The 55,433-nt window shown below is 63.2% G+C and carries 53 protein-coding genes and 2 pseudogenes; 20 read left to right on the forward strand and 35 right to left on the reverse strand.

The annotated features are described in order from the left end of the window. The 5 genes from gspD to gspG form a co-directional block, all read right to left on the reverse strand. Positions 1 to 2,205, reverse strand: a 2,205-nt coding sequence (gene gspD / locus FIV39_RS27040; RefSeq protein WP_146371654.1) for a type II secretion system secretin GspD, incomplete at its 3' end; no start/stop codon positions are given. Beyond that, positions 2,202 to 2,714: a type II secretion system protein GspM gene (gene gspM, locus FIV39_RS27045; protein ID WP_090405747.1), complete on the reverse strand. Its 513-nt coding sequence runs from the start codon at positions 2,712 to 2,714 to the stop codon at positions 2,202 to 2,204. The genes gspM and gspD, both read right to left, overlap by 4 nt. Next, on the reverse strand, positions 2,707 to 3,777 hold the full coding sequence (gspL, locus tag FIV39_RS27050) for a type II secretion system protein GspL (RefSeq protein ID WP_090405750.1): 1,071 nt from the start codon (positions 3,775 to 3,777) through the stop codon (positions 2,707 to 2,709). The genes gspM and gspL overlap by 8 nt, the downstream gene beginning before the upstream one ends. After that, on the reverse strand, positions 3,774 to 4,652 hold the full coding sequence (gspK, locus tag FIV39_RS27055; protein ID WP_159440130.1) for a type II secretion system minor pseudopilin GspK: 879 nt from the start codon (positions 4,650 to 4,652) through the stop codon (positions 3,774 to 3,776). The genes gspL and gspK overlap by 4 nt, the downstream gene beginning before the upstream one ends. 8 nt (positions 4,653 to 4,660) lie before the next feature. Continuing rightward, a complete protein-coding gene (gene gspG / locus FIV39_RS27060; protein ID WP_053140795.1) occupies positions 4,661 to 5,110 on the reverse strand; it encodes a type II secretion system major pseudopilin GspG in 450 nt (149 codons plus the stop codon). A gap of 148 nt (positions 5,111 to 5,258) precedes the next feature. Here gspG and gspI point away from each other — a divergent pair, with 148 nt between their 5' ends. Beyond that, on the forward strand, positions 5,259 to 5,624 hold the full coding sequence (gene gspI / locus FIV39_RS27065; RefSeq protein ID WP_090405753.1) for a type II secretion system minor pseudopilin GspI: 366 nt from the start codon (positions 5,259 to 5,261) through the stop codon (positions 5,622 to 5,624). Here gspI and FIV39_RS27070 read toward each other — a convergent pair. Next, a complete protein-coding gene (locus tag FIV39_RS27070; protein ID WP_090405756.1) occupies positions 5,611 to 6,042 on the reverse strand; it encodes a type II secretion system protein N in 432 nt (143 codons plus the stop codon). The genes gspI and FIV39_RS27070 overlap by 14 nt on opposite strands. Before the next feature lie 93 nt (positions 6,043 to 6,135). Between FIV39_RS27070 and gspH the strand changes: the two genes are divergently transcribed. Further along, positions 6,136 to 6,588 (forward strand): type II secretion system minor pseudopilin GspH, encoded by a 453-nt coding sequence (gene gspH, locus FIV39_RS27075; protein ID WP_090405759.1) that lies wholly within the window; start codon positions 6,136 to 6,138, stop codon positions 6,586 to 6,588. Beyond that, positions 6,585 to 7,196 (forward strand): type II secretion system protein GspJ, encoded by a 612-nt coding sequence (locus tag FIV39_RS27080; RefSeq protein ID WP_090405762.1) that lies wholly within the window; start codon positions 6,585 to 6,587, stop codon positions 7,194 to 7,196. Before gspH ends, FIV39_RS27080 begins: the two co-directional genes overlap by 4 nt. A 193-nt stretch (positions 7,197 to 7,389) precedes the next feature. Here FIV39_RS27080 and FIV39_RS27085 read toward each other — a convergent pair whose 3' ends face one another. Genes FIV39_RS27085 through FIV39_RS27095 form a run of 3 tightly spaced genes read right to left on the reverse strand, consistent with a single transcriptional unit; the run spans position 7,390 to position 9,540 of the window. Beyond that, positions 7,390 to 8,316, reverse strand: a complete 927-nt coding sequence (locus tag FIV39_RS27085; protein ID WP_090405766.1) for a FecR family protein — start codon at positions 8,314 to 8,316, stop codon at positions 7,390 to 7,392. Positions 8,317 to 8,353: 37 nt separating this feature from the next. Next, a complete protein-coding gene (locus tag FIV39_RS27090; RefSeq protein ID WP_090405769.1) occupies positions 8,354 to 8,899 on the reverse strand; it encodes an RNA polymerase sigma factor in 546 nt (181 codons plus the stop codon). Continuing rightward, positions 8,896 to 9,540, reverse strand: coding sequence for a secretin and TonB N-terminal domain-containing protein (locus tag FIV39_RS27095; protein WP_090405772.1), 645 nt, complete (start codon positions 9,538 to 9,540; stop codon positions 8,896 to 8,898). The genes FIV39_RS27090 and FIV39_RS27095 overlap by 4 nt, the downstream gene beginning before the upstream one ends. A gap of 216 nt (positions 9,541 to 9,756) precedes the next feature. On the opposite strand from FIV39_RS27095, the gene FIV39_RS27100 reads away from it, so the two are divergent. Beyond that, positions 9,757 to 10,056 (forward strand): hypothetical protein, encoded by a 300-nt coding sequence (locus FIV39_RS27100; protein ID WP_090405775.1) that lies wholly within the window; start codon positions 9,757 to 9,759, stop codon positions 10,054 to 10,056. 144 nt (positions 10,057 to 10,200) lie between these two features. Here FIV39_RS27100 and FIV39_RS27105 read toward each other — a convergent pair whose 3' ends face one another. Next, complete coding sequence (locus FIV39_RS27105; protein WP_090405778.1) at positions 10,201 to 11,268, reverse strand: NAD(P)-dependent alcohol dehydrogenase; 1,068 nt, start codon at positions 11,266 to 11,268, stop codon at positions 10,201 to 10,203. A 146-nt stretch (positions 11,269 to 11,414) separates the two neighbouring features. On the opposite strand from FIV39_RS27105, the gene FIV39_RS27110 reads away from it, so the two are divergent. From FIV39_RS27110 to FIV39_RS27120, 3 genes are all read left to right on the forward strand, one after another. Beyond that, entirely contained in the window at positions 11,415 to 12,311 is an 897-nt protein-coding gene (locus FIV39_RS27110) for a VOC family protein (protein WP_090405781.1), read from the forward strand. Further along, positions 12,308 to 13,699 (forward strand): alginate export family protein, encoded by a 1,392-nt coding sequence (locus tag FIV39_RS27115; RefSeq protein WP_090405784.1) that lies wholly within the window; start codon positions 12,308 to 12,310, stop codon positions 13,697 to 13,699. The genes FIV39_RS27110 and FIV39_RS27115 overlap by 4 nt, the downstream gene beginning before the upstream one ends. Before the next feature lie 89 nt (positions 13,700 to 13,788). After that, the gene (locus tag FIV39_RS27120) at positions 13,789 to 14,607 is read left to right on the forward strand and encodes an alpha/beta fold hydrolase (RefSeq protein ID WP_090405786.1); all 819 of its coding nucleotides are present in this window, start codon (positions 13,789 to 13,791) and stop codon (positions 14,605 to 14,607) included. 55 nt (positions 14,608 to 14,662) lie between these two features. Here FIV39_RS27120 and FIV39_RS27125 read toward each other — a convergent pair whose 3' ends face one another. Then, complete coding sequence (locus FIV39_RS27125) at positions 14,663 to 15,049, reverse strand: DoxX family protein (RefSeq protein ID WP_090405791.1); 387 nt, start codon at positions 15,047 to 15,049, stop codon at positions 14,663 to 14,665. An 81-nt stretch (positions 15,050 to 15,130) separates the two neighbouring features. Beyond that, positions 15,131 to 16,006, reverse strand: a complete 876-nt coding sequence (locus FIV39_RS27130; protein ID WP_090405794.1) for a LysR family transcriptional regulator — start codon at positions 16,004 to 16,006, stop codon at positions 15,131 to 15,133. 112 nt (positions 16,007 to 16,118) lie between these two features. Here FIV39_RS27130 and FIV39_RS27135 point away from each other — a divergent pair, with 112 nt between their 5' ends. Both FIV39_RS27135 and FIV39_RS27140 read left to right on the forward strand, forming a co-directional pair. Beyond that, positions 16,119 to 17,351, forward strand: coding sequence for a YbfB/YjiJ family MFS transporter (locus FIV39_RS27135; protein ID WP_090405796.1), 1,233 nt, complete (start codon positions 16,119 to 16,121; stop codon positions 17,349 to 17,351). Beyond that, on the forward strand, positions 17,348 to 18,346 hold the full coding sequence (locus FIV39_RS27140; protein WP_090405799.1) for an NAD(P)H-quinone oxidoreductase: 999 nt from the start codon (positions 17,348 to 17,350) through the stop codon (positions 18,344 to 18,346). Before FIV39_RS27135 ends, FIV39_RS27140 begins: the two co-directional genes overlap by 4 nt. Positions 18,347 to 19,135: 789 nt before the next feature. Here FIV39_RS27140 and FIV39_RS27150 read toward each other — a convergent pair. The 3 genes and pseudogenes from FIV39_RS27150 to FIV39_RS27160 form a co-directional block, all read right to left on the reverse strand. Next, positions 19,136 to 20,260, reverse strand: coding sequence for an alkene reductase (locus tag FIV39_RS27150; RefSeq protein WP_090405802.1), 1,125 nt, complete (start codon positions 20,258 to 20,260; stop codon positions 19,136 to 19,138). A gap of 78 nt (positions 20,261 to 20,338) precedes the next feature. After that, on the reverse strand, positions 20,339 to 21,016 hold the full coding sequence (locus FIV39_RS27155; protein WP_090405805.1) for a type 1 glutamine amidotransferase domain-containing protein: 678 nt from the start codon (positions 21,014 to 21,016) through the stop codon (positions 20,339 to 20,341). Then, positions 21,013 to 21,640 (reverse strand): annotated as a pseudogene (locus FIV39_RS27160) (TetR/AcrR family transcriptional regulator). The gene FIV39_RS27155 and the pseudogene FIV39_RS27160 overlap by 4 nt, the downstream one beginning before the upstream one ends. A 172-nt stretch (positions 21,641 to 21,812) precedes the next feature. Here FIV39_RS27160 and FIV39_RS27165 point away from each other — a divergent pair. Further along, complete coding sequence (locus FIV39_RS27165; RefSeq protein WP_090405811.1) at positions 21,813 to 22,757, forward strand: GlxA family transcriptional regulator; 945 nt, start codon at positions 21,813 to 21,815, stop codon at positions 22,755 to 22,757. Here the strand turns inward: FIV39_RS27165 and FIV39_RS27170 are convergent. Continuing rightward, complete coding sequence (locus tag FIV39_RS27170) at positions 22,735 to 23,241, reverse strand: GNAT family N-acetyltransferase (protein ID WP_090410047.1); 507 nt, start codon at positions 23,239 to 23,241, stop codon at positions 22,735 to 22,737. The genes FIV39_RS27165 and FIV39_RS27170 overlap by 23 nt on opposite strands. Positions 23,242 to 23,419: 178 nt before the next feature. On the opposite strand from FIV39_RS27170, the gene FIV39_RS27175 reads away from it, so the two are divergent. After that, on the forward strand, positions 23,420 to 24,292 hold the full coding sequence (locus FIV39_RS27175) for an undecaprenyl-diphosphate phosphatase (protein ID WP_090405814.1): 873 nt from the start codon (positions 23,420 to 23,422) through the stop codon (positions 24,290 to 24,292). Positions 24,293 to 24,431: 139 nt separating this feature from the next. Here the strand turns inward: FIV39_RS27175 and FIV39_RS27180 are convergent, their stop codons facing one another. The 5 genes from FIV39_RS27180 to FIV39_RS27200 are packed head-to-tail and all read right to left on the reverse strand — an operon-like array spanning position 24,432 to position 28,909. Continuing rightward, complete coding sequence (locus FIV39_RS27180) at positions 24,432 to 25,394, reverse strand: Dyp-type peroxidase (RefSeq protein WP_090405817.1); 963 nt, start codon at positions 25,392 to 25,394, stop codon at positions 24,432 to 24,434. 49 nt (positions 25,395 to 25,443) lie between these two features. Continuing rightward, positions 25,444 to 26,262 carry a sugar phosphate isomerase/epimerase family protein gene (locus tag FIV39_RS27185; protein WP_090405820.1) on the reverse strand — a complete coding sequence of 273 codons (819 nt, stop codon included), beginning with the start codon at positions 26,260 to 26,262 and terminating at the stop codon, positions 25,444 to 25,446. 1 nt (position 26,263) lies between these two features. Beyond that, positions 26,264 to 27,463 carry an NAD(P)/FAD-dependent oxidoreductase gene (locus FIV39_RS27190; RefSeq protein ID WP_090405823.1) on the reverse strand — a complete coding sequence of 400 codons (1,200 nt, stop codon included), beginning with the start codon at positions 27,461 to 27,463 and terminating at the stop codon, positions 26,264 to 26,266. 2 nt (positions 27,464 to 27,465) lie between these two features. Further along, entirely contained in the window at positions 27,466 to 27,786 is a 321-nt protein-coding gene (locus FIV39_RS27195; protein WP_090405826.1) for a MocE family 2Fe-2S type ferredoxin, read from the reverse strand. Positions 27,787 to 27,814: 28 nt separating this feature from the next. Then, on the reverse strand, positions 27,815 to 28,909 hold the full coding sequence (locus FIV39_RS27200) for a fatty acid desaturase family protein (RefSeq protein WP_090405829.1): 1,095 nt from the start codon (positions 28,907 to 28,909) through the stop codon (positions 27,815 to 27,817). A 162-nt stretch (positions 28,910 to 29,071) separates the two neighbouring features. On the opposite strand from FIV39_RS27200, the gene FIV39_RS27205 reads away from it, so the two are divergent. Beyond that, complete coding sequence (locus tag FIV39_RS27205; protein WP_090405832.1) at positions 29,072 to 30,115, forward strand: LacI family DNA-binding transcriptional regulator; 1,044 nt, start codon at positions 29,072 to 29,074, stop codon at positions 30,113 to 30,115. On the opposite strand, the gene rtcA is transcribed toward FIV39_RS27205, so the two are convergent. Genes rtcA through FIV39_RS27220 form a run of 3 tightly spaced genes read right to left on the reverse strand, consistent with a single transcriptional unit; the run spans position 30,112 to position 33,175 of the window. Continuing rightward, positions 30,112 to 31,137 carry an RNA 3'-terminal phosphate cyclase gene (gene rtcA, locus FIV39_RS27210; protein WP_090405835.1) on the reverse strand — a complete coding sequence of 342 codons (1,026 nt, stop codon included), beginning with the start codon at positions 31,135 to 31,137 and terminating at the stop codon, positions 30,112 to 30,114. The two genes, FIV39_RS27205 and rtcA, sit on opposite strands and share 4 nt — an antisense overlap. 8 nt (positions 31,138 to 31,145) lie before the next feature. Next, on the reverse strand, positions 31,146 to 31,934 hold the full coding sequence (locus FIV39_RS27215) for a nucleotidyltransferase domain-containing protein (protein WP_090405838.1): 789 nt from the start codon (positions 31,932 to 31,934) through the stop codon (positions 31,146 to 31,148). A 14-nt stretch (positions 31,935 to 31,948) separates the two neighbouring features. Next, complete coding sequence (locus tag FIV39_RS27220) at positions 31,949 to 33,175, reverse strand: RtcB family protein (RefSeq protein ID WP_090405841.1); 1,227 nt, start codon at positions 33,173 to 33,175, stop codon at positions 31,949 to 31,951. 212 nt (positions 33,176 to 33,387) lie between these two features. Between FIV39_RS27220 and rtcR the strand changes: the two genes are divergently transcribed. Then, positions 33,388 to 34,968 (forward strand): RNA repair transcriptional activator RtcR, encoded by a 1,581-nt coding sequence (gene rtcR / locus FIV39_RS27225; RefSeq protein ID WP_090405844.1) that lies wholly within the window; start codon positions 33,388 to 33,390, stop codon positions 34,966 to 34,968. A gap of 528 nt (positions 34,969 to 35,496) precedes the next feature. Here the strand turns inward: rtcR and FIV39_RS27230 are convergent. Further along, positions 35,497 to 37,470, reverse strand: coding sequence for a sigma-54 interaction domain-containing protein (locus tag FIV39_RS27230; RefSeq protein WP_090405846.1), 1,974 nt, complete (start codon positions 37,468 to 37,470; stop codon positions 35,497 to 35,499). Positions 37,471 to 37,655: 185 nt separating this feature from the next. Between FIV39_RS27230 and FIV39_RS27235 the strand changes: the two genes are divergently transcribed. The 3 genes from FIV39_RS27235 to FIV39_RS27245 are packed head-to-tail and all read left to right on the forward strand — an operon-like array spanning position 37,656 to position 40,397. Then, on the forward strand, positions 37,656 to 38,672 hold the full coding sequence (locus FIV39_RS27235) for a Gfo/Idh/MocA family oxidoreductase (protein ID WP_090405849.1): 1,017 nt from the start codon (positions 37,656 to 37,658) through the stop codon (positions 38,670 to 38,672). After that, positions 38,672 to 39,451 carry a TIM barrel protein gene (locus FIV39_RS27240; protein ID WP_090405851.1) on the forward strand — a complete coding sequence of 260 codons (780 nt, stop codon included), beginning with the start codon at positions 38,672 to 38,674 and terminating at the stop codon, positions 39,449 to 39,451. Before FIV39_RS27235 ends, FIV39_RS27240 begins: the two co-directional genes overlap by 1 nt. Before the next feature lie 19 nt (positions 39,452 to 39,470). Next, on the forward strand, positions 39,471 to 40,397 hold the full coding sequence (locus FIV39_RS27245) for a sugar ABC transporter substrate-binding protein (protein ID WP_090405854.1): 927 nt from the start codon (positions 39,471 to 39,473) through the stop codon (positions 40,395 to 40,397). Positions 40,398 to 40,521: 124 nt separating this feature from the next. Here the strand turns inward: FIV39_RS27245 and yghU are convergent, their stop codons facing one another. Both yghU and FIV39_RS27255 read right to left on the reverse strand, forming a co-directional pair. Further along, entirely contained in the window at positions 40,522 to 41,349 is an 828-nt protein-coding gene (yghU, locus tag FIV39_RS27250) for a glutathione-dependent disulfide-bond oxidoreductase (RefSeq protein ID WP_090405857.1), read from the reverse strand. A 44-nt stretch (positions 41,350 to 41,393) separates the two neighbouring features. Then, entirely contained in the window at positions 41,394 to 42,629 is a 1,236-nt protein-coding gene (locus FIV39_RS27255; RefSeq protein ID WP_090405859.1) for an MFS transporter, read from the reverse strand. 100 nt (positions 42,630 to 42,729) lie between these two features. On the opposite strand from FIV39_RS27255, the gene FIV39_RS27260 reads away from it, so the two are divergent. Both FIV39_RS27260 and FIV39_RS27265 read left to right on the forward strand, forming a co-directional pair. Then, the gene (locus tag FIV39_RS27260; RefSeq protein WP_090410049.1) at positions 42,730 to 43,692 is read left to right on the forward strand and encodes an AraC family transcriptional regulator; all 963 of its coding nucleotides are present in this window, start codon (positions 42,730 to 42,732) and stop codon (positions 43,690 to 43,692) included. A gap of 113 nt (positions 43,693 to 43,805) precedes the next feature. Then, positions 43,806 to 44,402, forward strand: a complete 597-nt coding sequence (locus FIV39_RS27265; protein ID WP_090405863.1) for a glutathione S-transferase family protein — start codon at positions 43,806 to 43,808, stop codon at positions 44,400 to 44,402. Between the two features lie 137 nt (positions 44,403 to 44,539). On the opposite strand, the gene FIV39_RS27270 is transcribed toward FIV39_RS27265, so the two are convergent. Next, entirely contained in the window at positions 44,540 to 45,307 is a 768-nt protein-coding gene (locus FIV39_RS27270; RefSeq protein ID WP_090405866.1) for an SDR family NAD(P)-dependent oxidoreductase, read from the reverse strand. A 136-nt stretch (positions 45,308 to 45,443) separates the two neighbouring features. Here FIV39_RS27270 and FIV39_RS27275 point away from each other — a divergent pair, with 136 nt between their 5' ends. Further along, the gene (locus tag FIV39_RS27275; RefSeq protein ID WP_090405869.1) at positions 45,444 to 46,592 is read left to right on the forward strand and encodes an aldose epimerase family protein; all 1,149 of its coding nucleotides are present in this window, start codon (positions 45,444 to 45,446) and stop codon (positions 46,590 to 46,592) included. A 104-nt stretch (positions 46,593 to 46,696) separates the two neighbouring features. Continuing rightward, positions 46,697 to 46,822: pseudogene (locus FIV39_RS27280) on the forward strand (aldose epimerase family protein); the annotation flags it as partial. A 121-nt stretch (positions 46,823 to 46,943) separates the two neighbouring features. Here FIV39_RS27280 and araH read toward each other — a convergent pair. Genes araH through FIV39_RS27315 form a run of 7 tightly spaced genes read right to left on the reverse strand, consistent with a single transcriptional unit; the run spans position 46,944 to position 55,261 of the window. After that, on the reverse strand, positions 46,944 to 47,912 hold the full coding sequence (gene araH / locus FIV39_RS27285) for an L-arabinose ABC transporter permease AraH (RefSeq protein ID WP_090405872.1): 969 nt from the start codon (positions 47,910 to 47,912) through the stop codon (positions 46,944 to 46,946). 9 nt (positions 47,913 to 47,921) lie between these two features. Beyond that, on the reverse strand, positions 47,922 to 49,424 hold the full coding sequence (gene araG, locus FIV39_RS27290; protein WP_090405875.1) for an L-arabinose ABC transporter ATP-binding protein AraG: 1,503 nt from the start codon (positions 49,422 to 49,424) through the stop codon (positions 47,922 to 47,924). Continuing rightward, entirely contained in the window at positions 49,421 to 50,425 is a 1,005-nt protein-coding gene (locus FIV39_RS27295; protein ID WP_090405878.1) for a substrate-binding domain-containing protein, read from the reverse strand. The genes araG and FIV39_RS27295 overlap by 4 nt, the downstream gene beginning before the upstream one ends. 31 nt (positions 50,426 to 50,456) lie before the next feature. Beyond that, entirely contained in the window at positions 50,457 to 51,320 is an 864-nt protein-coding gene (locus FIV39_RS27300; RefSeq protein ID WP_146371656.1) for an SMP-30/gluconolactonase/LRE family protein, read from the reverse strand. 19 nt (positions 51,321 to 51,339) lie between these two features. Further along, a complete protein-coding gene (locus tag FIV39_RS27305; RefSeq protein WP_090405884.1) occupies positions 51,340 to 52,920 on the reverse strand; it encodes an aldehyde dehydrogenase (NADP(+)) in 1,581 nt (526 codons plus the stop codon). A gap of 10 nt (positions 52,921 to 52,930) precedes the next feature. After that, positions 52,931 to 53,923 carry an AraD1 family protein gene (araD1, locus tag FIV39_RS27310; protein ID WP_090405886.1) on the reverse strand — a complete coding sequence of 331 codons (993 nt, stop codon included), beginning with the start codon at positions 53,921 to 53,923 and terminating at the stop codon, positions 52,931 to 52,933. A 15-nt stretch (positions 53,924 to 53,938) separates the two neighbouring features. After that, positions 53,939 to 55,261: an MFS transporter gene (locus tag FIV39_RS27315; protein WP_090405889.1), complete on the reverse strand. Its 1,323-nt coding sequence runs from the start codon at positions 55,259 to 55,261 to the stop codon at positions 53,939 to 53,941. Between the last annotated feature and the right edge of the window lie 172 nt (positions 55,262 to 55,433).

The following is a 55,433-nucleotide window of genomic DNA, read 5'->3' on the forward strand; positions in this document are numbered from 1 at the left end:
ACTGTGATCCGGCTGCAAGCCGCTCTGCGCCCGACGCATAAACTCATAGCGGTTCAAGGTGATGCTACGCCCCGCCCCACTGTCGCGAATGATGTAGGGCCGTAAAAACACCATCAGGTTGGTCTTGTTCACACTGCGCTTCTCATTGCGAAACAACGCCCCCAACCCCGGAATATCCGACAGCCACGGCACCGCGTCATTGCTCTGGCTGTAGCCGTCCTGCAACAGCCCGCCCAGCACCATGATCTGCCCGTCGTCCAGCAGGATGCTGGTATCGATCGCGCGCTTGTTGGTCACCGTGCCCGCCGACACCGACGCCCGAGCGTCCACGGTGCTGACCTCTTGGTAGATATCCAGCTTCACCGTGCCACCTTCGGAGATCTGCGGGCGCACATTCAGCTTGAGCCCCACCTCTTCGCGCTGCACGGTCTGGAACGGGTTATTGCTGGTGCCACCGCCACCGGTCACATAACTACCGGTAACGAATGGAATGGTCTGCCCCACGAAAATGCTCGCCGCTTCGTTGTCCAGGGTCAGCAGGTTCGGCGTGGACAGCACGTTGGTACCGCCCTTGCTCTTCAATGCACGGGCCAGGACCTTGAGGTCGAGCACCTTGCCGATCCCCGGAATATCCACGGTGCCATTGACCACGCCGATATTCAGGCCCTTGGGCAGTACGTCGATGCTGGTGGGACTGGCGGGCGTGCCCACGACACCGCTGCCCCCCAGGTTCACCCCGCCGAAGCCGCCTCTGCCCGCCAGGTTGCCGGCCTGCCATTGCACACCGAACTCGGTGGCATCGTCCTCGCCCACTTCCACGATCAGGCTTTCGATCACCACCTGGGCGCGGCGCTGGTCGAGCATGTCGATCACTTCCCGCAGGTTGCGGTACAGCGGGTCCGGCGCGGAGATCAGCAAGGTGTTAGTGGTGGCGTCGGCCTGGATGGTCACGCCGCCGGCGCTGAACGCGGTGTCCTGCGCGTTGGCGGTGTTGCCGCTGCCAGTACTGGTGCCAGTGCTGGAGCCGGTAGTTTGCCCGTAGCCCGACTGCACGCCACTGCCGGTGGGCGTGCCACTGCTGTTTTGGGCGTTGCTCGTGCCCTGGCTGTTCTTGCTATTGCCGCCCATGGCACTGAGCTTGCCACGCGCATCGTCGCTCACGCCGGAATCGCTCTCGCCGGTGAGCAGCCCGCGCAACGACTGGGCCAGCTTGGCCGCCTGGGCGTTGCGCAGGTACACCACGTGCATATTGCTGGGGTTGCTCTGGGCATTGTCGAGCTTGTAGATGAGGTTGCGCGCCAGCTCGGTGCGTTCGGGGCTGCCGGAACGGATGATCACCGAATTGGAGCGCGGGTCGCCGATCACATTGATTTTCTGGGTCTGGTCGGCGCCCTGGGTTTCCAGCAGTTCGGAGACCATCGCGGCGATGTCCACGGCAATGCCGTTCTGTACCATCACCACGTCGGTGTCGATCGCACTGGGGGTGTCGATGCCATTGATGATCTGGGCGACCCGCGCGAGGTTTTCGGCATAGTCGGTGATCACGATGCTGTTGTTGCCGGGGTAGGCGTTGATCGGGTTGTTCGGCGACACGATGGGACGCAGCACCGGGATCAGGTTCACCGCGTTTTCATATTGCAGGCGGAAGGTGCGCGTCTGCATGCCGCTGCTGCCGGCGCTGTAGATCGGCCCACCGAGCAACTTGGCATCGGCCTCCGGCACCACCTGGGCCACGCCGCCCACATCCACCACGCTGAACCCCTGCATGCGCAGCGCCGCCAGCAGCATGTCGTAGGCCTGATGCGCCGGCACCTGGCCTTCGCTGACCAGGGTGAGTTTGCCTTTTACACGCGGGTCCACCAGGAATTGCTGGCCGGTGGCACGCGACAGCGCGCGCACTACCGCCTGAATATCGGCATCGACAAAGTTGAGTTGCACCGGCTGGTCACCCAACGGGTTGCGCGCCTTGACGGGCGCCGGGGCCTGGCCACGGGCGCTGTTGGTCACGGGGTGTTGTACGCGCGGTTTCGGTGCCTCGTCGCGTTGGCGATCCAACAGGGTTTCGCCACTGCGACGGGTGTCGGCCAGAGGCTGACCGAGTTCGCTGTCCACCAGTAACGGCGTGGTGGACGGGCTGCTGCACGCACTCAGGGCCAGCAACAGCAACGGCGCGGCCTTGCGAAAAGGGAGGACTGACCACTTCATGAAGCTTCCTTAGCGCCAAGCGCCTGATCCATGCGAACGGTCCCGGACACAGTGCCGGCCGAGTTATCGACGGCATTCGCAGCACGTTGCAAACGCGCCTCGGACACCTCCAGGGAAAATGAACGGGGATTGCCCAGCAGCCAGCCCACCACGGCGTCGGCCGGGGCGTTGTCGAAGGTCAGGCGCCAACCGCCGGCCTCCAGCGCCTGCACCTGGTAATGCCCTTGCAGGCCGGCCCCCTCCAGGGCCTGGCGCAAAACGGCTTCGTCAGCCTGGCGAGGCGCGGCGACATCCTGCAACATCACCTGCAAGGCTTCGGCCTGGGCGCGCAGCTTGGGGGTTTCGGCCTGCCAGTAAGCGATCTTTTTCAACGCCGGCTGCACCAGCACCAGCCAGGTCAGCAGGCTTGCCAACACCAGTCCGGCGCCGATCAGCAGGCGTTTCTCGCGCAGGGCCAGGCCCCCCCAGAACACCTGCGCCTGGGTGCGCAGGCGCAGCCACCTATTCATCGCCGGCCTCCGGTTTTTCCGTGGCCTGCGCCGGGCCGATGCTCCAGCCATGCTCGTCGCGCGTGGCGGCAAAACCGGCCTGGGCCAACGCCGCCTGCCACTCGCCCTCGGCCGCCGGGTTACGGCTGTCGGCCAGTAATCCCAGGTGCAAGATGCCCTGCTCAAAGTTCAGGTTGTCGACACTGCCCACCATAAAGGGCAGGTTGCTGCCCGCCAGTTGCAGCAGGCTGCTGAAGCGTTGACCCGAATCGGCGGCCGCGCCGCTCTGGCGCGCGGCCAATTGTTGACGGGCCTGCTGCAAGGGGTTGAGCACCACCGGCAGTTCAGGAAACGCCTGGCGCACCTGTTGGCTCATCAACGCCTTGAGCCGTTGGCCTTCGTCCACCTGGCGGGCGGCGTAGAGGTTGAGGCCGACGGTCCAGATGGCGGTGGCCAGCGCGATACAAGCCAGCGCCCTGCCCCATCCAACGCCAGACGCTTGGCTGACGCGCGCGTGCAAGCCCCAGGCCGGCACCGCACCGCTCCAACGCTGCGCCGCCGCCACCAGCGGCACATCGAGCGCCTGCAACCCCAGCGGGTGCACAGCGCCTTGTTGCAGGCTGTCACGCGTCAACAGATAGCCGTCGTCCAGCGCCGCAGCCCCCACCGGCAAGGCATAGGGCGCCGGGTACAGGCCGCGCAGCTTGAGCTGCACCTGCGCCAATACCTGGCCCAGCTGCTCCAGCCCGGCCTTGGGCACCCAGCCCACCTGCACACGCCCATCGCTTTCGCGCGGGCCGTGGGCCACCTGCATCTGTTCCACTGGCCCGAGGATCAGCGCCTGGGCCGCACAGGCCACCGCCGCCTGGTTTTTTGCCGCGGGCAATGGCGGCAGCTCCAGGCTGGTGAGCAGGCTGTCACGCGGATGCAGAAAACACTCCACCGCCTGCCGGCGCTTCCCCAATTGCGCCAGGCTTTCCTGCCCTTCGGACACCACCACGCCACGCTCGATCCAGGCAAATTTCACCTGGCTTTGCGCGCTGAGCTGATCCAGCGGCGGCAAGGCAATGCGCAAGCGTTTCATACGCCCACCCGCGACCAGATCACCTTGGGTTCACGGTCTTCGGGGCGATGCAACAATGCGTCGATTGTCACCCGACGGCGCTCGCGCCGCGCCTGGCCCTGCAGGCGAAACCACTCGCTGGTAATGCCCACCTGCACCGATTCCAACTCGACCTGGGGCAAGTGCAGGCGGTTGACGAAATCCCCACGGTTGATAAACCAATGCCCATTGTCGCGCTCGGCCACCAGCCCATGGGCCTGGGACAGGCTGAGCTGCGGCACCACCGCGCTGAGTACTTCGGCACTCGCGGTGTTGCCGTTGACCCAGGTATTGCCGGGCAGCACGCTGACGTACGCCTGCAGGTGCTGCAACACCTCCGGGGTCAGGCCTTCGAGGCCACTGAGGTCGTCGAGGCTGCGCAGCATCGGGTATTTGGCGGGCAACCCGTTCTGTTCGTAGGAAGCAATCACCCGCTGGCTGATGCGCCGGCTCACGGCCGGGGCCACGCCCAGGGTGCGGCACAGGCGCTCGAAGCTCTGCAATTGCTCGGCATCGGGCTGTTGGCGGTTGACCAGGTTGCGCAGGTTGAACTTGCCCTGCTCATCGTCAATCCGCCCCTCGAACACGCCGGCCTGGGCCCGTGCCCAGGGCTGGTCAAGGCGCGTCAGCACATCCTTCTGGCGCGCCTCCCAGAGCATCTGCCGGCTGCGTTCAAGGCCAGCCTGCAACAGCCATTGGCCCTGCACGCGCAACTGTTCGGCTTCCAGGCTGCGGGTGAATACGGTCTGGCGCGTGAGCATGCCGCCGGCGATCACCGCCACCACCGCCGCGATCAGCAAGGCGCTGATAATCGCCATGCCGCGCTGCTTCGCCGCTGGGGGCGAATACCGTTTCATGGCGCGCCTTACAACTGCCAGGAGCCGATATCGGCATTGACGCCATCGCCATCCGGTTGGCCATCGGCGCCCAGGGAGAACACATCGACCTCACCGTTGGCGCCCGGATTGAGGTAGTGATAAGGGTGGCCCCAGGGGTCGTTGGGCAAGCGCTCGAGGTAGGCGCGCCAGTTGCTGTTCTTGGCATCCGCCGGGCGCTCCACCAGCACTTTCAGGCCTTGGTTCATGCTCGGGTAAGTGCCGTGGTCGAGGCGATACAGCTTCAACGCCTGCATCAACCCGCCGATGTCCTGTTTCGCGGCGGTGGCCCGCGCCTGGTCCGGGCGATCGAGGACCTTGGGGACCACCATCGCGGCGAGGATCCCGAGGATGACCACCACCACCATGATCTCGATCAAGGTGAAGCCACGCTGGCCGCGAGGGCCTGGCAATGGGGATGTTAGGCGCGCGATATCCATCTCGACATTCCTTGGCTTGGGTACATTTCGTGGCGCAGTGTTGCAAGAACACATGTCAGTCGTATTGAAAATCCTCGGGAGTTTCGGTCGCCAATCGGTCAACTGCCGGCGCTAGTCTGCGGGCCTGTTTCCCGGCTTTGAGAACGCCATGTACGGCCGTCGCAAGGAGCAAGGTTTTACCCTGATCGAGGTGCTCGTGGCGCTGGCGATCATCGCCGTGGCGATGGCCGCCGCCATCCGCGTGGCCGGGTTGATGACCCAGAGCAACGGCTTGCTGCGGGACAAATCCATGGCATTGCTGGCGGCGCAGAGTCGCTTGGCGGAGTTACGCCTGGAGGGGCATTTGCGCGACGGCACAAAGACCTTCAGCTGTGACCAGGGGCGCTTGAAACTGCGATGTGAGCAGACCATCAGTCGCGATGGCCGCCTGTTTCAAGTCAACGTGCAGGTGCTCGACGCCAGCCACGAGGCGCCGCCGCTGGCCCGCGTGGAGACACAGGTCAGGGCCGAGTGAGCCTTGGCAAGGCGGGCCCATCCGGCAACTTGTCGAGGTTGACGCGCAGCTTCTCGCCGCCGCGCTCTATCTCGACCCCATCGCCTTCGATGGCCGTGAGCCGCACACCTGGGCTGAGGCGCTCGCCCAACAGGAAACTGCGTGGCGGGCCGTCGTTGAGACTGAGGATCGCCACCGCACCGCGCGCCCCGGCCAGCACGCCAGAGACCTTGACCTGCAACGCCGTCGGCGCATTGGAAAACCATTGCAGCGCCGGGTTATCGCTGCGGGCGGCCAGCACCTGGGGCGCGGCCTGGGGCGTATGGGACTCAGCGGGTGTCAGCAGCAGCGGCGTCCAGATCACCACACCGGCCAACGCCGCCAGCAACGCCACGATTTGCACGGCGTGGGCCGGTGAGAAACGCGGGATAAATGCCATGGTAAGGACCTCCTGTTTGTCCATGGCACCAGCCTACAGGCCAATTCGCACGTTTTTATTTCACAAGCTCACCAGCTTTTGAGGCGCCTACCGATGAAACAGCAAGGCTTCACCCTGATCGAGTTGATGGTGGTGCTGGTGATCATCGGCATCGCCAGCGCCGCCATCAGCCTGACCATCAAGCCCGACCCGCTGCAGCTGTTGCGCAAGGACGCCGAGCGCCTGAGCCAACTGCTGCAAGTGGCCCAGGCCGAAGCCCGTGCGGACGGCCGCCCGATCACCTGGCGCGCCGACGCCAAGGGCTTTCGCTTCAACCGCCGCAACGACGCAGGCAACGGCGTGGAAGCGTTCCAGGGCGATACCCAACTGCGCCCACGTCTATGGGAAAGCACGCCGATGCAGATCAACATCGAACCCCGGCAAACCCTGGTGCTCGACGCCGAATGGATCACCCCGCCGGTGCGGATCGTGCTGTCCGACGGCCAACACAGCCTCAGCCTGCAACGCGACGCCGCCGGCTTGATGCGCGTGGTGAGCCAGCCATGAACCGATCCGAGCAAGGTTTCACCCTGATCGAAGTGATGGTGGCAATCATGCTCATGGCCGTGGTCAGCGTGATCGCCTGGCGCGGGCTGGACAGCGTCACCCGCGCCGACCAGCACCTGCAGGCAAGCAGCGAACAGACCGAAGTGCTGCTGCGCGCGCTGAACCAGATGCAACGTGACATCAGCCTGCGCGCCAGCGTCGAACTGAACGCCCCGGACCCCGCAAAGAACAGTGCGGAAAAAGTCGATGGGCTGGCGGCGGTGACGGTGCGCAGTTCCGACAGCAAGGGATTTCGGCTGGACATCATTCGCAGCGCACCCGTCGCCGGGGATGGCCTGCAACGGGTGCGCTGGTGGCTCAAGGGCGACAGTTTGTATCGCGCTGCCGCACCCGCGCGCGACCGCTATCCGCTGCCGGCGGCGAAGGACGGGGTGGTGGTGTTGAGCGGGGTCAGTGACCTGCAGGTGCGCGTGTGGGAGGCGGATAAGGGCTGGCGGCAATTGAGCGGGAATCGGCGCGAGGATCCGTTGGGGCTGGAGATCAGTTTGGTGCGGGAGACGCCACAGGGAGTGGAGAAGTATCGGCAGGTGGTGGGGCCACTGAGATAGCCGTCCCCAACACGCGCCTATCACGTAGATACCGTCTGCCCCGCAGCTGTCGAGCGCAAGCGAGGCTGCGTCGGGCGCGCTGCCGATTTAAGCTCGAGTCGCGCCCGACGCAGCCTCGCTTGCGCTCGGCAGCTGCTACGGATTTGCGCGGTGTTATCTATCCGTTATCACATTGAAATGTCGGCAGGTATCTCTAACTCAACAACACCACCCCACCCGGCAGTTGCGTGCATTTGGCGCCATACGCATCCCGAATCAACAACGCCACCCCCGCCAACTGCTGCAGGCTGAACCGTGCCTGTACGCGCCGTTGGCCGAGTTCCTTGTTGAGCAGCACCAGCATTCCCGGCCGATAGCGGTTGATCTCGTCCACCACCGTGGCCAGGGTAGCGTTGTTGAAAACCAGGACCTGTTCGCGCCAGGCCATCACCGCCTGGGTATCCACCACCACCGGCTCACCCATGCCGGCCACGCCGTAGGTCAGTTGCCGGCCGCTCTCCAGCCGCACGCTGCGCCCGGCAACGTCCACCGACAACCACCCCTCGATACAGGTCACGCACACCGTGCGGTCGGTGTTGCGCAGATTGAAACGTGCCTGCGCCGCGCTCACCGAGCCCTCGCCCGCCAGCATCTTGAGTGGCTGTGCGGAATGGGCGATCACTTCGACTTCGCCTTCGAGCAATTCAAGCCCCTGCCCCACTCGGCTCACGCGCGTCTGGGTATTGAGCTCCAGGCTTACCCCGCCGCTTAGCAGCACCTGGCGCTGTTCGCCGACTTCGGTGCGATAGTCCGCCGTCAGGCCGGCAAAACCGCCAGGGGAGCCAACGTGCACCATGACCACGGCTGCCGACGCGGCAATTGCACCGCCCAGGAATGCACGGCGTCCAAAGCTGCGCGGTTGCGAGACTGAATCGAGGGCCGGGGCCAGTTGCTGCCACAGCACCTTGGCCTGCTCGAACGCCTGGGCGTGCTCGGGGCTTTGGGCGCACCACGCTTTGAGCGCCTTGGCATCGGCCACGGTGGCGCGGCCCGAGGTCAGCAGGACCAGCCAGTCTCGGGCTTCATCGTGCAGGGGGCTGGCGGCGGAGTGCCGGGGGGCACAGAGGCTAAAAATGTTCAAGCGCGCAAATACTCACGGATTTATCAGGGACTCAACTCTAAGACGGTTTTCCGGCCCCGGGACCGAACCGCTGAATCACTTTTCTTTCCAGGCGCTTGGCACAGTGGCCCAGGGCGGCCTTGATTTCCTTCTCGACCATGCGCGTGGAAATGCCGAAACGCTGGGAGATTTCCAGGTGTGGCGCCTCTTCCAGACGTGCGGCGATGAGGATCTTGCGGCGACGTGCCGGCAGTTCGTAGAGGGCCTTGACCAGGGACTGGATTTCTTTCTGGCCGCCCACCACCCGTGACGGGTCCTGGGCTTCGTCGGCGCTTTGCAGCAGTTCTTCGACCTCGCTGCCGGTGAGCAGGCGCGCGTCGGCCTGACGGCGGTCGGCGGCGATGTTCAAGGCCATGCGGTACAGGTAGGCATTGGGTTGCGCCAGGTTGGGCGGCACTTCCATGCGATCGACCCGCAGGTAAGTTTCGTGCAGGACATCGTTGGCCAGGTCCTCTGAACCCAGGCGCTTGCGCAAACGCACCTTGAAGTCCTCGTAGGACGCCAGGAACAAGCTGACCATCGTGCTTTGCCCGGTATTTTTCATCCGCCCCAGGCTCCGTTTGCTGCTGTGCATTCCATGCGCGTTCCTGTTGTGTCAGGCATCAAAAGTAAAGTCACCGGTTGGCGCAGGGAACTCGGTGCCGGGCGTTCGACCCGCGCGGTTCCCAGGCTGCGTACCAGTGCTTCATCGCGTTGTTCATCGCCGGTGGAACTGACCAACCGACTGTGTTCGATCAGCCCTTGGGGGTTGACCCATACCTGCACCAGCGCGCGGAAACTGCCGGGCCGGGTCAGCGGCGAGCGGCACAGGCTGGTCTCGATGGCCTGCTGCAAGGCCGTGGCGTAGCTGTTGTTGATCCGCGCGGCGTTGCGTGCCGCCGCACCACGGGTTGCAGGCGGCTGGCTGACCTCGGGCAACTGCAAGGTGAACGCATCACTGCGTGCATAACGCGCCATCAGGCCACTCCCCGTCAGCAACATCGCCAGAGCCTCCTGCGGCGTAAAACGCCCGCGCACACTGATGGACCGCCGGCCCCGCGTCAGTTCGCGGTCGACCAGCACCGCCATTCCGGTGGCGCGGCTGTACGCTTGCAGTGCATGTTCCAGGTCTTGCGCCGGCAGGTTCAACAGCAGCAGCGGTGACTCTGCCTGCGCGACGCGACCACCGCCCAGCAGCAACAGCAAGACCAGGGCGCATACGGCGCGCCTCCAGGCCCCCTGTTCACCCGCTGCTCTGCCTCGCTGCACGGCCGACGCGCTCTAGAAAACCGTCATCCTGAGGCCAGTTTATGAACCTGATGTTACGGTGATAGCAAAAAAAACATCACGGTGACGAGAGGCCCGCTGCACTAGACTTGCACACCTGCCGGCCCACTCCTTCGGGCCTGCCAGGAGGCCTTGATGAAACGCTTACCGATCCTCGCCAGCCTGTTGCTGTGCGCGGCCCTGCCCTTGCACGCCCATGCCGGCAACTGCGCCGAAGTCTCGGTGGATGGCTACAAGGCGCCCGACTATGGCTGCCTGAGCCAGCAGATGGGCAACGACACGAATGCGGCCAAAGCCGCGAAGAAAAACCGCGAGGCGCAAGGCATTGCCGTGGACAAGCGCCAGCCGAACAAGATCGGCCTGGCCACCCCGGCGGCGACCAGCGTGCGCATGGGCAACACCTTTGGCACCTCGGTGAAGCCGCAGCGGCCTTGAGCTGTTCGAGCAACACAGAACAAATGTGGGAGGGGGCTTGCCCCCGATGGCGGAGGGTCAGTCACAGAAGTTCTGACTGAAACACCGCTATCGGGGGCAAGCCCCCTCCCACAAGGGTTCTACAGTGGTTTGGAGATCGGGTTTTCAGGCCACGTGGCTTTCTTTTTTCAAGCTGTCCATATCGATCACGAACCGATACTTCACATCGCCCTTGAGCATGCGTTCATACGCCTCGTTGATGTCCTGGATGTCGATCATCTCCACGTCCGAGACAATCCCGTGCTTGGCGCAGAAGTCCAGCATGTCCTGGGTCTCCTGGATCCCGCCGATCAGCGAACCGGCCAGGCTGCGGCGCTTGAAGATCAGGTTGAATACCGTCGGCGACGGGTGCGGGCTGTCGGGGGCGCCGACCAGGGTCATGGTGCCGTCGCGTTTGAGCAGGTTGAGGAACGCATCGAGGTTATGCGGCGCGGCGACGGTGTTGAGGATGAAGTCAAGGCTGTTGGCGACCTTGGCCATTTCGTCCGGGTTCTTCGACACCACCACTTGATCGGCGCCCAGGCGCAGGCCGTCTTCGCGCTTGTTGGGTGAGGTGGTGAACAACGTGACATGGGCGCCCATGGCGTGGGCGATCTTCACCGCCATATGCCCCAGGCCTCCCAGGCCCACCACACCGACCTTGTTGCCGGGCCCGACCTTCCAGTGATGCAGCGGCGAATAGGTGGTGATGCCCGCACACAACAGCGGCGCCACGGCGGCCAGGTTGGAATCGTCGTGGGAGATGCGCAGCACGAACTTCTCCTTGACCACGATGCTGTCCGAATAGCCGCCAAAGGTATTTTCACCGCCGAACACCGGACCGTTGTAGGTGCCGGTAAAGCCGTTCTCGCAGTATTGCTCCTCGCCCTCGGCGCAGGACGCGCAGTGCTGGCAGCTGTCGACCATGCAGCCGACACCGGCGAGGTCACCAACCTTGAATTTGCTCACATTGCCACCCACCGCCGTCACGCGGCCGACGATTTCGTGGCCGGGTACCGAAGGATAAAGGGTGTTGTTCCACTCGTTGCGCGCGGTGTGCAGGTCGGAGTGGCACACGCCGCAATAGAGAATGTCGATCTGTACGTCGTCAGCCCCCGGTGCGCGGCGCTCGAAGGTAAAGGGCTTGAGGGCATCCTTGGGGTTCTGGGCGGCGTAGCTGTAGGTCTTGGCCATTTCGTTCACCTGTGTGATCTGACGGTAGAGGTCAGTGGACCAGCATAGACGCTGAACCGTTCAACCGAGCACGTCTGTACAATTTCCATCGCCTCCCTGCCCCTAACCTCACGGCTTCAATCGCGTAGAAGTGCTGGAGAGTGGGCATGCGTAGTAAAGCAATCAATATATCCGTGACGTTGACGCTGCTGGCAAGCGCAATGATGGGCAATGCCTTCGCGGCTACCCCGAGCGTGGCCGTAGCGCCGCAATACGACACCAGCCACGTCTATGTGGCCCCGGCGGATGTGGACCGTTTCGCCCAGAGTTTCCTCGCCACCTTTGGCGGCAAAAGCACGCCCCAGGTGGTGGTGAACGTGCTGCCGGTGCCGAGCAGTACCACCTCGCAACTGCTGCAGACGCCGGCGGGCACGGTGTCGCTGTTCGGTTTCACCACGCCGATCCCGCACCCGTTCGGGCAGGAACGCAACGGCTACCTGGTCAAGGACATGGACGCAGCGCTCAAAGCCGCGCGAGAAAACGGCGCGGCCGTTATCGTCAGCGACTTCCCGGACCCGATCGGGCGTGACGCCGTGGTGCAATGGCCGGGTGGCGTGAACATGCAGCTCTACTGGCACACCAAGACCCCGGACTACGCAGCGTTCCAGAGCGTGCCGGAAAACCGCGTGTACCTGTCCACCGATCGCGCTGACGCCTTTATCAAAGCATTCCTGGGCTTCTCCCACGGCAAGGTGCTGGCCGATGACAAGCACGCGCCCGGCGTCGATGTGGGCCAGGCCTCTGGCACGTACCGCCGCGTCGACATCGAGTCACCGTTCGGACGCATGGCGGTGCTGGTCACCAACGGCCAACTGCCCTACCCCTTTGGCCACGAGACCACCGGTTATCAAGTGCCTGACCTGACGGCCACGCTGGGCAAGGCCACGGGCTCCGGCGCCAAGGTCTTGGTACCGGCCTTTGACAGCAAGGGCCGTCGCAGTGCAGTGGTTGAATTCCCCGGCGGCTACGTCGCGGAAATTCACCAGCTCCACGCCGCAAAATGATTCGCCGCACAGGCTGGGGCCTGGCCGTGCTGTGGCCGCTGCTGGTCGGCAGTGCCCACGCCGACGATCAACCGACACGACCGGCCATCAAGACCAACCGCTGGCAGGAGGACTGGTCGGTGCTGCGTGACCCGGCGCTGCGCACGCAACCGCTGGACAGCTTGAAGTACATCCCGCTGTCCAGCGCCAACCCGTTCACCTATTTGTCATTGGGGGCGACGTTGCGCGAGCGCTTCGAGATGAACGATGCCAGTGGTTTTGGGGTGAAGGACGTGAAGCGTGATCGCTACCTGATCCAGCGCTTCCAGGTGCATGCCGACCTGCACTTGAACGAAAACTGGCGGCTCTTCACCCAACTGGAAGATGTACGCGCCTACGACAAGACCACGGTCGGCGGCGCCGATCAGAACCGCGTCGATTTGCGCCTGGCCTTTGCCGAATACGTCAAAGCCTTCAGCAGCGGCACGCTCAAGGCGCGTGTCGGGCGCCAGGACTTCGCCTTCGACTTGCAGCGTTTCATCTCATCGCGGGACGGCCCGAATGTGCGGCAATCCTTCGATGCGTTGTGGGCCGATTGGGAAACGTCCAACTGGCGCTTTATCGGGATTGCCAGCCAGCCGGTGCAGTATCAGGACGGGCGGCATTTCGACGATAAATCCAACAGTGACGCGCGCTTCCACATGCTGCGGGTCGAGCGGCTGGTGGGCGGCAAGAATGAGCTGTCGGCCTACTACGGCGTGTACGAGCGCAGCGCCGCGCACTATCTGGATGCGGACGGCGATGAAACCCGCCACCTGCTCGACGCACGCCTGGGCGGTGCGGCCCAGGGGTTCGACTGGGACATTGAAGCCATGCTGCAAAGTGGCTCGGTGGGCAACAAGGACATTCGCGCCTGGGCCGGTGGCAGCCGCACCGGCTACACCTTTGACAGCCTGGCGTGGAAACCGCGCATCGGCCTGCAACTGGACATCGCCTCGGGCGACCGCAAGACCGGTGACGGCACCGTCGGCACGTTCAACCCGCTGTTCCCCAACGGCTACTATTTTTCCCTGGCCGGCTATACGGGCTACAGCAACCTGATTCACGTCAAACCGTCGATTACCGTCAAGCCCATCGACAAGCTCAGCGTGCAGACCGCCGTCGGCCTGCTGTGGCGCCAGACCACCAGCGATGCGGTCTACACGCAACCGAACCTGCCGGTCGCCGGCACCGCAGGCCAGGGTGAACGCTGGACCGGTGCCTACGGTCAATTGCGCACCGACTACGTGTTTACGCCGAACCTCACCGGCGCGGTTGAAGCGGTGCACTACGCGGTCGGCCGCACCCTGCGCGATGCCGGCGGCGATGACAGTAATTACCTGGGGGTCGAGCTCAAGTTCAGTTGGTGACCCTATGCAAGCACACCCGTACAAGCCCCTGGCCCGGTTTAGGGCAATAGTGAGGCTGATTTTCCAGTCCCTCAATCAAGGAGTTTTCCATGAGCACATTCGTTGCCAAAGACGGTACCCAGATCTACTTCAAGGACTGGGGCAGCGGTAAGCCCGTGCTGTTCAGCCACGGCTGGCCGCTGGATGCCGACATGTGGGAATACCAGATGGAATACCTCAGCAGCCGGGGCTTTCGCACCATCGCGTTCGACCGTCGTGGCTTTGGTCGCTCGGACCAGCCGTGGACCGGCAACGACTACAACACCTTCGCCGACGACATCGCGCAGTTGATCGAACACCTGGACCTCAAGGACGTGACCCTGGTGGGCTTCTCCATGGGCGGCGGCGACGTGGCCCGCTACATCGCACGCCACGGCAGTGCACGCGTGGCCGGCCTGGTGCTGTTGGGCGCAGTGACGCCGATCTTCGGCCAGCAGGCGGATTACCCGCAGGGCGTGCCGCTCGATGTGTTTGCCGGCTTCAAGGCCGAGTTGCTGAAGGATCGCGCGCAATTCATCAGCGATTTCAACACACCGTTCTATGGCCTCAACAAAGGCCAGAAGGTCTCCGCCGGCGTGCAGACCCAGACCTTGCAAATCGCCCTGCAGGCGTCCCTCAAAGCGACGGTGGATTGCGTCACCGCCTTCTCCGAGACCGACTTCCGCCCGGACATGGCCAAAATCGACGTGCCGACCCTGGTGATCCACGGTGACGGCGACCAGATCGTGCCGTTCGAAACCACCGGCAAGGTGGCTGCCGAGATGATCAAGGGCGCCGAGCTGAAGGTGTACAAGGATGCGCCGCACGGCTTTGCGGCCACCCACACCCAGCAGTTGAATGAAGACCTGCTGGCGTTCCTGCAGCGCTGAAACACCTGAATCACCCTCTCCTTACTTTGGCCGGGCTCGCCCGGCCTTTTTTTGCTCAGGAGAAACGCTGGCTCAGCACCAGGCGCCCGGGCCCTGCGATCAGCACACTGGTAAAAATGATCAACAGCAGCCAACCGAATTGCCCTTCCAACAACGTCCACTCCGGATGCACTACCACCATGGCAATCAACAGCACCGCCAGAATCGGCAGGCACGCCAGGCGCACCAACACCCCGGCAATGATCAGCAGCGGGCACAGCACTTCGGCGAAGATCGCCAGCAGCAAGGTGACATGGGCACCGAGGTGAAACGGGTCTTCGATGAGTTTCAGTTGCTCGCTGTAGTTGAGCAACTTGGGCAAGCCATGCACCCAGAGCAAAAACAGCGCCCCGCTGACCCGCAGAAACAGCAGCCCCAGGTCCTGGTGTCTTGATTCGTTCATATACGCTCCGGTTGGTTGACACGTTATCGACGTCGATTGTGTCCACAGAGCGGTACGCACGCTTGCAACCGTGTGCTGACCTCACTCCCCGGTGCCGGCAAACCCCGCGACGATTTCATCGATCACCGCCCGTACCCGCGCGGTGTGGCGCAGGTCGGCGTGGGTCACCAGCCAGACATCGTAGGGCAACGGTCGCGTGCGTGCGGGCCACAGGCGCACCAGCCCGTCGCGCTCGCCGGTGAGGATCGGGATTTCACCGATGCCGATCCCGGCGGCGATGGCGCGGCGCACCAGCAGGCTGGAACTCAGGGTGGCGACAATGCGCCCATGGCCCAGGGGTTCCGAGACCAGGGTCATGTCCTTCTGGGTTTGCAGGTACGGTTGATAGACCACAAGGTCATGCCCTTCAAACAGGCCGCCGGGCTCCGGCGTGCCCTGGCGATCGATATACGCCTGGGACGCAAACAACCCCACCGGCCAGCGCGCGAGACGCCGGGCGATCAGGTCGGGGCTGTCCGGGCGCGTGTTGCGCACGGCGATGTCGGTTTCGCGTTTGGCCAGGCTCAGGAACTGGGTCGACGCGTCCAGTTGCACGCGCACATCCGGGTGCTGGGCGTGCAGGCGCGCAATCGCGGGAATCAGGAAGTCGATGGCCAGCGAGTCGGTGGTGCTGACCCGTACGGTGCCGGTCAGGCGGTCATCCAGGCCCTGGATCTGGCGCTCCAGGTCGAGCGCCGAGCGTTCCATTTTTTCCACCGAGAGCAACGCGGCCTCGCCGACAGCGGTCAGTGCGTAGCCTTCGGAGGTGCGCAGGAACAGCGTTGCACTCAGGGACTTTTCCAGCGCATTGACCCGTCGCCCTACGGTGGCCTGGTCGACGCCCAATACCCGTGCGGCACCGCGCAGCGTCGACTCGCGGCAGACCGCCAGGAACACCCGTGCATCATCCCAATTCATGCTCACTCCTTGCGCTGCATATATGCATCACCATGCCGTGTAATCGCTGCATTATTGCATCGATAAACCTGGATATGCTGGGCACCAGAGAAAAATACCCAGGACCGCCATCATGCTCGACACTCACGCCCCACCCCGCCACTCCGTGTGGCTGCCGATCTTCGCCGGCCTGTGCGCCAGCCTGGTCAGCATCGGCCTCGCGCGCTTTGCCTACACGCCGTTGATTCCGTCGCTGATCCAGGCCCACTGGTTCAGCGCCAATGACGTGGTGTACCTCGGCGCCGCCAACCTGGTGGGTTACCTGATCGGCGCGCTGATCGGGCGACCCATCGCCCAGCGCACCTCAAACAAGACCGCGCTGCGCATCATGATGGTCGCGGTGACCCTGGCGTTCTTCGCCTGTGGCTTCCCGCTGTCGTTGGTGTGGTTCTTCGCTTGGCGCCTGCTGTCGGGGATTGCCGGTGGTGCAATCATGGTGCTGGTGGCGGCGACCGTGTTGCCCCATGTACCGGCCGCACGCCGGGGCCTGGCCAGCGGGGCGATCTTCCTCGGCATCGGCCTGGGCATCGCCGGCTCCGGCACGCTGGTGCCGCCGCTGCTGAGCCTGGGCTTGCAGCAGACCTGGTTCGGCCTGGGCCTGCTGGCCGTGGTGTTGACCGCCGCCAGCTGGTTCGCCTGGCCTTCGGGCACGCTGCATGAAGAGGCGCCGCCCTCCGGCGCGGCCATAGCGACCCCTTCCGGCGTGTACCTGCTGTTCGCCCAATACGCCTTTATGGCCGCGGGTCTGGTACCGGCGATGGTGTTCCTGGTGGACTACGTAGCCCGTGGCCTGGGGGCCGGGGCGCATATCGGCGCGATGATCTGGGTGATGTACGGCCTGGGGTCGATTGTCGGGCCGGTCACCTACGGGTTCCTGGCAGACAAACTGGGGGCGCGCTTGAGCATCCGCGTGGTGCTGGTGGTGCAGGCAATTGCCGTCGGTGCGTTGCCGTTTGCCGGTTCGTTGACTGGCCTGGCGGTCCTCGCGGTGATCCTCGGTTCTTTCCCGCCGGGCATCGTGCCGTTGGCACTGGCGCGGGTGCATGAACTGCTCCCCAACCATCATCAGCAGCAGGTCGCGTGGAGCCGTGCCACGGTCTCCTTTGCTACTTTCCAGGCGCTCTCGGGGTTTGCCTATTCCGCCCTGTTCAACATCAGCGGCGGCCAGCATGCGCTGTTGTTCATGATCGCCGCCGGGGCGATAGTGGTCGCCCTGGCACTGGAACCGGGCATGCGCCTGCTGAACCGCCGACCGTCCGACGCGGTCCCAACCCATACGCTCATCGCTGCAGGTAATCTGAAATGACGCTTCCTAAAGAAATGACCCTGATCGAAATCACCACCCCCGGTGGCCCCGAGGTGTTGCAGCCGCGTCGCGCGGAGGTACCGGTGGCGGGCCCCGGCGAGATCCTGATTCGCGTGCACGCGGCCGGGGTCAATCGCCCCGACGCCCTGCAACGCGCCGGCAAGTACCCGATGAAACCCGGCATGAACCCGCTGCCTGGCCTGGAAGTGGCAGGCGAAGTCGCCGCCCTGGGCGACGGCGTGACCGAATACGCCGTGGGCGATAAGGTCTGCGCCCTGACCAATGGCGGCGGCTATGCGCAGTTCTGCACGGTGCCCGCCAGCCAGGCGCTGCCGATCCCCGAAGGCATGGACTGGATTCAAGCCGCTGCCGTACCGGAAACCTTCTTCACCGTCTGGGCCAACCTGTTCGGCCTCGGCGATGCGCACACCGGCCAGCGCGTGCTGATCCACGGCGGCACCAGCGGCATCGGTACGACCGCGCTGATGCTGTGCCGCGAATTCGGCATCCAGGCCTTCGCCACCGCCGGCAGCGCCGACAAATGCGCGGCTATTGCCCAGCTGGGCGGCGAGCCGATCAATTATCGCGAGCAGGACTTTGCCGAGGTCATCGCGCAACAGACCGATGGCCAGGGCGTGGATGTGATCCTCGACATCATGGGCGGCTCGTACCTCAACAACAACCTCAAGGCCCTGGCCATGGACGGCCACCTGGTGATGCTGGGTTTCCTCGGCGGCGCCAAGGCCAACGACGTCGACCTGCTGACCATCCTCGGCAAACGCGCGGTGATCACCGGCTCGCTGTTGCGTGCGCGCAGCAAGGCTGAAAAAGCCGCGATTGCCGAGCAGCTGCGCGAGTATGTGTGGCCAGTGCTGGAGGCCGGGCGTTGCCTGCCGATCATCGACAAGGTTTACGAATATACGGACGCCGCCCAGGCCCATGCGCGGATGGAAGGTGGGGACCATATCGGCAAGATTGTGTTGCGGGTGGAGTAAGCAGCAGGCAACACAAAGCCAATGTGGGAGGGGCGGTGCGACGATTCGACTTGCTCCCGTGGCGGCCTTCGGGCCGACCATGTCGTTGGGGTTGGAATGAGTACATATCCCTTGTTGCGGTCACGGCTGCTTAGGGTTCCGCCCTTACGGCGGGTCACTTTGGAAAAGAAAAGAGCCCCAAAGTAACCAAAGGGCTCTTGCCCCACCACTCGGTACCTCGCCTAGGATCAAGGTCAAAAGCCAGAGCAAAAGCAGAGCAAAAGCAGGCTGAGGTCTACCTGCTGGATGGAGATCCAAATGTGGGAGGGGGCTTGCCCCCGATAGCGGTGAGTCAGTCAACCCAAGTATCACTGACCCACCCTCATCGGGGGCAAGCCCCCTCCCACATTTTTAACCCAGTACACCAGACCCAACTCCGGTCGGCTCTAAGGCCGCCGCGCTTTGGCTTTTGATCTCAATTCGCCCCGTCAAACACGCTGGCCGAACGCAGGCTTTGGAGCGTGGGTAACCCGGCAGGACGCCGGGTTAGCCGCGCTGGGCCATGGATGGCCCATCGCGGCGGCCCACGCTCCAAAGCCGGAGTGAGGGCACACCGAGCCTAGGCGAGGTGCCGAGTGTTGGGGCGAAGCGTTTTTTACTTTTGGCGCTCTTCCAAAAGTGACCCGCCGTAAGGGCGGAACCAATAGCCGCCGTGACCGCAACAACGGATATGTACTCAACCAAACCCCAAAAAACGGTCGGCCCGAAGGCCGCCACGGAAACAAGCCCCCTCCCACACTGACCCCGTTCTTACTCGGAGTAAGTGGGATAGTCGATGTAGCCAACCTCACCCCCACCATACATCCCCTCTTCCCGCAGCGGATTCAACGGCCAGCCCTTGAATAGCCGCTGCGGCAGGTCCGGGTTGGCAATGAACGGCCGTCCGAATGCAATCAAATCCGCCAGCCCGGCTTCCACCAGTTTCGCACCGCGTTCAGCGGTATAACGACCGGCATAGATAATGCGGCCGCTGAAGGTGCTGCGCACGGCTTTACGGAAGGTGTCGGGCAGCACGGGGGCGTTGTCCCAGTCGGCTTCGGCGATGGACACGTAGGCGATGCCCGATGCCTCCAACACCTTGATCGCTTCGATGTAGGTGTGGTGCGGGTCTTCTTCCACCAGGCCGATGTAAACACGGTCCTGGTCGGTGCCGCTGAACAACGGCGAGAACCGCACGCCCAGGCGCTCCGGCCCGACTACCTTGCTGACGGCTTCGACGATCTCGCGCAGAAAGCGCAGGCGATTGTGCAGCGAGCCGCCGTATTCATCGTCGCGCTGGTTGGAATGGGCCGAGATGAACTGGTTGACCAGGTAACCGTTGGCCGAGTGAATTTCCACGCCGTCAAACCCGGCATCCAAGGCATTGCGGGCGGCCTGGGCGTAGTGCCCGACCAATTCTTCAATCTCGAGCACGCTCAAGGCGCGCGGCACCGGCGGTTGCTTCAATTCACCCGCGCCAGGCGCGGTTTCGATAAAGGCCTTGGCTTGCTGGGCTTGAATGGCCGACGGTGCCACCGGTGCGGCGCCGTCAGGCTGCAAGGCGTTATGGGACACACGCCCCACATGCCACAACTGGGCAAAGATCACCCCGCCTTCGGCATGCACCGCGTCGGTGACCTTGCGCCAGCCGTCGATCTGCGCCGGGGTGTAGATGCCCGGCGTCCAGGCATAGCCCTGGCCACGCGGTTCGATCTGCGTGCCTTCGCTGACCATGAAACCGGCCGTAGCGCGCTGGCGGTAATACTCGGCCATCAGGTCGGTGGCGATATCGCCGGGCTGGGCGCTGCGTTGGCGCGTCAATGGCGGCAGCACGATACGGTTGTTCAAGGTGTGATGACCCAGTTTTACCGGGGTGCTTAAAACGCTGTTAGTCATTGAGGTAATCCAAATTCGAGACGAGCAAAAGCATTGGCGACTGTTGCAAGTCGCCAATGAATAGCAGGGTTAATTAACTTACGCGGTGAGTTTCAGCAGCGCCTTGGCCACGTCACTGGAACTTGCAGGGTTCTGCCCAGTGATCAGCAAACCATCTTCGAGCACGAAGGATTGCCAGTCGGCGCCCTTCTGATAATTGCCGCCCAGTGCCTTGAAATCATTTTCAATCAGGAACGGCACCACCTCGGTCAGGCCCACCGCCGCTTCTTCCGAGTTGGAGAAGCCGGTGACGCGGCGGCCCTTGACCAGCGGCTCGCCATTGACGGCCTTGACGTGACGCAGCGCGCCCGGTGCGTGGCAGACAAAGCCAATGGGCTTGCCGGCACGCTCGAAGGACTCGATCAGGGCGATGGACACCGGCGACTCTGCCAGGTCCCACAGCGGGCCGTGGCCGCCTGGGTAGAACACGCTGTCGAAGTCGTCAGCGTTGACCGTGTCCAGCTTGACGGTGTTGGCCAGGGCCTGTTGCGCGGCAGGGTCGGCGGCAAAGCGGCGAGTCTGCTCGGTTTGCGCGTCGGGCTCGTCGCTCACCGGGTCCAGCGGTGGCTGGCCCCCGGCCGGGGAAGCCAGCACCAGTTCGGCGCCGGCGTCCTTGAATACGTAATAGGGTGCAGCAAATTCTTCGAGCCAGAAGCCAGTCTTGCGGCCGGTGTCGCCAAGCTGGTCGTGAGAGGTCAGTACCATTAATACTTTCATTTTCCAGTGCCTCGATCAGTGAATGTCGTTGTGTTCAGGGTGACCCAAGAGCTGTCGGGTCAGCAGCAACGCCTCATCAAAAGGCGCGGATGTACGGGTGATCTTGCTCATGACGCTGGTCCCCAGCCACAGCGCGTACAGGCGCCGGGCCAGGCTTGCAGGGGCTTGATCGACGTTCAGGGAACCGTCCTCAAGGCCGCGCTGTATGGCGATGGCGAGTAAATCGATGGTGTGCGACGTGCCACGCTCCAGCGCCAGACGCATGGGCTCTGAAAGGTCTGACACCTCGGCACCCAGTTTGACGGCAAGGCATTTGCCCGCATCGGTGCAGCCGGTCTGGTTGTCGATCCAGGCTTGCCAATAACGCGTCAACTTGGCGTGCTGGGATAGGCCGGGCTGGTCGAACAGTTGCTGCATGCCGTGCACGTAGTTGTCGAAGTAGGTATCGAGCAACACGACACCGAAGCCATCCTTGGAGTTGAAGTAGTGATAGAACGAACCTTTAGGCACCTGGGCGGCTTGAAGTATTTCGTTCAGGCCCACCGCAGAAAATCCTTTACGACCGACAATCAACTGCGCCGTGTCGAGAATGGTCTGCCGTGCACTTTTAGTTTCGCTGTTCATGCTTCACTCCGTCCGATTAGACCAGTCGTCTAGTTCGTTGAGGGAATGTTAGGAGCCGCGCCAAACCCTCACAATGTCATATGCGCAAGGATTCCGGACATGAGCCGGAGTGGGTTGCCGTTTACCCGGCACGCGCCGACAATCCACCCTCCCACGCCCCTGGAGACATGCGATGCACAGCGTTGCGCTGATGGTTTACCCGAACTTCCAATCCCTGAGCCTTAGCCTCGGCTCGGTGTTCGAGTGCGCGAACCTGCTGCGCGGTGAGCCGGCCTATGAGTTTCACCTGGTATCGGAAAGCGGCGGCGCAGTGATGACGTCCCAGGGGTTCTCGGTGAACACCTCGCCTCTGCGGCCGCAAGGCTATGACACGCTGATCGTCAGCGGTTACCTGGAGTTTCGCCTGCCGGAGGCCAACCTGCTGGCACTGGTCAAGGCCGCTTCCGCTCAATCGCGGCGCGTCGCCTCGCTGTGCATGGGTATCTTCGTGCTGGCCGAGGCCGGCTTGCTCGACGGCAAGCGCACCACCACCCACTGGATCCACGCGCCGGCCTTTCGCAAGCGCTACCCGGACATCCGCCTGGAAGAAGACAAGCTGTTCATCGTCGACGGCCAGGTATGGACCGGCGCCGGCATGAGTGCCGGGGTGGACATGGCGCTGGCCATGGTGGAGAACGACCTGGGCAGCGACCTCGCCCGGCGCATTGCGCGCAAGCTGGTGATCGCCCAGCGCCGGGGCAGCGAACAGTCGCAATTGTCGGCATTGCTGGAGCTGGACCCCAAGTCTGACCGCGTGCAACTGGCCCTGGCCTACGCCCGCGAAAACCTCACACACGACCTGTCGGTGGACGCCCTGGCCGACGTGGCCCGGCTGAGCCCGCGCCAGTTCAGCCGGGTATTCCGCGAAGAAACCGGGCAAACCCCGGCCAAGGCCATCGAAGCCCTGCGGGTGGAAGCTGCGCGGGCGATGATGGAAACCAGCCGGCACCCGGTGGAAGTGGTGGCCCGCGAAACCGGCTTCGGTGACCGCGAGCGCATGCGCCAGGCGTTTTTAAGGGCGTTCGGGCAGCCGCCGCAGGCGATGCAGCAAACGTTTAATGCAACACCGCCCGCGTAATCAGGTAACTCATCAACTGCGGATCATCCGCCAGTTCAAGGGCCTGCACCGGGCGCGGCAGGTTATCCAGCACCGAGCGCCAGAACGCCTGGGACACTTCGTCCTGGTCATAAAACCGCACCAGCCAATCCGCCTCGCCGCTGCACAGCACCTGGGTGGCGATGGCGCGGCCAATGCCTTTGCGGCGGTAACGCTTGAGGATAAACAGGTCGGCCAGTTCCAGCGCGTCGATGCCCGGCAATTCGCTGCCTTCGATCAGCAGGAAGCCGGCGATGCAGCCGTCCACCAGCAACAGGTTGGCGCTCCACAACGGGTCTTGCCAGTAGCGCGTCAAGTGTTCGTCATGGATGTAGAAACGGCCGTCCGCCTCGACATCTTCCTGCTCCCAGTCCGACGACTCATAGGCGTAGTACTGGTAAAGGTTGCGGATCAACTCGGATTCTTCGGGGCCGGTCTGGATCAATTCGACTGTGGTTTCAGGCATGGGGCTCTCGGTGACAAAACGCAGGGCGCCATTGTTCACAAATTGCCGGGACAGTCCAATACAGCGGCGAACCTTTCTACTTGCTGAACCGATTGCAGTTAGCGATTGCCTTGGCCGAATTCTTGAAACATTTCGAATAAACTTCGTCGATTCGCCACTTTTTTCAAGGACACGCACTTTGACCAACGTCTGTACCGCCGGCCTGGATGTGGGCTTCGCCTCCCTGGACTACTTGCAGATCTTCATCCTGGGCGTGATCCAGGGCATTACCGAACTGTTGCCGGTCTCCTCCACCGCCCATATGCGCGTAGTGCCCGCCCTGCTCGGCTGGCAAGACCCTGGCTCGGCGTTTTCAGCGGCCATGCAGTTGGCGGCACTGGCGGCGGTGGTCAGTTATTTCTGGCGCGATGTACGCCAAGTGACCACTGGCAGCATCGGCGCGGTGCGCCGGGGCGACTACAACGATCAATGGTTCAAGCTGGCCGTGGCGATTGTGCTGGCAACCATTCCCATAGGGATTGCCGGCCTGGCCTTGTCGTCGACCCTGAACGCCTGCAATTCGCCGCTGCGCGGGCTGATGGTGATCGGGATTTCCTGCGTGGTGATGGCGGTGTTGCTGGCAGCGGCCGAGCTGCGCGCCCGGCATACCCGCGAGGTCAGCCAGATGCGCCTGCGCGATGCGCTGATCGTCGGTATCGCGCAGATCGGCGCGCTGATTCCGGGCGTATCGCGTTCCGGTTCGACCCTCACCGCAGCGCTGTTCCTCAACTTCAAACGCGAAGAAGCCGCACGCTTTTCTTTCCTGCTGGGCCTGCCCGCCATCGCCCTCGCCGGCTTGAAGGAGCTGTGGGTGCTGCTGCACGCCGACCTGCCCGCCCATGCCTGGCCGCATTTGCTGTTCGGGCTGGTGGTGGCCAGCGTCTCGGCGTTTTTCGCGATCTGGGGCCTGATGAAGTTCCTGGAACGGTTCTCCACCTGGCCGTTTGTGATCTATCGCGCGCTGCTGGGGGTGTTCCTGATTGTGGCGGTCAGCACCGGGCTGCTGAGTTGATATAACCCCCCGGCTCAACCCGGCATAAATCTCATGTGGGAGGGGGCTTGCCCCCGATGAGGGCGTGTCAGTTAATACATCTTTAACTGACCCACCACCATCGGGAGCAAGCCCCCTCCCACATTTGAACTGCTTTGCCTTACAGCCCGCCCGTACGCTCCGCCAGTGCTTCGAGCAGGTCGGCCGATGGCACGAAAAACAACCCGCCGGTGACCGCCGTGCTGAAGTCGAGCAAGCGGTCGTAGTTGCCTGCCGGGCGGCCGACGAACATGTTTTCCAGCATCAGCTCCAGCGGCTGCGGCGAACGTGCGTAGCCGATGAAGTAGGTGCCGAACTCCCCGGCGCCCGGGCGGCCGAAGGGCATGTTGTCGCGCAGGATTTTCACTTCTTCGCCGTTCTCGTCGGTGATCACGGTCAGGGCGCTGTGGGCATTGCTCGGCTTGGCCGCATCGTCCAATTCGATGTCCGCCAACTTGGTACGCCCGATCACTTTCTCCTGGGCTTCCACCGTCAGGCCGTTCCAGGCGGTCATGTTGTGCAGGTACTTCTGCACCAGCACGTAGCTGCCGCCTTCGAATTCGGGGTCTTCGTCGCCGACGATGGTGAAACCCACGGCCTTGCGCCCCACCGGGTTCTCTGTGCCGTCGACAAAGCCAATGATGCTGCGCATGTCGAAGTAGCGGAAACCCTGGACTTCATCCACCACCTTCACGCTATCGCCCAGTGCTGTCATCAGTTGGGTGGCGAGCTCAAAGCACAGGTCCATCTGCTCGGCGCGGATATGCAGCAGGATGTCACCGGGCGTCGACACCGCCATGCGCCCTTCTACACCGAACTCTCGAAACGGGTGCAACGCCGCCGGGCGCGGCGCGCCGAACAAGCGGTCCCAGGCCTGCGAGCCAAAGCCGCAGACGCACGTGAGGTTGCCCGCCGGCACGCGCTTGCCCACCGAACGCACCAGCCCGGCGATGTCTGCGCACCAGGCGCGCACGCTGTCTTCACTGCCGGGGGCGACGGTGGCGACCATAAAGATCGCGCTGCTGGTGATCGGGTGGCAGACGGACTGCGGTTCAAGAGGCGGCTGAACAGAGGAAGTCGGCATGGGGCAAATCCAGGCTAAGGGCGGGAGTGAACTCGCGCAGATTAGCAGATCATTTCCGACACTCCTGCCACACGCCGCGAATCAAGGCCTTGAGCTTCAACGCCTCGGCCCAGCGGTCACTGATTTCACGCCCGTCGGCGCCGGTGATGGCATAGGGCGGCGGGCCCAGTTCGCAGGTGAAAGACAGGCTGTGCGGGGTGTCGGGGCGGGCCAGCCAGTCTTCGATCCCGTAGCGCCACCACGCGGTAAAGCGCTGCACCCAGGCCTGGTGCTGGGCGAACTCCAGCGACACCTGCACCTGTTCACTGCTGGCCACACGGCCATGAAAACCCCAGCTATGACGCAGGATCGTGCGGATCTGCTCATCGTCTTCAGCGGCGCCAGGCTCGGGCAGCTCGCGCCCGACCACGTAGTGAGAAAGGTCCGCAAGCAGCTTCAAATCGGGCATCTGCGCCAGCAGGTCGAGGGTGAACAGCAGGTCGTTGGTGAGGCGATAGCGGTGGGTTTCCAGCAGCACCGGAAAGTCCACCTGCTCGGCCAGGCGTTGCCAGCCTTCGATCAAACGGGCGGCCTCGGTTTGGGTGCGCGGGCGCACATCGGCTTGCAGGGTAAGGTGGTGGCAGCCATGGCGGCTGATCACATCCAATGCGGCTGCCAGGTCGTCCACGCTTTGCGGGAACAACTGGCCTTCGATCTGCAGGCCCCGCGCGGTGGCGGCGGCGTGCAGGCGCGCGACATCGGCGGCTCTCCAGTAATGATCGGTAATGCCGTCGAAACCGGCGGCTTTGATGCGGTCGAGTTGGGCCTCCATAGGGCCGGGCTCGGTGTGCATCGCCCACAGGGATTGGAACACCAGGAATTGGCGCATATCAGCCTCGCAGCAGCTGTTTGAGGGACACGTCGGGGTCGGCCAGGCTGGCCGCGTTGAGGGCGATGCGCGCGCTGATCAGCCGTTCGCACAGCTTGACGTCCTTGGCCACGCTATTGCCGCGGCCCCAGCCGCAGGCGCCTTGCAAGCGCTGGTCGGCGTCGAGGTAGAACAGCAACAGACCCGCGTCCGGCAATACACGGCTGACGGTCAGCGGCGTGATCACGCCCACGGTCTGCAAGCCCCAGTCGTACTGGTCGGACCAGAAACCGGGGAGCGTTTCGAACGGCTGATCGCGCCCGAGCATGTTCAGCGCGGCATGCCGCCCTTGCGCCTCGGCGTTGCGCCAGGTTTCCTGGCGTTGGTACTCGCCGCCGAGGCGAAACTCGCAAACGTCACCTGCCGCGTAGATGTCCGGCGCGCTGGTGCGCAGGTGCGTGTCGACACGAATGCCCTGTCCCACCTCCAGCCCCGCCGACACGGCCAACTCGATATTCGGCTGCATGCCGATGCCGACCACCACCAGGTCGCAGGGCAGCGACTGCCCGTCCACCAGTTGCACCGCATCGTCATGGATCGACTCCAGCGCCACATTCAAGCGCACGTCCACGCCGTGTTGGCGATGCAGTGTCAGCAGCGCTTCGGAGATGACCGGCGCCAGCACCCTGCCCGCCAAGCGTGGCCCGGCTTCAAGCACCGTCACCTCACAGCCCAGGCCCCGCGCCGTGGCCGCGACTTCCAGGCCGATAAACCCGCCGCCGACAACCACCAGCCGTGCTCCGGGGCGCAACGCGGATTTCAGCACCAGCGCTTCATCGTGGGTGCGCAGGTAAAGCACGTTGGCCTGCTCCTGGGGCAGACGCCGCGCCCGGCCTCCGGTGGCCAGCAACAGGCCGGCGTAGGACAGCCACTGGCCGTCGGCGAGTTGCAGGCGGTGCTGCGGCGGGTCCAATTGGCTGACCGGGTTACCGGCGATATGTTCGATGCCCAACTCGGCGAACCGGGCGCTGTCGCACAGGCTGCAGCCGGCCAGGTCCACGCTGCCCTGCAACAACCCCTTGGACAGGGGCGGCCGCTCGTAGGGCAAGTGTGGCTCGTCGCCGATCAGGATCAGGCGCCCGCTGTAGCCTTCTTCACGCAGGGTCAATGCCGCGCGGCCACCGGCATGGCCGGCGCCGACGATGATCAAAGGTGCGTTCATCATCAAGCCGTGACGGCGAGCAAAACCCGCCCCGCTTCGACACGCACCGGGTAGGTCTTGAGGTTGACGCACACCGGCGCGCCCAGGGCCTTGCCGGAGCGATAATCGAAGCGCCCATTGTGCTTGGGGCATTCGACCACATGGTCCATTACCAGGCCGTCGGCGAGGTGGATTTTCTCGTGGGTGCACAGGCCGGCGGTGGCGAAAAACTCATTGTCCGCCGAGCGAAACACCGCGTAAGTGTGCGGCCCGTGGTCGAAGCGCAGCACGTCTTCTTCATCTATTTCGCCCACGGCGCAGACGTCGATCCATTGATCGTTCATGGCGTTTTCTCTTGTTCTTGGGTGGGATTCAGCCAGCAGTGGCTTCTGCATGCATCGGGGCCCTGACGGGCGGTTCAGCACTGGGGCTGATGGGACGCTGGACGAAATACGTCGGATCGCTGCGCTGCTTCCAGATCGTCGGGATGATCTCCCTGTACGCCTCAAACAGGTTGGCGTACGGCGGCGGGCAGTCGTTGCGGATCTCTTCGTGCAGTTGCGCCAATGCGTGGTACGGCACCATCGGGTACATGTGGTGCTCAAGGTGGTAGTTCATGTTCATGTAGATAAAGCGCAGCACGCGGTTCATGTAGATCGTGCGGCAGTTGCTGCGGTGGTCGAGCACGTCTTCGGCCAGGCCTACATGCTGGGTGAGGCCGAACACATAACCGAGCCAGGCGCCGTAAATACTTGGCAGCCCAACCAACATCAGCGGCAACCAGCTGTGCAGGTACAGCGCGGTGCCGATCACCAGCGCATAAATGCCAACCCAGATACGCGCGGCGCGGTACACCTTGGGCCACTCGGATTCGGGAATGAAGTCCGCCTCCTGGGCACTCATCTGGCCGATCGCATGGCGCGCTACACCGCTGAAGGTCTTCCAGGCCAGGGGCAGGTTGAACAGGCTGAGAAACATCATCGGCAGGCTCGGCGGGCGTGGCTCGACGATCTCCGGGTCACGGCCGACGACAATGGTGTCGGTGTGGTGCCGGGCATGGCTCCAGCGCCAAACGTGGGGTTCGAAGATGCACATGAAGCTTGCAACCTGGTACAGCACATCGTTCATCCAGCGGGTCTTGAACGCGGTGCCGTGGCCGGTTTCGTGCCAGCGCGGGTTGGACGCGGTACCGTACAGCACGCCATAGGCGAGGAAGAACGGTACGCAGGCCCACGTGCCCCAGAACCAGTAGCCGCCGAAGCCGGTGGCGAACAGTGCACTCACCCAAATAGCGGTGTCGAGCAAGGCCGGGCTGTCGCGGCGTTGCATCAGTTCTTTCATGCGTTTACGGGAAATCGGCGATTGGTACCAACTGGCCGAGACCAGGCCTTTTTCCGCCGCGCGGGCGGCTTCGGGGCCGGTGAGGCTGTAGTCGCGCCGAGCGATGTGAGCGGTGTGTTCAGGCATTGTTATTGTTCTCCGCAAGCGAGAGGTTTCAGGTGCTTTGCGAAACCAACGATAGAGTGCGGCTAAATCACCCTCAAGGCCTTGAATCCATTCCCTATCAAGCTATCATCCAGGCCCAGCGGGGCTTGATAGTTTTCTATCAAGACGCTCAAGGGGGCTGTCATGAACAACAATAAACGCCCGACCATCGCCACCGTCGCCGCCCATGCGGGCCTCAGCGTGGCGACCGTCGACCGCGTGCTGAATGCGCGTGCGCCAGTCAATCCGCAGACGGCCGAGCAGGTGTTCCAGGCCGCCGAAGCCGTGGGCTATTTTGCGGCGCGGCTGATCGGCCAGCGCATACGCGAACGCCGGCCGACCTATCGCTTCGGCATTCTGCTGCTGGGCACCGCCCAGGCGTTCTATGCCCACCTGGCGCAGTCGATCAGCGAGGCGGCGCAGCATCACGCCACCGCCAACCTGACCTGCCAATTCGACTACATCAATGACCGCACACCCAGCGCCATCGTCGCGCAGATCGAACAACTGGCCGTGCAGTGCGATGCCCTCGCCGTGGTCAGCTTCGCCCACCCGCTGATCAACGCGTGCCTGGCGCAAATCCGCGAGGCCGGCGTGCCGGTGGTCGCCCTGCTTTCGGATATTCACGAGCAAGCGCTTGAACCTTATGTAGGCCAGGACAACCACGTGGTCGGGCGCACCATGGGCTGGCTGCTCGCCCGCACCTGTGGCGCCCGCAAGGGCAGCGTGGGGATTCTGCTCGGCGGCCATCGCTTCCTCGGGCACCAGGCACGGGTCGAAGGCCTGCACAGCTACCTTGCCGAACATGCACCCGGCCTCAAACCACTTGAACCGCTGATCAACCTGGACAACTGCGACATCACCGAAGAAGCCACCCTCGACCTGCTCACACGCCACACAGATCTGCGCGGCCTGTGCGTGGTGGGCGGCGGCGGCGACGGCATCATCAGTGCGCTGGCGCAACTGCCCAAGCGCCCGGCGTTGTGCTGCATTTTGCAGGAGTCCACGCAGCTGTCACGCCAGGCGCTGAGCCAGGGGTTGATCGATGTGGTGATGGACTCACAGCCCAGGCAGACGGCGAACGCGCTGGTGCAATTGCTGGTGCAATTGCAGAGTGCCGAGGGGTTCGATCCGGTGCGGCATCGGGTGCATATCGCGCCGCAGATCGTCACCTCGGAGAATCTTTAGAGCGCCCGGCACTCCACCTTCAACGCCCCCTCTTGCTGCTCATGACTTTCGATCACTACCGGCAGAAAGCGGCGAATCACCGCCATGTTGCTGTGCAAGTGATCGCTCATATGCGCCGTGGTGAAACTGCCACCGCCCGCCAATGCCATCGGCAACAACAGTTGGTCCGCCAGGTGTTCGCCCACCGCCGTGTCGCTGCCCTGCCATTGCACTGCCTGGTTGATTGCCTCATCGGCGACGGTTTCAGCACGGACCCTGGCCATGCCAAAGGCGCTGAACACTTCAGTGACGTGCTCGTGGGCGTATTCCAGCATCAGCACATTGCCCGGGCCGTGATCGGGATCTATCTCGACCGTAAACAGCTGTGCCGGGCTGAACCCCAGACGCTGGCGTACGCGCTTGAGCTCACGCTCGCCCACCTGAGCAGGCAAGCCGGCGTTCAGGGTGGTCGCCCGGGCGTCCAACAATTTGCCACGCTGCATCAGGTGCAACGGCGCCAGTTCGCCGGGCTGGATAAACGCCTGCAACTCGCCGCCACCTGCCGGGACAAAACCATGCCGGACCAGACTCAACTCAACGCGCGCGCCCATGCGCCGCAACAGCGGCAACCAGGCGCGTTGCAAGAAGTCCACCGGCGGTGCCAGCGGGTTATGGGTGCCGCCGCAAATGGTCACGCGGCTGGCGGCCGTTGCCCGCAACAGCGCCGGCAACAGCGTTTGCAGCACCAGGGTGCAACTGCCCGCCGTGCCGATCACAAAGCGGTAGTCGCCGCCCTGAATCGGCCCGGGCGCAAAGAGCAGGGTTTGCGACCCCAGCTCGGCGCCTTCCACCCGAGCGCTGCACACCTCGGCCGCTGCCAGCACGGCCGTCAGGTGCTGGCGCATCAACCCAGGGCGGCTGCGCTTGGCGCGGATGTTCCTGATGAGCAGTGTGCGCCCGGTCACCATCGACAGGCTCACACCACTGCGCAATACCTGCCCACCGCCAATGGCGCCATCCAGTTCAATCACGTCCTGTTTCATATCCATCCTTATGCAAAGCGTTTAACCGTGTCCCGCAGATAGCGGTCCAGTCGTTGTGAGTCTTCGCGAGTGCGTGGCAATACCGGCACTTCGCGTTCCAGTTCAGCCTCGATAAATGCATGTAGCGCCGGACGCCGCGGACCATAAGCCGCCTCACCGGCATTGCGTTTGAGCGCCAGCAACGTCGCCACTTCATCCAACAGTTGCGCGTCATTCACCGTGCTCAGCAAGTCGGCGAAGGTCATCGGCGGTCGCCCCAGCCCCAGGTCGATCCAGCGCACCGCCAGCAACGGCCGCAAGACGTAGAAGTATTTCTTGAAGCGCACCGTTTCACCTTGCAGGTAACCGCGAAAGTTCTTCCTGGCCATCGACAGGTAGTGATTGCGCGCGGCCGGCGGGCTGTAGAAAGCTTCGGCCAGCGCCCGCAGTTGCGCGGTGGCCTCGGTTTCCTGGCGATACACCAACGGCGAATCCAGCCACTCCAGCAACGTGGGATTGGATTTGCGCAGCAGGCCCAAGGTCTTGCGCAGTTCCCAACCACTCACGTCCAACTCGTCATCCAGCGGACGTTCGATCACGTCACGCGGCGCGTCCACCTGCATGAACCAATCAGGTTTTTCCACGTAGACGAAACGCACATCGTAGTCGCTGTCGGTGGAGGCAAAACCCCAGGCGCGGCTGCCCGATTCACAGGCATACAGCACCTTCACATTGCGCTCGTGTTCTATCTTGTCCAGCGCCTGCACAACCCGGGCGCGCATGGCGTCGCTCAACGGGTGTCGTTCTTCCCTTTGCATCTCGATTCCTCCGCTTATCCTTTGACGCACACCACCTGACGCAAGGTGTGCAGCACTTCCACCAACTCGCGCTGGGCGTGCATGACCTGGTCGATGTCCTTGTAGGCCATCGGTATTTCGTCGATCACATCGGCGTCCTTGCGGCACTCCACATGGGCGGTCGCACGGATCTGGTCGGCGACGGTGAAGGTGTTCTTCGCCTTGGTGCGGCTCATGGTGCGACCGGCGCCGTGGCTGCACGAGCAAAACGATTCTTCGTTGCCCAGGCCGCGCACGATGAAGCTTTTGGCGCCCATGGAGCCCGGAATAATCCCCAGCTCGCCTTTTTTTGCGGAGACCGCACCCTTGCGGGTCACCAAAATTTCTTCGCCAAAATGCCGCTCTTTTTGTACATAGTTGTGATGACAGTTCACGGCCTCCAGTGCCACTTCAAACGGTTTACTGATCACCTGGCGCGTCGCCTGGACCACCGCGCGCATCATCAACTCGCGGTTCTGCCGGGCAAAATCCTGGGCCCAGCCCACGGCTTGCACGTAGTCATCGAAGTGCTGGCTGCCCTCTTCGAAATACGCCAGGTCACGGTCCGGCAAGTTGGCCAGGTGCTGACGCATATCCGCCTGGGCCAATTGGATAAACAGGTTGCCGATGGCATTGCCCACGCCCCGCGAACCGCTGTGCAACATGAACCAGACGCGGTTGGCTTCATCCAGGCACACCTCGACAAAGTGGTTGCCGGTGCCCAACGTGCCCAGGTGCTGGCGGTGGTTGCTGCGTTCCAGTTGCGGGTACTTGTCGGTGATTGCCTTGAAGCGCGGATGCAACGTAGCCCATACCTGATCGGCCTGAGCCGGCACGTCTTCCCAGGCGCCTTTGTCACGGCCGTTACGGCTGCGGGTACGGCCATGGGGTACGGCGGCCTCAATGGCGCAACGCAGGCCATGCAGGTTGTCCGGCAAATCGCCGGCCATCAGCGTGGTGCGCGCGGCGATCATGCCGCAGCCGATGTCCACCCCCACGGCGGCCGGGATGATCGCCCCCACGGTGGGGATAACGCTGCCGATGGTCGAGCCCTTGCCCAGGTGCACATCCGGCATCACCGCGAGGTGCTTGAAGATAAACGGCATCTTGGCGGTGTTCATCAGTTGCTGGCGGGCTTCGGGCTCAACCGGCACGCCTTCGGTCCACAGCTTGATCGGTTTGCCGTTGGCGACTTCCAGCAGTTGGCAGGTGTTCTTTTGCATGATCTCGATTCTTTTTTGAAAGCCGTCGTTGCGGCGTTGATCAGGTGATAGCAGCAGACGTGCCAGCTTTTTCCGCACGCTTTAAAAAATTTACAACCCATTGTTTTACATTGATATTTTTATAATTTTTATTTTTCGCCAGTGAAAAACCATGACAAACCGATCACCGGCTTAATATCCTTACATATCGTTACTTATATTTTGGTCTAGTCATGAAGCACAAGCGCACGGTCGCAATCGGATTTATCGGCTCCAAGCTGGATCGCGTCGGCAAGGGAGCCAATCGCTGGAACCACTGGCGCCCCAGCGTCGGGCTGTGCCAGCAAGAGGATGTGCAGATCGATCGCCTGGAATTGATCCACGACGTTGACGCTCGCGATACCAGCCTGGCCGAGCGGGTACGCGCCGACATCCAGCAGATCTCGCCCCACACTGAGGTGCGCCTGCACCCGATGCCGCTGGTCAACCCTTGGGATTTCGAAGAGGTGTACGGCGCGCTGCACGATTTCACCAGCGCCTATACCTTCGACACCGAGCGTGAGGACTACCTGGTGCATATCACCACCGGCACCCACGTCGCGCAGATCTGCTGGTTCCTGCTGACCGAGGCGCGCAACCTGCCGGCACGTCTGATCCAGACAGCCCCTTCACGCCGCCAGGACGACATCGCGCCCGCCACCGGCACCCACACCCTGATCGACCTCGACCTGTCGCGCTACGACCGCATCGCTTCGCGCTTTGCCCACGAGCGCCTGGAAGGCCTGGCGTTTCTCAAATCAGGAATTGCCACGCGCAACCGTGCGTTCAATGCCTCCATCGAACAGATCGAACGTGTGGCCGTACGCTCAACGGCGCCGATGCTGCTGATCGGCCCCACTGGGGCCGGCAAGTCCTTCCTCGCCCGGCGCATCTACGAACTCAAGCGCAGCCGCCATCAGGTGCAGGGCCGCTTTGTCGAAGTGAACTGCGCCACCCTGCGCGGCGATGGCGCGATGTCCGCGCTGTTCGGGCATATCAAGGGGGCCTTTACCGGCGCGCAAAACGCTCGCGACGGCCTGCTGCGCGCGGCCCATGGCGGCATGCTGTTCCTCGATGAAATCGGCGAACTGGGCCTGGATGAACAGGCCATGCTGCTCAAGGCCATCGAAGAAAAACGCTTCTACCCGATGGGCGCCGACACCGAAGTGACCAGTGAATTCCTGATCATCGCCGGCACCCACCGCGACCTGCGCGGGCGGGTCGCCGAAGGGTTGTTTCGCGAAGACCTGTATGCGCGTATCAACCTGTGGACCTTTGACCTGCCAGGCCTGGCGGGAAGGCGCGAAGATATAGAGCCCAACATTGATTTCGAACTGGAGCGTCACGCCCGCGAGCAGGGCCGACGCGTACGCTTCAACCTGGAAGCGCGTCGTCGTTACCTGGCGTTTGCAGGTTCCAGCGAAGCGGCGTGGCTGGGCAACTTTCGCGAACTGTCCGCATCCATCACGCGCATGGCGACACTGGCCGACAGTGGGCGCATCAATGAAGCCCAGGTCGAAGAAGAAATCCAGCGCCTGCGTTACGCCTGGGGACTGTCCGAGCCCCATATGCTGCTGCCTGCCGACCTGGACCTGTTTGACCAGTTGCAGCTCAACGCTGTCATCGATGTTTGCCTGCAATCCGACAGCCTGTCAGACGCTGGCCGCCGCCTGTTTGGTGTATCACGCCAGGCCAAGGCACAACCGAACGATGCAGATCGGTTGCGCAAATACCTGGCGCGGTTTTCGATCGATTGGAAGCAGTTGAAGCCCTAGCTCCGACGAACATCTCCTCGACCCAAACCAAACAGTGGCGTTTTGTCATGGTTTGTAAAGGGCCAGCAAGGCCGGTCCCTTTTAATTGCAGGACGCTTCCTAGACAATCCTGGCCGCCTTGTGCCTGCTGGAATCGGTGGCTGGCCTGCGGTCCGTCACCGCTCATCAGTGCTCGGGTTTAGTCGCCCGTTACCAGTTTGCGCAAGCTGTCGCCATGTTCATGGTGGCTGTGCGCAGGGCACCTTCGGGTGCGCCGGATTCAACTGGCCGGTCGACTAACCTGCGTACAGCCGCCACCCGACGTTTAGTCGCGAAAGGTTCGACTCCTTACCTACCAGTTGGAATTACACCATGAACAAAGTCATCCCCGACCCACCCTTCGATCCCGCCATCGATCACTATCTCCCCACCGCCTGAAACGCGGTTAAAAATGTGGGAGGGGGCTTGCCCCCGATGGCGGTGGATCAGTTAAGTAGATGTCAACTGACACTCCGCTATCGAGGGCAAGCCCCCTCCCACATTTCGACCTTACGCGCCGCGAAAATCTGCGGCATTCAGCCCGAATCGACTCATCTTGTTGTACAGCCCACCGCGCGATACGTTCAGTTGCCGGGCGGCCAGGCGGATGTTGCCGCCGGTGCTTTTGAGTGCGGCGACGATGGCGTGCATTTCGTGGCTGCTCAGGTCCTGGGCGGGCTGAGGTTCGTAGTGGCGCAGCGTGGCGCGTGGTCTGGTTTCCAGGGGCAAATCGGCCGCCTGGATCAGCTCGCCCGCCGCCAGGTTGGTGGCGCGCTCGATGCTGTTTTCCAGCTCGCGCACATTGCCCGGCCAGCCGTAGGCCGACAGCAGTTCCAGCGCATCCGGGGAAAATCCCTGTACCGATTTGCGCAGCGAACGGGCGCAGCGCGTGAGGAAGTGCCGTGCCAGCAGCGGAATATCTTCACGGCGCATGCGCAGCGGCGGCACGGTCAGGTTCAGTACGTTGAGGCGGTAGTAGAGGTCTTCACGGAACGCACCTTCGGCCACCGCCTGGCTGAGGTTGCGGTGGGTAGCGGCGATGATGCGCACGTCCACCTGCCGTGAGTTTTTCGCGCCGACGCGGGTGATCTCGCCTTCCTGCAACACCCGCAGCAGGCTGACCTGAGCGTCGAAGGACATATCGCCAATCTCATCCAAAAAGATGGTGCCGCCATCCGCCAGTTCAAACTTGCCCGCCGATCCACCCCGGGCCGAGCCGGTGAACGCGCCTTCGACATGCCCGAACAGTTCGCTCTGCACCAGGTCGCGCGGGATCGCGCCGCAGTTGACCGCCACGAACGGGCCGTTGGCGCGGTCGCTGGCGTTGTGGATGGCTTGGGCGAACAACTCCTTGCCGGTGCCGCTTTCGCCGAGGATCAGGGTGGTGGATTCACTGCGACTGGCGATGCGCCCCAGGTGCAACGCGTCCTGGATCGCCCGTGACGTGCCCTGGATGGTGTCGAAGGTGTAGCGCGCCTGAGTGCTGATGATGCGCCGGGTGATTTCACGAATGCGGCGGTTCTCGCGCAGCGACACGATCACCCCGCCCTGCTCCAGCGGGCACACCGAGACCAGGCAGGCGAGTTGGCTGCGGTCGTGCAGGTGGAAGGTGCAATCGAGGTCGCGCACCGGCTCACCACCGCGTAAAAGAATGGCGTCACTCAACTCACTGCGGCCCAGGCGCTGGAAGGGGCTGCCGATCAACTCCAGCCCCACTCCGAACAGTTGCCGGGCGTAACGGTTGAGCGCCTTGATACAGCCACGCTCATCGAGCACCACCAGGCCTTCGTTGAGGACTTCAAGCACGGTTTGCTGCTCTTCCAACAGCGCTTGCAGGGCCATCTGGCGTGATACCGCTTCGGCAGCGGCTTGCACGGTGCCAAGAGTGTGAAAGTGAAACCAGCCGGGTTCGGCGGTGAGGGTCAGCATTGCCAGGGTCTGGCCCTGGGCATTCCTGATCGGCGCGGCGGCGCAGTGCATGCGGCGTTGGCGCAGGCCACTGCCGAAGTTTTCTTCGGCCAGCACGTACACCAGGCGGTCCTCGGCCAGGGCCAGGCCGGTGCAGTTGGTGCCCTGGACCGATTCGAGCAGGCGACTGCCGACGGGGGTGATGTCCAGCCCGCAGAAATACAGGGTGGTGCCGTCGGCGTCGGTGAGGTTGATATGGCCGCGAGGATTGTAGGCCAACAAGCCGTGCATGACTTGCGCGGCGGCGGCGATCAGCACGCGGTGAATGCCCAGGGTGGCATCAAGGTCGTGAGGCGCGACAAAGCGGTACTGGCTGTCATCCGGGTCGATACCGGCATCGACGCTGCGCCGCCAGGAATCCCAGATCACCTGCCGCACCTCCGCCGGGCGCTGCACCTGCCCGGTCAGGCACGCCCGCCACGCGTGTTCCAGCGCGGCAACGGGGCCGTCGTTCAGCGCCGCAGGCCCCAGGGCCGTCAGGTAGTCGAGGTCTTGTACGCTGAACGCCATACTCATCGGGAGGTATCCATGTTCATTTTTTTGACATGTCAGTATAGGCATGTCATCAGAATGAACACATTCTGTTTATCGCTTTTTATAAATTCTTACTTATCAGCTACTTATAAATTGGCATAACCTTTGCTCCTTCCCCTTTGCCAGTCAGGGCTGTCCTGCGGCCAACAATAAAAAGGGGTCACTTCATGAGTACACAGAACATCCGCCTGGGCTTGATCGGGGCTGGTCGCATGGGCAGTTTCCACGGCCTGACCGCCGCGCGACACATCCCCGGCGCGACCCTCGCCGCCATCGCCGACCCCACTCCCGGCCAAGCCGCACGCCTGGCAGCCGAACTGGGGGTAACCAAGGTCTACACCGACCCGCAACAACTGCTCGACGACCCGGATATCGACGGCGTCCTCATCGCCGCCCCTGCCCGCAGCCACGCCGAACTGGTGATCAGCGCCGCCCGCGCCGGCAAGGGGATCTTCTGCGAAAAACCCATGGCCATCACCCTCGACGAAGCCGACCGCGCCATTGCCGCCGCGGCCGATGCGCGCGTGCCGCTGCAGGTCGGTTTCAATCGGCGTTTCGCCAAGAGCTTCCGCACCGCCCACCTCGATGTGGCGGCCGGCCGCATTGGCACGCCGCAGTTGTTGCGTTCGCTGACCCGCGACCCGGCACTCAACAACCCGGCCAATTCGCCGCAATGGGTGATCTTCCTGGAAACCCTGATCCACGACTTCGACACCCTGCGCTACCTCAACCCCGGCGCCGAAGCGGTGCAGGTGTATGTGATGGCCGACGCACTGATCGCGCCGGAGTACAAAAGCAAAGGTTTCCTCGACACCGCCGTGGTCGCGATCCGCTTCGACAACGGCGCCATCGCCACCGCCGAGGCCAACTTCCAGGCAGTGTACGGCTACGATGTGCGCGGCGAAGTATTCGGCAGCGCCGGCATGCTGAGCATGGGCAGCCTCAACGACTCCGACCTGGTGCGCTACCTGGCCCAGGGCATCCAGGCCGACACCCAACGGATGGACACCGACCTGCTGCGCGACGCCTACATCGCCGAACTCAACCACTTTGTCGACTGCCTGCGCACCGGCGCCAAGCCCATGGCCAGTGGTGAAGACGCGCGCGCCGCCCTGGCGATTGCCCGCGCCTGTATCGAGTCGTTCGAAACCGGCAAGGCCGTGGCCGTGCAGGGAGCCCGTTGATGAGCCCGTTCAAACTGGCGATCAGTGCCGAGATGGTGTTTCTCGACCTGCCCTTCATCGAGCGCGTCAAGCGCATTCATGCACTGGGTTTCAGCGCCGAGATCTGGAACTGGACCAACAAGGACATCAGCGCCCTGGCTGCCACCGGCGCCGATTTCACCTCGATGACCGGCTACATCAGCGGCACCCTCACCGACCCCGACGGTATCCGCCAACTGCTCGACAGTGCGCGCGAATCCATCGGCGTCGCCGAGCGCCTGAACTGCCCCAGCCTCAACCTGCACGGCACCGGCCTGGGTGACGGCGGCCTGCCGGTGCAGCCCGTGAGCCAGACCACCGGGCGCATGTGGCTGAGCGCGTGCAAGGCGCTGGAAAAAATCGCGCGCCTGGGCGAAGACGCCGGCCGCGTGTTCCTGCTGGAAAACCTCAACACCGAGGTCGACCACCCAGGCACCCCGTTCGCCCGCGCCGACGACACCCTGGCGCTGATCGAAGCCGTGGGCAGCCCGCACCTGAAGATGAACCTGGACCTGTACCACGCGCAGATCGGCGAAGGAAACCTGATCGAACTGATCCAGCGCGCAGGCAGCGCCATCGGTGAAATCCAGGTGGCCGACGTGCCCGGGCGCAAAGAGCCCGGCACCGGCGAAATCCACTACCCGGCCATTGCCAGGGCCCTGCACGCCATGGGATATAACGGCGTGGTCGGCCTCGAAGGCTGGGCCAGCGGCGACAGCGAGTTGGCCCTGGAGCGTTTCCGTCAAGCGTTCACCCTATAACAATAAAAGGAACACCCTCATGCATCGCTATTCATTGCTTGTTGCTGCGTTTTTACTGCTGTTCAGCCAATGGACCTTCGCCGCGTATCGCATCGGCGTGAGCATCGCGCGGGTCGACGATAACTTCATGACCTACGTGCGCACCGGCCTGGAAAATGCCGCTAAACAACAGGACGTGCAGATCCAGTTCGAAGACGCCCAGGGCGACGTGGTGCGCCAGCTCAACCAGGTCGAAGGCTTTCTCAACCAGAAAGTCGACGCCGTGATCGTGCTGCCGGTGGACACCGCCGCCACCGCCAACATGACCCGCGCTGCCGTGGCAGCCAAGACGCCGCTGGTGTACGTCAACCGCCACCCGGATGAGCGCACCTTGCCCAAGGGCGTGGTCACCGTGGCCTCCAACGATATCGAGGCCGGGCAATTGCAGATGCGCTACCTCGCGGAAAAACTCGGCGGCAAAGGCAATGTGGCGATCATCATGGGCGACCTCGCGCAGAACGCCACCCATGACCGCACCGAAGGCGTCAAGCAGGTGCTCAAGGACTTTCCCGGCATCAAGGTGGTCGAGCAGCAAAGCGCCGAGTGGCAACGCAGCAAGGGCATGGACCTGACCAGCAACTGGCTGCTGGCGGGCACGCAGTTCGATGCCATCGTCGCCAATAACGATGAAATGGCGATTGGCGCGGCCATGGCCTTGCAACAGTCAGGCAAGGCCAAGGGTGAGATCGCGATTATCGGCATCGACGGCTTACCCGACGGTTTGGCGGCGATCAAGCGAGGCATGCTCACCGCCTCGGTGTTCCAGGACCCCAAGGCCCAGGCCACTCAGGCAGTGCAGTCGGCGATCAAGATGATCAAGGGCGAGCCGATCGAGTCGGAGGTGTGGGTGCCGTTTGAATTGATCAAGCCGGAGCAGGTGGCGGTGTTCGAACAGCGCTACAAGTAAATCGAAGATAAGGCGATCAAAATGTTGGGAGGGGGCTTGCCCCCGATGGCAGTGGGTCAGTTGATACATCCGTGACTGATCCACCGCTATCGGGGGCAAGCCCCCTCCCACACTTGGATCTCAATCAGTCCAGGTCACTTGCGTCATGCCGCTCGGGCAACGGTTCCTCGCCCGACACCCCATTCACCCGCCGCCCACGCTGCACCGCCGGCCGCGCATCAATCGCGTCGGCCCAGCGCTGTACGTGTGTGTACTCGTGCACCGACAGAAACTCCGCTGCCCCATACAGGCGGCCTTTGACCAGCCCGCCGTACCACGGCCAGATGGCAATATCGGCGATGGTGTATTCATCCCCGGCGATGTATTCGCTCACGGCCAGGCGCTGGTCCAGCACATCCAACTGGCGCTTGGTTTCCATGGCAAAACGGTTGATCGGGTATTCCATCTTGCTCGGCGCATAGGCATAGAAATGACCGAAGCCACCACCCAGGTACGGCGCGCTGCCCATTTGCCAGAACAACCACGACAGGCACTCCGCGCGGGCCGCAGGCTCGGTGGGGAAGAAGGCGCCGAACTTCTCGGCCAGGTATTGCAGGATCGCACCCGACTCGAACACACGAATCGGCTGGACGCCGCTGTGGTCCATCAAGGCCGGGATCTTGGAGTTCGGGTTGACCCCGACAAAGCCGCTGCCGAACTGGTCGCCGTCGCCGATCTTGATCAGCCAGGCGTCGTATTCCGCGCCGCTGTGCCCCAGGGCCAGCAGTTCTTCAAGGAGGATGGTGACCTTCTGCCCGTTGGGCGTGGCCAGGGAGTACAGCTGCAGCGGATGCTTGCCGACCGGCAGCGCCTTGTCATGGGTGGCGCCGGCGATGGGCCGGTTGATGCTGGCGAAGGTGCCGCCGCTTTCGGCGTCCCAGGTCCAGACTTTCGGGGGTACATACTCGGTCATGCTTACGGCTCCAGAAGCGTTTGCGATCAGCGAAGCGCTTGAGACTAAACCAAAGACGGGTGATGCGTCACACTCCCCGCCTCGCTATGCCGGGGCACCTGCACACGCAGCGCGATCAACAGTGCCGCCAGCAGCATCAAGCAACCCGCGCCCAGAAACACCCCGTCGATGCCGGTGGCACTGAACATCGCGCCCCCGCCAGCAGCACCCGCCGCGATGGCCGATTGCACCGAAGCGACCACCATGCCACCGGCACTTTCCGCCTGATCCGGCACCGCACGCGCCACCCAGTTCGACCACGCCACCGGCACGCCGCCGAAGGCCATGCCCCACAGCGCCAGGAGCAATGCCTGACCCGGCAGTGACGCGGGCAGCAGCACCAGGGCCAACGCAGCGACGCCCACCAGGACCGGCATCAACACCAGGGTTCCCCGCGGGTTGCGCACCAGCAACCATCCGGCCAGCAGCGTGCCGACAAAATTCGCCGCGCCAAACCCCAGCAGCATCAACGCCAGCCCTTGGGTGCCGACCCCGGTGGTGCTTTCCAGAAACGGGCGAATGTAGGTAAACAGCGCGAAGTGCGCGGTGTGCACCAGCACGCAACCGAACATGCCGATGGCGATGCCGGGGCGCAGCAGTACATCAAGCACGGTGCGCAGGCGCGCGGTGCCGCTGGGTGCCAGGCGCGGCAGCGTGAACAGCTGGAACGCCAGGGTCACCCCGCCGACGGCAGCCGCCGCCACAAATGCACTGCGCCAGCCGTACAGATCCCCCAGAAAGCTGCCCAATGGCACCGCGACCACAGTGCCCACCGCAATGCCGCTGAAGATGATCGACAGGGCACGCGGCAGCAATGCCGCCGGTACCAGGCGCATCGCAACGGCCGCCGCCATGCTCCAGAAACCGCCGAGGGCAATGCCCAGCAGGATGCGCATCAACAACAGCACCAGGAGGCTGGACGAGAACGCCACCAGCAGGTTGGACGCAATCATCAGCGTGGAGAACCCCAACAGCACCAGGCGTCGGTCGATGCCGCGCGTCAGGCCAGGCACCAGCAAACCGGCGAACAACGCCACCACTGCCGTGACCGTGACCGCTTGCCCGGCCAACGCTTCCGACACGCCCAGGTCCAGGGCCATCGGCGTCAGCAGGCTGGCCGGCAGGTACTCCGCCGTGAGCAGGCCGAACACGCCCATCGCCAGGGAAAACACCGCCATCCAGGCCGGCGTGGTCGGTTCTGCCCTGCCATCGACAGGGGCATGGGACACACAATCATTCATCACAAGAGATCCTCGGGCATTAGCGTGACGGCCAGTCTAGGTTCCACCCTCAGGATGATCTATGATTCAAACCCTTGAGTTTTTGACCGAAACCCCGAATATGCCAGCCGACAACGCATTCACCCTGTCCTCCGAGCTGATCAATGAGCTGCTGCGCAGCATGCGCCTGCGCGGCGTGCAGTACCGGCGCATCCAGGCCGGGCCGGTGTTCGGTATCAGCTTTGCGGCCAAGCCCGGCCACGCGTATTTCCATTTCCTGGCCGCCGGCTGCGCGACCCTGCGCCTGCACGACAGCAGCCTCTTTGAGTTGTCGGCCGGTAATGCGGTGTTTATCGCCCACGGTGGCGCCCATGCGCTGTTGTCCAAGCCGGATGACCCTGTGCAGGACATCGCCAGCTTCGATGCCGCACCGCTGGGCGATACCGTGTGCGGCGTAAATGCCTCGCCCGATCAGGCCCCCAGCACCCTGCTGTTCAGCGCCTGCATGGAGTTCGAGCTCGACAGCATCCAGGGCCTCGGCAACCTGATGCCGGCCTTGATGCTGATCGACGCCGGGGGCCAGCGTTACCCCGGCTTGATGCCGATCCTGGCGGTGATGGAACGCGAAGTCTCCAGCGCCCGCGTCGGTTATGCCGGGATCCTCGCGCGCCTGGCCGATGTAGTGGCGGCGATGATCGTGCGCGGCTGGGTCGAATGCGCCTGCGCCAATGCGTCGGGCCTCGCGGCCGCCTTGCGCGACACCCGCCTGGCCGGCGCCCTGCTCGCCCTGCACCAGCAACCGGGGCGCGACTGGAGCGTGGCCGAACTGGCGGCGCACTGTCATACCTCACGCTCGGTGTTCGCGGATCGTTTCCAGGCCACCCTGGGAGTACCACCGCTGCGTTACGTGACCGAACTGCGCATGCGCCTCGCCAGCCAGTGGCTGACCCTGGAGCGGCTGCCCATCGAAGAAGTCGCGTACCGCCTCGGCTATACCTCCCAGGCGGCCTTCAGCCGCGCCTTCAAACGCATCACCGGGCAACCGCCGGGGGCCAGCCGCCAAGGCTTCAGCAGCCCGGCATGAAGGGTTCCTCGCCGACCGATTGAACAGGGGATGCAGGCGCATCAACAATTGCGCCGGGCGACCGAGTGCCCTTAATCTCTTGAGCTCATCACCCTGATAGCAATGGAGGCTTCATGAAACTGGTCGGCATGCTGGACTCGCCCTACGTACGCCGCGTGGCAATTTCCCTGGACCTGTACGGGGTGGATTTCGTGCACGAGCCCTTGTCCGTGTTCCGCACCTTCAACGAATTTGCGCAGATCAACCCGGTGGTCAAGGCCCCTACCCTGGTGCTGGACGATGGCACGGTATTGATGGACTCCAGCCTGATCCTGGATTACCTCGAAGCCCTGGCCCCGGCTGACAGGAAGCTGCTGCCCCAGCAACCGGCGGCACTCGCCAAGGACTTGCACGTTCTGGGACTGGCGCTGGCAGCCTGTGAGAAGAGCGTGCAGATCGTCTATGAACACGACCTGCGCCCGGCCGAGAAACTGCATGCACCGTGGCTTGAGCGCGTGACCGGCCAATTGCTCGCCGCCTATGCGTTGCTGGACAAGCAACTGGACGACAGCGAAGCACTGACCCAGGCGTCGATTACGGCGGCGGTGGCGTGGTCGTTCAGCCAGTTCACCGTGGCGTCGGTGGTCAAGGCGGATGCGTTTCCCAACCTGCAACGGCATGCCGAGCGACTGGAGCAGCATCCGGCGTTCAAGCGTTACCCCATCGAATAAGCGACACCGTTCAAATGTCGGAGGGGGCTTGCTCCCGATAAGGGTGGGTCAGTTATAGAAGTACTGCCTGAACCACCGCTATCGGGAGCAAGCCCCCTCCCACATTGGCCTGGGTTGCATGAAGGATTGAGTCAGGCTCAGACCCAGCCGCCATCCACAATAAAGTTCTGCGCCGAACACATCGCCGACGCATCGGAAGCAAGAAACAGCGCCATATTGGCGATGTGTTCCGGCAGGACGCTGCCGGGCAGGCACTGGCTGCGGCTGATCAGTTCCCTGGCGGCGTCATCCACCCACATAGCCAGCTGTTTGTCGGTCATCACCCAACCCGGCACCAGCGTGTTCACACGGATACGGTTCGGGCCCAGCTCGCGTGCCAACGCGCGGGTCATGCCGTGGGCGGCGGCCTTGCTGGCGGCGTACACCGGGTAGCCGGCGGAGGCCATCATCCAGCCGACGGAGCCGAGGTTGATGATCGAGCCGCTGCCGGCGCGTTTCATCATCGGCACCACGGCCTTGGCGGCGAAGAAGGCGTGTTTGAGGTTGACCGAGATCAGCCGGTCGAACATTTCCGAATCGACCTCTTCCAGGGTGTGACGCACGTCATTGGCAGCGTTGTTCACCAGCACGGTGATCGGCCCCAGGGAATGCTCGAAGCGCCCTATCGCCGCCTTGTAGGCGATTTCGTCGGTGATGTCGCAACACACGAACTCCACGGTGTGCCCCTGGGAACTCAACAGCGCCGCCAGGCGTTCGCCCTGGCTTTGCGCGCGATCCACAAAGCCGACCTTGGCACCCTGCACAGCGAAGGCCCGCACCATGAATTCGCCGATCCCCGAGGCGCCCCCGGAAATCAATACGGTCTTGCCCTTGAGGTCGGGATAAACGGCGTGTTCACTACTCATAAAAGGATGCCTCGATCAATTAGTCTTATTTTATTTTACGAAACCGGGGTAAAAGGCTATAAATTCGCTGTCACAACGACAAAATATCGCTATTAGTAGAACTATTCCACTCAAAACAACAAAAGGAAGTTCGACCATGAAGCACCCTCGATACCTGCTGTCCGGACTGGCGCTGTCCATGCTGATCGCCAGCGGCGGCGCCCAGGCAGCCGGCCTGAGCAGTGAGCAAAAACCTTTCGGTAAAACCAACGACGGCACCGCCGTCGAACAGTACATCTTGCGCAACAGCCACGGCATGCAAGCCACGGTGATCACCTACGGCGGCGTGCTGCAGTCGCTGAAAGTGCCGGATAAAAACGGCAAGGTCGACGATGTGGTACTGGGCTTTGACGACGTGCAAGGCTATCAAGCCGGTACGGCGTTTTTCGGCGCAACCATCGGTCGCTTCGGCAATCGCCTGGCTGGCGGCGCCTTTGAACTCGACGGCAAGCGCTTCCAGGTGCCGCTCAACGATGGCCCAAACTCCTTGCATGGCGGCGCCCAGGGCTTCGACAAGCAGGTGTGGAAGGCCGAGCCGGTCAAGGACAAGGACTCGGTCGGTGTGAAGCTGAGCTACCTGTCCAAGGACGGTGAGATGGGTTTTCCCGGCAACTTGAAAACCGAAGTCACCTACCGCCTCAACGACAAGAACGAACTGCACATCGACTACAAAGCCACCACCGACAAACCGACGGTGCTCAACCTCACCAACCACAGTTACTTCAACCTGGCCGGTGCGGGTAACGGCGACATCCTCAAGCAAGTCGCTACCTTGCACGCCAGCCATTACACCCCGGTGAATGCCACCCTGATTCCGACCGGCGAACTCGCACCGGTCAAGGGCACGCCGATGGACTTCCTCAAGCCCACCCCGATCGGGCAGCACATCAAGGAGGATCATCCGCAGCTCAAGTTTGCCGAGCCCAAACAGGGTGGGCTTGACTTCAACTGGGCGCTGGATACCAAAGGCGACGTCAAGCAACTCGCCGCCGAGGTGCATGACCCGGCATCAGGCCGACGCTTGCAGCTCTACACCAGCGAACCGGGCGTGCAGTTCTATACCAGCAACTTCCTTGATGGCTCGGTGAAGGGCAAAGGTGGCAAGACTTACCTGCACTGGAGTGGTTTCACCTTGGAGACCCAGCACTATCCGGATGCGCCTAACCAACCAAACTTCGCCTCAACTCGCCTGAATCCAGGACAGACCTACACCCAGAACACCGTCTTCAAATTCACCGCCGATTAACGCACCCCACTCGCAGCTGTCGAGCCCTGGCGAGGCTGCGTACGCGGTATGTCTGACACACCGCTACGCAGCCTCGCCAGGGCTCGACAGCTGCTACGCCAAGGAGCGGTTTCACCCTGGAGACCCAGCATTTCCCGGATGCGCCTAACCAACCGACGTTTGCCTCGACCCGTTTGAATCCGGGGCAGACCTACAGCCAGAACACCGTCTTCAAGTTCTCCGCTGATTAACGCACCCCACGCGTAGCAGCTGTCGAGCCCTGGCGAGGCTGCGTACGCGGTATGTCTGACACACCGCTACGCAGCCTCGCCAGGGCTCGACAGCTACGCCAAGGTATCGGTGCAATGACCCTTAGCGTTGTTTCATGCGGTCGATGACCACCGCCAGCAGCAGGATCGAACCGCGGATCACGTACTGGTAGAAGGTGTCGATGTTCTTCAGGTTCATCGCGTTCTCGATGATCGCCAGGATCAACACCCCGGCGATCACGTGGCGAATCATCCCCACCCCGCCGCTCAGCGACACCCCGCCCAGCACGCAGGCAGAAATCACCGTCAGCTCGAAGCCCTGGCCGATCATCGGCTGGCCCGAGGTCATGCGCGAGGCGAGGATCACACCCGCCAATGCACCGATCAGGCCATGCACGGCGAAGATCAGGATCTTGGTGCGGTCAACGTTCACCCCCGCCAGCAGCGCCGCTTCCGGGTTGCCGCCGATGGCCATGGTGTTACGCCCGTAGGTGGTGTAGTTGAGCAGCCAGCCGAAAAACAGGAAACACACGATGGTGATCAGGATCGGCACCGGCACGCCGAACAACTGGCCATTGCCAAAGATAAAGAACTGGTCCTGGGACACCCCCACCGCCTTGCCGTCGGCAAAGATATACGCCAGGCCACGCACGATCTGCATGGTCGCCAAGGTGGTGATCAACGCATTGACCCGCAGCTTGGCGATCACGATGCCGTTGATCAGCCCGACCACCAGGCCCATCAGCAGCGCCGCGCCGATGCCCAGCATGACGCTGTCGGTATCGCGCATCACAATCGCCGCCACCACGCCGGCGCAGGCGATCACCGAGCCCACCGACAAGTCGAAGTGCCCCGACGCCAGGCAGAACAACATGGTGCACGCGGCGATGCCCACGGTGGAAATCGCCAGGCCCAGGCCACGCATGTTCAACGGCGAGAGGAAGTTATCAATAAGCAAGGCGCACAGGACAAAGATGCCCACCGCTGCCAACAGCATCGCCCAGTTGTCGAGCAGTGCGCGCATATCGAGGGGTTTGCGTGCCGTCGGCAGCGCGTTGTTTTGAGTCGTCATGGTCTTCTCTCAGTTCGCCAGGCCGCGCGGCAGGGCCAGTTGCAGCAGGTTGGATTCAGTCGCGTGCTCACGGATTTGTTCGCCGCGCATCGCGCCTTCGCACAGCACCAGGATGCGGTCGGAGATGCCCATCACTTCCATGAGGTCGCTGGACACCACGATCACCGCAATGCCCTGGGCCGCGAGGTTATGGATAATCTGGTAGATCTCGGCCTTGGCACCGATGTCGATGCCACGCGTCGGCTCATCCAGCAGCAGGACCTTCATGGGCATCGACAGCCAGCGGCCAAGAATGGCTTTCTGCTGGTTGCCGCCAGACAGGTACATGATCTTTTGCGCGGCGGTCGGGGTTTTGACTTTCATTGCCTTGATCTGCTGGTCGGCATTGCCCTTTTCCCAGCCATCGCGCAGCAACCAGCCGAACGCCGAGTGGGCGCCACGCGCGCTGATATTGATGTTCTCGGCGACGCTTGAGAGCGGAATAATGCCTTCCTTCTTGCGGTCTTCCGGGCACAGCAGCACACCGGCGGCGATGGCGTCGCGGGGTGAACGCAGTTGCAGGGCCTCCCCGCATAACTCAAGGCTGCCGGCACTGGCGCGTTCCAAACCACTGAGCAAACGGAACAGCTCCGTGCGCCCTGCCCCCACCAAGCCGAACAGGCCGAGGATTTCGCCTTTGCGCACGTCAAAACTGATCGGTTCGCGCAAACCCGGCCCCAACAAACCATCGACCTTGAGCGCCACCTCGCCGTGCTCGCGCGGGCGGTAGTCGTAGATGTCCTGGATGTCGCGACCGACCATGCAGGTCACCAACTGGTCGTGGGTCAACGCACTCATGTCGTCGAAGGTTCGCACATAGCGGCCGTCCTTGAACACCGTGACCGCGTTGCAGATGCGGAACACCTCTTCCATGCGGTGCGACACGTAGAGCACCACTTTGCCCTCGTCGCGCAGGCGCGTGATGATCGCCATCAAGCGGTCGATCTCCCGCGCCGAGAGGCTGCTGGTCGGTTCGTCGAAGGCAATCACATGGGCGCCACGGGACAGCGCCTTGGCGATTTCCACCAGTTGGCGCTGGCCCAGGGACAGGCGTCCGAGTTTTTCCTCGGGGTCGATTTCATCCGCCAGGCCCTTGAGACAGGCCAGGGCCTGCTTGCGCAGCAGGCCCCGGTTGACTACGCCAAAGCGCGATGGCAAATGCCCGAGGAACAGGTTTTCGGCGACGGTCATTTCCGGCACCAGATGCAGCTCCTGGTGAATCACCGCGACGCCGCTGGCGATGCTGTCGGCGGCGCACTTGAACGCCATGGTCTGCGCGCCAATCTGCACGCTGCCGCTGCTGGGGATATAGGCGCCGCCGAGGATCTTCAGCAGCGTCGACTTGCCCGCACCGTTCTCGCCCATCAAGGCGTGCACCTGCCCCGGCAAGGCGGTGAAGCTGATGCCGTCCAGCGCCTTGACCCCAGGGAAAGTTTTGCCGATAGCGTCAAAACGCAGGGCCGCCGCAGTCATTTCCACAGCCCGATCTTGGTCAGTTCTTCCTGGAAGTTGGCACGGGTGATCAGGGTCACTTCGTCCATGGCCGTGTATTTAGGCGGCTCAGTGCCCTTGGTGACCCACTCGTACATCATCAGCGCGGTGTTGTAGCCCTCGATGTGCGGGCTCGGCAGCATCGAGCCGAAGAAGCCGCTGTTGGCTTTCTTCAATTCGCCGATAGCGTCGGTGCCATTGATGCCGATGCCGATCACATTGGCGGCGGCGAAACCGGCGCTTTCGGTGGCGCGCACGCCGCCGAGCACGGTGTTGTCATTCATGCCGCCGATGATCAGGTTTTTCGCGCCGCTGGGCAGCTTGACCAGGGCCGAGTTGGTGGCGTCCATGCTGCCGGGAACGTCGAGGGTTTTCAGCGCAGCCGTCAGAATGTGGTCCTTGGGAATGCCGGCTTCTTCCAGGGATTTGATCGAGCCGTCGGTGCGTTTCTTACCGGTGTCGAGTTCATTGAAGGTGTTGATCACCGCGTAGGTGTCCTTCCAGTCCCAACCGCGTTTTTTCGCTTCGGCGGCCATGGCGGCACCTTGTTTCTGGCCCACTTCAAACGCGGCCATGCCCAGGTACGGCACGTCCTCCATGAAGTTGCCCTTGGCGTCGACAAAGCGGTCATCCACGGCAATCACTTTCAAGCCGTTGGCCTTGGCCTTGGCGACGATGGCCGGGCCCAGGGACACGTCCGGCGGGCAGATCACAAAGCCCTTGGCGCCGTTGGCGGCCAGGCTGTCGATGGCCGAGAGGGTTTTCTCGCCATCGGGCACGGCGATCTTGATCACGGTAAAGCCATGTTCCTTGCCGGCTTTTTCCGCGAAGGCCCATTCGGTCTGGAACCAGGGCTCTTCGGCCTGCTTGACCAGGAAACCGATCTTCACTTCTTCAGCGGCCAGCAACAGCCCGCTCAAGCTCATGGCCGAGACCGCCACAGCGGCGCAGCACAGGGAACGGATACCACGACGACGATTCATACGGGTGACTCCTTGTTGTTGTTTTTAGGCATTAACCGGCAAAGCGATGGCAAGGCATGCCGGGTACGTCGACTTCGATGGCCAGCACCGCGCCGTCCAGAGGGTGATCCAATGGGCTGGCGGCGCTGGTGATATACAAGGTGGTGAGGTTGGGGCCACCGAATACGCAACTGGTGGGGCGACTCACGGGCAACTCGATAATGCGGTCCACCTCCCCCTCGGGCGTCAGGCGCAGCAGGCAACTGCCGTCCCAACGGGCGTTCCAGATGTAGCCTTGACTGTCCATGGCTGAGCCATCCGGCCCGCCGCGTGCGTGCGGTCCGAACCACAGCGTTGCCGGCTCAAGTTGGCCGTCGGCTTGGATCGTATGCTGGTAGAGCGTAGCGTCCAGGCTGTCACCGAAATGCACCTGCCTGCCGTCCTCGCTCCACAGCAAGGTGTTGGGAATGCCCAGGCCGTGGAGCAACGGCGTGACCTGTGCATCCGCATCGATACGAAACAGGCCGCCGGAGCGCCGCGTGATCGGCAGGTCTTCGCCGTGTTCGCCGATGTTGTTCTGCATGGTGCCCAGCCACAGGCGGCCCTGGGCATCGCAGCGCGCTTCATTGCCACGGTTGCCCGGTTGCGGGTCGGCCACGCAGAGCAGGGTCAGGGCTTCGGTGGCCAGGTCCAGGCGGTAGACACCGCTGCTCAAGGTCACCAGCGCATCACCACTTTCACACGGGATAAACGCCGAGACGTGCTCGGGCAACTGCCAGATCTGCAACTGCCCGCCCATCAGGCGCAGGGCCTGTTTGCCGGCGATATTGACCCAGTACAGCGCCTGGGCCGGCACGTCCCAGAACGGGCCTCCCCCCAGTTGCGCACGGTGCTCAGTGACAGCGGTACACGACATGACGCCTCCTGATGAATGTTTACAGCGAGTCGCGGGATGGCGTGCCATCCACCAGGCGCTGGATGCGCAGCGGGTTGGCGTTTTTCAACGCGTCGGGCAGCAGGCTATCCGGGTAGTTCTGGAAGCACACCGGACGCAGGAAACGGTCGATGGCCAAAGTGCCGACCGAGGTGCCACGGGCATCCGACGTCGCCGGGTATGGGCCGCCATGCACCATCGAATCGCAGACTTCGACGCCGGTCGGGTAGCCGTTGAGCAGGATGCGCCCGACTTTCTGTTCCAGCAGCGGCGTGAGTTCGGCGAACTGTTGAAAGTCTGCCGGCTCGCCAATGATTGTCGCCGTCAGTTGACCGTGCAGGCCGTGCAAGGCGGCGCTGAGTTGGGCCTGGTCGGCGACCTCGACAAACACCGTGGTGGGGCCGAAGACTTCTTCCTGCAGCACTTCATCGCCATCGATCAACAAGCGCACATCGGCCTTGAACAACTGCGGTTGCGCCTGATTGCCCGCCTGGGTGCTACCGGCCAAATGCGGAATGCCAGGGTGCGCCAGGAGTTTTTCCAGACCTTTGCCGTAGCTGCTCAGGGTGCCGGCATTGAGCATGGTTTGCGCCGGTTGCTCACCGATCAGTTGGGCGACCTGTTGGGTAAACGCGGTGAACTGCGGCGAAGCGATACCGATCACCAGGCCAGGATTGGTGCAGAACTGGCCGCAGCCTTGCACCACCGACGCGGTCAGATCCCGCGCGACAGCGTCCGCCCGCGCCCGCAGGGCCTGGGGTAGGACGATCACCGGGTTGATGCTCGACATCTCGGCAAACACCGGAATCGGCTGCGGGCGCGCCGCGGCCATATCGCACAAGGCGCGACCGCCCTTGAGCGAGCCGGTAAAGCCGACCGCCTGGATCGCCGGGTGCTTGACCAGCGCCTCGCCGACGCCGCCACCAAAGATCATATTGAACACACCCGCCGGCATCTCGGTCGCTTCAGCCGCGCGAATGATTGCACTGGCCACCTGTTCAGCCGTGGCCATATGCCCGCTGTGGGCCTTGAACACCACCGGGCAACCGGCCGCCAGCGCCGCTGCGGTATCACCACCGGCCGTGGAAAACGCCAGGGGGAAGTTGCTCGCGCCAAACACGGCGACCGGGCCCAGGCCGATGCGGTATTGGCGCAGGTCCGGGCGTGGCAGTGGCTGGCGATCCGGCAGTGCCTTGTCGATACGCGCACCATAGAAATCGCCGCGACGCAGCACCGTGGCGAACAGGCGCATCTGGCCGCTGGTACGACCACGCTCGCCCTTGATGCGCGCGGCGGGCAGCGCGGTTTCGCGGCAGACCAACTCGATGAAGTTATCGCTCAGGGCATCCAGCTCGTCGGCTATCGCGTCCAGGAACTGCGCACGGCGCGCGGCACTCAACGCACGGTAAGCCGGATACGCAGCGGCGGCGGCCTTGGCGGCGGCATCCACCTCTTCCGGCGTGGCCTGGTAGAAATCCTGCGGCAAGGTTTCACCGGTGCTGGCATCGACGCTGTGCAGCTTGACGCTGCCGGCGGCGCTGCGCTGGCCGCCGATATAGTTGTGGCCGAGGAACTGGGTCATGTTGATCTCCTTAAAGGGGGGTGACTTGGCCGGGTTCAAATGCCGCATCGCTGTTGCCGACGCCATTGACCAACGGCGCGCCGAACTCGGCCTGGCTGATCTCGAACACATCGCCCGGTTGGGTACGTATACCATCGGCGAATGACAGCGTGGCGGTGCCGAAGAAGTGAATGTGCACATCGCCCGGCTTGAGGAACTGGCGGTATTTGAAGTGGTGGTACTCGAGGTTTTCCAGGCTGTGGCACATATTGGCCTCGCCACTGAGGAATTCGTTCCGCCAGATTTCCTCGCCGTTACGCAGGATACGGCTGGTGCCGGCCAGGTGCTGGGGTAATTCGCCCACGCGCAGCTCGGGGCCGTAGCTGCAACTGCGCAGCTTGGAATGGGCCAGGTACAGGTAGTTCTTGCGCTCCATGACGTGGTCGGAGAATTCGTTGCCCACCGCAAAACCCAGGCGATAAGGCTTACTGTCCGGGCCGATCACATACAGGCCGCCGATTTCCGGCTCTTCACCGGCGTCTTCGGCAAACGGTGGCACCGGGAAGGCTTCACCCGGGCGTACGACGATGCTGCCGTCGCCCTTGTAGAACCATTCCGGTTGCACGCCGGCCTGGCCAGCCGCGGGCTTGCCGCCCTCCACGCCCCATTTGAAGATGCGCATGGTGTCGGTCAAGGCGCTCTCGTCGCCGGCCTGCTGGTGCATTTTGTCCCGCGCCGAGGCGCTGCCCAAGTGGGTCAGGCCGGTGCCGCTGATGAGCATATGGGCCGGGTCCGGGTGATCCAACGGCGGCAAAATCTTCAGGTCGGCCAGCAGTGCAGCGTAGTCATGGCTGTCGCCCAGGCCCAGGCTCTCGACCTGCTGCTGCAACTTGACGCCCGCCTCGATGGCAGCCAGCGCCAGTTCGCGCACGCTGCGCGCGCTGCGCACTTCGCGCACTGTATCGCCCTCTACAACGCCGACCCGGCGCTCACCGTTGCTTGACTCGAACTGAACTAAACGCATGAAACTTCTCCCAGATTAAGTACGTGTGGCGCCACGGGCGCTGGCGGCGAATTGATCGGCGGGCAGTACGTGCTTGCGCTCCAGCACGCGGTAGACCACGCCAGTCAAGACCAGCCCGAATACCATGACCCCGGACAGGAAGTACAAGCCCGAGGCGAGGTTGCCGGTGTATTCCTTGAGCGCACCGATCACGAACGGACCGATATAGCCGCCGAGGTTGCCCACCGAGTTGATCAAGGCAATGCCCGCCGCCGCACTGGCGCCGGCAAAGAAGCGCCCCGGCAAGGTCCAGAACACGGCGGTGCAGGAAAACAGCGCAAACGCCGCCAGGCACAGCGCGGCCATTTGCAGCACCGGCACACTCAGCCAGGCACTGAAGAACAGGCCGATGGCGCCCAGTACATAAAGCACGGCCAAGTGACCGTAGCGATCATTCAGGCGGTCGGAACTGCGCGGGATGATCAGCAGGCCGATGATGCCGAAGATGTACGGCACGGCGGAGATAAAGCCGGTGACCAGGTCGGTGCCGCCGAACTGCTTGATCAGGGTCGGCAACCACAGGCCCAGGCCGTAGATGCTCAGGGTCACCGGCAGGTAGAACAGCGCCAGCAGCAGCACGCGTGTGTCTTTGAGGGCATGCAGGGGGTTGCCGTGGCGGGTCTGGCCGTAGGCTTGCAGGTCTTTTTCCAGCTCACCGGTGAGCCAGGCCTTTTCGTCGTCGCTCATCCATTTGACCTGCTTGGGGCCATCCGGCAGGTAGCGCAGCACCGGCCAGGTCAGCAGGATCGCCGGGCTGCCGATCACGATGAACAGCCACTGCCAGCCATGCAGGCCGAGGATGCCATCCATGCCCAACAGGCCGCCGGACACGGGGCCGGTGATCATCATCGCAATCGGTTGGGAGAGGATGAACAGCCCAAGAATCTTGCCGCGATGGCGCACCGGGAACCATTGGGTGATGTAGTACAGGACGCCGGGAAAGAATCCGGCTTCGGCCGCGCCGAGCAGGAAGCGCATCACATAGAAGCTGTGCGGCCCTTGCACGAAGGCCATGCCGATGGTGATTGCGCCCCAGGTGATCATGATGCGCGCGAACCAGCGCCGTGCGCCGAAGCGGTCGAGCATCAGGTTGCTGGGGATCTCGAAGAGGAAGTAGCCAATAAAGAACAACCCCGCGCCCAGGCCATAGGCCGCATCGCCGATACCGACGTCGGCGCCCATGTGCAGCTTGGCAAAGCCCACGGCGGAGCGGTCCACGTAGGCGATCAGGTACAGCAGGATCAGGAAGGGAATCAGTTTCAGCGTAATGCGCCGAATAAGCCGCAGTTCCTGGCTCATGGGGGTCGATCTCCGATTGTTGTTTTTATAGAAGCTCGGGGGACGCCTCTCGCGAAAATCCGCCAGGGTCATACCTCAGTTAAGCCAGACTATATAGTAGGACTATTTACAAAACAACTCTTCCAAAGCATCGATTTTGCGCTTATGTTTAAGCACGCATAGAACATATAGT

Source organism: Pseudomonas grimontii, assembly GCF_007858185.1.
Taxonomy (GTDB): domain Bacteria; phylum Pseudomonadota; class Gammaproteobacteria; order Pseudomonadales; family Pseudomonadaceae; genus Aquipseudomonas; species Aquipseudomonas grimontii.

Bases quoted from the DNA above. Each gene is read 5' to 3' on its own strand.
- gspM (WP_090405747.1), bottom strand. From the start codon at position 2,714: ATGAATAGGTGGCTGCGCCTGCGCACCCAGGCGCAGGTGTTCTGGGGG.
- gspL (WP_090405750.1), bottom strand. From the start codon at position 3,777: ATGAAACGCTTGCGCATTGCCTTGCCGCCGCTGGATCAGCTCAGCGCG.
- gspK (WP_159440130.1), bottom strand. From the start codon at position 4,652: ATGAAACGGTATTCGCCCCCAGCGGCGAAGCAGCGCGGCATGGCGATT.
- gspG (WP_053140795.1), bottom strand. From the start codon at position 5,110: ATGGATATCGCGCGCCTAACATCCCCATTGCCAGGCCCTCGCGGCCAG.
- gspI (WP_090405753.1), top strand. From the start codon at position 5,259: ATGTACGGCCGTCGCAAGGAGCAAGGTTTTACCCTGATCGAGGTGCTC.
- FIV39_RS27070 (WP_090405756.1), bottom strand. From the start codon at position 6,042: ATGGCATTTATCCCGCGTTTCTCACCGGCCCACGCCGTGCAAATCGTG.
- gspH (WP_090405759.1), top strand. From the start codon at position 6,136: ATGAAACAGCAAGGCTTCACCCTGATCGAGTTGATGGTGGTGCTGGTG.
- FIV39_RS27080 (WP_090405762.1), top strand. From the start codon at position 6,585: ATGAACCGATCCGAGCAAGGTTTCACCCTGATCGAAGTGATGGTGGCA.
- FIV39_RS27090 (WP_090405769.1), bottom strand. From the start codon at position 8,899: ATGAAAAATACCGGGCAAAGCACGATGGTCAGCTTGTTCCTGGCGTCC.
- FIV39_RS27100 (WP_090405775.1), top strand. From the start codon at position 9,757: ATGAAACGCTTACCGATCCTCGCCAGCCTGTTGCTGTGCGCGGCCCTG.
- FIV39_RS27105 (WP_090405778.1), bottom strand. From the start codon at position 11,268: ATGGCCAAGACCTACAGCTACGCCGCCCAGAACCCCAAGGATGCCCTC.
- FIV39_RS27110 (WP_090405781.1), top strand. From the start codon at position 11,415: ATGCGTAGTAAAGCAATCAATATATCCGTGACGTTGACGCTGCTGGCA.
- FIV39_RS27115 (WP_090405784.1), top strand. From the start codon at position 12,308: ATGATTCGCCGCACAGGCTGGGGCCTGGCCGTGCTGTGGCCGCTGCTG.
- FIV39_RS27120 (WP_090405786.1), top strand. From the start codon at position 13,789: ATGAGCACATTCGTTGCCAAAGACGGTACCCAGATCTACTTCAAGGAC.
- FIV39_RS27125 (WP_090405791.1), bottom strand. From the start codon at position 15,049: ATGAACGAATCAAGACACCAGGACCTGGGGCTGCTGTTTCTGCGGGTC.
- FIV39_RS27130 (WP_090405794.1), bottom strand. From the start codon at position 16,006: ATGAATTGGGATGATGCACGGGTGTTCCTGGCGGTCTGCCGCGAGTCG.
- FIV39_RS27135 (WP_090405796.1), top strand. From the start codon at position 16,119: ATGCTCGACACTCACGCCCCACCCCGCCACTCCGTGTGGCTGCCGATC.
- FIV39_RS27140 (WP_090405799.1), top strand. From the start codon at position 17,348: ATGACGCTTCCTAAAGAAATGACCCTGATCGAAATCACCACCCCCGGT.
- FIV39_RS27150 (WP_090405802.1), bottom strand. From the start codon at position 20,260: ATGACTAACAGCGTTTTAAGCACCCCGGTAAAACTGGGTCATCACACC.
- FIV39_RS27155 (WP_090405805.1), bottom strand. From the start codon at position 21,016: ATGAAAGTATTAATGGTACTGACCTCTCACGACCAGCTTGGCGACACC.
- FIV39_RS27165 (WP_090405811.1), top strand. From the start codon at position 21,813: ATGCACAGCGTTGCGCTGATGGTTTACCCGAACTTCCAATCCCTGAGC.
- FIV39_RS27170 (WP_090410047.1), bottom strand. From the start codon at position 23,241: ATGCCTGAAACCACAGTCGAATTGATCCAGACCGGCCCCGAAGAATCC.
- FIV39_RS27180 (WP_090405817.1), bottom strand. From the start codon at position 25,394: ATGCCGACTTCCTCTGTTCAGCCGCCTCTTGAACCGCAGTCCGTCTGC.
- FIV39_RS27185 (WP_090405820.1), bottom strand. From the start codon at position 26,262: ATGCGCCAATTCCTGGTGTTCCAATCCCTGTGGGCGATGCACACCGAG.
- FIV39_RS27190 (WP_090405823.1), bottom strand. From the start codon at position 27,463: ATGAACGCACCTTTGATCATCGTCGGCGCCGGCCATGCCGGTGGCCGC.
- FIV39_RS27195 (WP_090405826.1), bottom strand. From the start codon at position 27,786: ATGAACGATCAATGGATCGACGTCTGCGCCGTGGGCGAAATAGATGAA.
- FIV39_RS27200 (WP_090405829.1), bottom strand. From the start codon at position 28,909: ATGCCTGAACACACCGCTCACATCGCTCGGCGCGACTACAGCCTCACC.
- FIV39_RS27205 (WP_090405832.1), top strand. From the start codon at position 29,072: ATGAACAACAATAAACGCCCGACCATCGCCACCGTCGCCGCCCATGCG.
- rtcA (WP_090405835.1), bottom strand. From the start codon at position 31,137: ATGAAACAGGACGTGATTGAACTGGATGGCGCCATTGGCGGTGGGCAG.
- FIV39_RS27215 (WP_090405838.1), bottom strand. From the start codon at position 31,934: ATGCAAAGGGAAGAACGACACCCGTTGAGCGACGCCATGCGCGCCCGG.
- FIV39_RS27220 (WP_090405841.1), bottom strand. From the start codon at position 33,175: ATGCAAAAGAACACCTGCCAACTGCTGGAAGTCGCCAACGGCAAACCG.
- rtcR (WP_090405844.1), top strand. From the start codon at position 33,388: ATGAAGCACAAGCGCACGGTCGCAATCGGATTTATCGGCTCCAAGCTG.
- FIV39_RS27230 (WP_090405846.1), bottom strand. From the start codon at position 37,470: ATGAGTATGGCGTTCAGCGTACAAGACCTCGACTACCTGACGGCCCTG.
- FIV39_RS27235 (WP_090405849.1), top strand. From the start codon at position 37,656: ATGAGTACACAGAACATCCGCCTGGGCTTGATCGGGGCTGGTCGCATG.
- FIV39_RS27240 (WP_090405851.1), top strand. From the start codon at position 38,672: ATGAGCCCGTTCAAACTGGCGATCAGTGCCGAGATGGTGTTTCTCGAC.
- FIV39_RS27245 (WP_090405854.1), top strand. From the start codon at position 39,471: ATGCATCGCTATTCATTGCTTGTTGCTGCGTTTTTACTGCTGTTCAGC.
- yghU (WP_090405857.1), bottom strand. From the start codon at position 41,349: ATGACCGAGTATGTACCCCCGAAAGTCTGGACCTGGGACGCCGAAAGC.
- FIV39_RS27255 (WP_090405859.1), bottom strand. From the start codon at position 42,629: ATGAATGATTGTGTGTCCCATGCCCCTGTCGATGGCAGGGCAGAACCG.
- FIV39_RS27260 (WP_090410049.1), top strand. From the start codon at position 42,730: ATGCCAGCCGACAACGCATTCACCCTGTCCTCCGAGCTGATCAATGAG.
- FIV39_RS27265 (WP_090405863.1), top strand. From the start codon at position 43,806: ATGAAACTGGTCGGCATGCTGGACTCGCCCTACGTACGCCGCGTGGCA.
- FIV39_RS27270 (WP_090405866.1), bottom strand. From the start codon at position 45,307: ATGAGTAGTGAACACGCCGTTTATCCCGACCTCAAGGGCAAGACCGTA.
- FIV39_RS27275 (WP_090405869.1), top strand. From the start codon at position 45,444: ATGAAGCACCCTCGATACCTGCTGTCCGGACTGGCGCTGTCCATGCTG.
- araH (WP_090405872.1), bottom strand. From the start codon at position 47,912: ATGACGACTCAAAACAACGCGCTGCCGACGGCACGCAAACCCCTCGAT.
- araG (WP_090405875.1), bottom strand. From the start codon at position 49,424: ATGACTGCGGCGGCCCTGCGTTTTGACGCTATCGGCAAAACTTTCCCT.
- FIV39_RS27295 (WP_090405878.1), bottom strand. From the start codon at position 50,425: ATGAATCGTCGTCGTGGTATCCGTTCCCTGTGCTGCGCCGCTGTGGCG.
- FIV39_RS27300 (WP_146371656.1), bottom strand. From the start codon at position 51,320: ATGTCGTGTACCGCTGTCACTGAGCACCGTGCGCAACTGGGGGGAGGC.
- FIV39_RS27305 (WP_090405884.1), bottom strand. From the start codon at position 52,920: ATGACCCAGTTCCTCGGCCACAACTATATCGGCGGCCAGCGCAGCGCC.
- araD1 (WP_090405886.1), bottom strand. From the start codon at position 53,923: ATGCGTTTAGTTCAGTTCGAGTCAAGCAACGGTGAGCGCCGGGTCGGC.
- FIV39_RS27315 (WP_090405889.1), bottom strand. From the start codon at position 55,261: ATGAGCCAGGAACTGCGGCTTATTCGGCGCATTACGCTGAAACTGATT.